Origin of the sequence: Streptomyces sp. 2A115 (assembly GCF_052245575.1) — a bacterium.
Taxonomy (GTDB): domain Bacteria; phylum Actinomycetota; class Actinomycetes; order Streptomycetales; family Streptomycetaceae; genus Streptomyces.
Window position 1 is genome coordinate 1 of sequence record NZ_JBQQCG010000084.1, and the last position, 52,841, is coordinate 52,841.

47 protein-coding genes are annotated in these 52,841 nt (G+C 70.7%); 20 read left to right on the plus strand and 27 right to left on the minus strand.

The window, feature by feature from the left end:
- From ACTWQR_RS44530 to ACTWQR_RS44545, 4 genes are all read right to left on the minus strand, one after another.
- The coding region (locus ACTWQR_RS44530; protein ID WP_443233015.1) for a glutamine synthetase beta-grasp domain-containing protein at positions 1 to 184 on the minus strand (184 nt) is incomplete at its 3' end.
- 340 nt (positions 185 to 524) lie between these two features.
- Positions 525 to 1,199 carry a hypothetical protein gene (locus ACTWQR_RS44535; RefSeq protein ID WP_443233016.1) on the minus strand — a complete coding sequence of 225 codons (675 nt, stop codon included), beginning with the start codon at positions 1,197 to 1,199 and terminating at the stop codon, positions 525 to 527.
- Between the two features lie 162 nt (positions 1,200 to 1,361).
- Positions 1,362 to 2,204 (minus strand): hypothetical protein, encoded by an 843-nt coding sequence (locus tag ACTWQR_RS44540; RefSeq protein WP_443233017.1) that lies wholly within the window; start codon positions 2,202 to 2,204, stop codon positions 1,362 to 1,364.
- Between the two features lie 103 nt (positions 2,205 to 2,307).
- Positions 2,308 to 2,667, minus strand: a complete 360-nt coding sequence (locus tag ACTWQR_RS44545; protein ID WP_443233058.1) for an arsenate reductase family protein — start codon at positions 2,665 to 2,667, stop codon at positions 2,308 to 2,310.
- A 488-nt stretch (positions 2,668 to 3,155) separates the two neighbouring features.
- Between ACTWQR_RS44545 and ACTWQR_RS44550 the strand changes: the two genes are divergently transcribed.
- The gene (locus ACTWQR_RS44550) at positions 3,156 to 3,464 is read left to right on the plus strand and encodes a hypothetical protein (protein WP_443233018.1); all 309 of its coding nucleotides are present in this window, start codon (positions 3,156 to 3,158) and stop codon (positions 3,462 to 3,464) included.
- Between the two features lie 587 nt (positions 3,465 to 4,051).
- The gene (locus ACTWQR_RS44555; protein ID WP_443233019.1) at positions 4,052 to 4,327 is read left to right on the plus strand and encodes a hypothetical protein; all 276 of its coding nucleotides are present in this window, start codon (positions 4,052 to 4,054) and stop codon (positions 4,325 to 4,327) included.
- 41 nt (positions 4,328 to 4,368) lie between these two features.
- Here the strand turns inward: ACTWQR_RS44555 and pspAB are convergent, their stop codons facing one another.
- The 3 genes from pspAB to glnA all read right to left on the minus strand — a co-directional run bounded on the left by pspAB (position 4,369) and on the right by glnA (position 7,452).
- On the minus strand, positions 4,369 to 4,956 hold the full coding sequence (gene pspAB, locus ACTWQR_RS44560) for a PspA-associated protein PspAB (protein WP_443233020.1): 588 nt from the start codon (positions 4,954 to 4,956) through the stop codon (positions 4,369 to 4,371).
- 2 nt (positions 4,957 to 4,958) lie between these two features.
- Positions 4,959 to 5,879 (minus strand): zinc metalloprotease HtpX, encoded by a 921-nt coding sequence (htpX, locus tag ACTWQR_RS44565; protein ID WP_443233021.1) that lies wholly within the window; start codon positions 5,877 to 5,879, stop codon positions 4,959 to 4,961.
- A gap of 163 nt (positions 5,880 to 6,042) precedes the next feature.
- Positions 6,043 to 7,452 carry a type I glutamate--ammonia ligase gene (glnA, locus tag ACTWQR_RS44570; RefSeq protein WP_443233022.1) on the minus strand — a complete coding sequence of 470 codons (1,410 nt, stop codon included), beginning with the start codon at positions 7,450 to 7,452 and terminating at the stop codon, positions 6,043 to 6,045.
- A gap of 199 nt (positions 7,453 to 7,651) precedes the next feature.
- Between glnA and ACTWQR_RS44575 the strand changes: the two genes are divergently transcribed.
- The gene (locus ACTWQR_RS44575; protein ID WP_443233023.1) at positions 7,652 to 8,119 is read left to right on the plus strand and encodes an RDD family protein; all 468 of its coding nucleotides are present in this window, start codon (positions 7,652 to 7,654) and stop codon (positions 8,117 to 8,119) included.
- A 215-nt stretch (positions 8,120 to 8,334) separates the two neighbouring features.
- On the opposite strand, the gene ACTWQR_RS44580 is transcribed toward ACTWQR_RS44575, so the two are convergent.
- The 4 genes from ACTWQR_RS44580 to lipB form a co-directional block, all read right to left on the minus strand.
- Complete coding sequence (locus ACTWQR_RS44580; protein WP_443233024.1) at positions 8,335 to 9,036, minus strand: DUF4191 domain-containing protein; 702 nt, start codon at positions 9,034 to 9,036, stop codon at positions 8,335 to 8,337.
- 86 nt (positions 9,037 to 9,122) lie between these two features.
- The gene (locus tag ACTWQR_RS44585) at positions 9,123 to 9,323 is read right to left on the minus strand and encodes an SCO2195 family GlnR-regulated protein (RefSeq protein WP_443233025.1); all 201 of its coding nucleotides are present in this window, start codon (positions 9,321 to 9,323) and stop codon (positions 9,123 to 9,125) included.
- 312 nt (positions 9,324 to 9,635) lie between these two features.
- On the minus strand, positions 9,636 to 10,601 hold the full coding sequence (gene lipA / locus ACTWQR_RS44590; RefSeq protein WP_443233026.1) for a lipoyl synthase: 966 nt from the start codon (positions 10,599 to 10,601) through the stop codon (positions 9,636 to 9,638).
- 361 nt (positions 10,602 to 10,962) lie between these two features.
- A complete protein-coding gene (gene lipB, locus ACTWQR_RS44595) occupies positions 10,963 to 11,760 on the minus strand; it encodes a lipoyl(octanoyl) transferase LipB (protein WP_443233027.1) in 798 nt (265 codons plus the stop codon).
- A gap of 268 nt (positions 11,761 to 12,028) precedes the next feature.
- Between lipB and ACTWQR_RS44600 the strand changes: the two genes are divergently transcribed.
- The gene (locus tag ACTWQR_RS44600; RefSeq protein WP_443233028.1) at positions 12,029 to 13,468 is read left to right on the plus strand and encodes a regulator; all 1,440 of its coding nucleotides are present in this window, start codon (positions 12,029 to 12,031) and stop codon (positions 13,466 to 13,468) included.
- A gap of 155 nt (positions 13,469 to 13,623) precedes the next feature.
- Here the strand turns inward: ACTWQR_RS44600 and ACTWQR_RS44605 are convergent, their stop codons facing one another.
- Together ACTWQR_RS44605 and ACTWQR_RS44610 are read right to left on the minus strand one after the other, a co-directional pair.
- Positions 13,624 to 14,994 (minus strand): NAD(P)/FAD-dependent oxidoreductase, encoded by a 1,371-nt coding sequence (locus ACTWQR_RS44605; protein ID WP_443233029.1) that lies wholly within the window; start codon positions 14,992 to 14,994, stop codon positions 13,624 to 13,626.
- Positions 14,995 to 15,218: 224 nt separating this feature from the next.
- Positions 15,219 to 16,118: a TIGR01777 family oxidoreductase gene (locus ACTWQR_RS44610; RefSeq protein ID WP_443233030.1), complete on the minus strand. Its 900-nt coding sequence runs from the start codon at positions 16,116 to 16,118 to the stop codon at positions 15,219 to 15,221.
- A 94-nt stretch (positions 16,119 to 16,212) separates the two neighbouring features.
- Here ACTWQR_RS44610 and ACTWQR_RS44615 point away from each other — a divergent pair, with 94 nt between their 5' ends.
- Positions 16,213 to 16,701 (plus strand): GNAT family N-acetyltransferase, encoded by a 489-nt coding sequence (locus ACTWQR_RS44615; RefSeq protein WP_443233031.1) that lies wholly within the window; start codon positions 16,213 to 16,215, stop codon positions 16,699 to 16,701.
- A 60-nt stretch (positions 16,702 to 16,761) separates the two neighbouring features.
- Here the strand turns inward: ACTWQR_RS44615 and ACTWQR_RS44620 are convergent, their stop codons facing one another.
- Positions 16,762 to 17,946, minus strand: coding sequence for a MarP family serine protease (locus ACTWQR_RS44620; protein ID WP_443233032.1), 1,185 nt, complete (start codon positions 17,944 to 17,946; stop codon positions 16,762 to 16,764).
- A 271-nt stretch (positions 17,947 to 18,217) separates the two neighbouring features.
- Between ACTWQR_RS44620 and ACTWQR_RS44625 the strand changes: the two genes are divergently transcribed.
- Entirely contained in the window at positions 18,218 to 18,970 is a 753-nt protein-coding gene (locus tag ACTWQR_RS44625; protein WP_443233059.1) for a peptidoglycan recognition protein family protein, read from the plus strand.
- Between the two features lie 120 nt (positions 18,971 to 19,090).
- Entirely contained in the window at positions 19,091 to 19,360 is a 270-nt protein-coding gene (locus tag ACTWQR_RS44630; protein WP_443233033.1) for a hypothetical protein, read from the plus strand.
- A gap of 66 nt (positions 19,361 to 19,426) precedes the next feature.
- On the opposite strand, the gene ACTWQR_RS44635 is transcribed toward ACTWQR_RS44630, so the two are convergent.
- On the minus strand, positions 19,427 to 19,945 hold the full coding sequence (locus ACTWQR_RS44635) for a DUF4240 domain-containing protein (RefSeq protein WP_443233060.1): 519 nt from the start codon (positions 19,943 to 19,945) through the stop codon (positions 19,427 to 19,429).
- A gap of 182 nt (positions 19,946 to 20,127) precedes the next feature.
- Here ACTWQR_RS44635 and ACTWQR_RS44640 point away from each other — a divergent pair, with 182 nt between their 5' ends.
- Positions 20,128 to 21,096, plus strand: coding sequence for an SDR family oxidoreductase (locus tag ACTWQR_RS44640; RefSeq protein WP_443233034.1), 969 nt, complete (start codon positions 20,128 to 20,130; stop codon positions 21,094 to 21,096).
- On the opposite strand, the gene ACTWQR_RS44645 is transcribed toward ACTWQR_RS44640, so the two are convergent.
- The 6 genes from ACTWQR_RS44645 to ACTWQR_RS44670 form a co-directional block, all read right to left on the minus strand.
- A complete protein-coding gene (locus ACTWQR_RS44645) occupies positions 21,080 to 22,069 on the minus strand; it encodes a helix-turn-helix transcriptional regulator (RefSeq protein WP_443233035.1) in 990 nt (329 codons plus the stop codon). The two genes, ACTWQR_RS44640 and ACTWQR_RS44645, sit on opposite strands and share 17 nt — an antisense overlap.
- Positions 22,070 to 22,485: 416 nt before the next feature.
- Complete coding sequence (aceE, locus tag ACTWQR_RS44650) at positions 22,486 to 25,188, minus strand: pyruvate dehydrogenase (acetyl-transferring), homodimeric type (protein ID WP_443233036.1); 2,703 nt, start codon at positions 25,186 to 25,188, stop codon at positions 22,486 to 22,488.
- A 322-nt stretch (positions 25,189 to 25,510) separates the two neighbouring features.
- Positions 25,511 to 26,149 (minus strand): GntR family transcriptional regulator, encoded by a 639-nt coding sequence (locus ACTWQR_RS44655; RefSeq protein WP_443233037.1) that lies wholly within the window; start codon positions 26,147 to 26,149, stop codon positions 25,511 to 25,513.
- A 407-nt stretch (positions 26,150 to 26,556) separates the two neighbouring features.
- Complete coding sequence (gene sucB / locus ACTWQR_RS44660; RefSeq protein ID WP_443233038.1) at positions 26,557 to 28,368, minus strand: 2-oxoglutarate dehydrogenase, E2 component, dihydrolipoamide succinyltransferase; 1,812 nt, start codon at positions 28,366 to 28,368, stop codon at positions 26,557 to 26,559.
- A 58-nt stretch (positions 28,369 to 28,426) separates the two neighbouring features.
- Complete coding sequence (gene lpdA / locus ACTWQR_RS44665) at positions 28,427 to 29,815, minus strand: dihydrolipoyl dehydrogenase (protein WP_443233039.1); 1,389 nt, start codon at positions 29,813 to 29,815, stop codon at positions 28,427 to 28,429.
- A gap of 330 nt (positions 29,816 to 30,145) precedes the next feature.
- Entirely contained in the window at positions 30,146 to 31,678 is a 1,533-nt protein-coding gene (locus tag ACTWQR_RS44670) for a leucyl aminopeptidase (protein ID WP_443233040.1), read from the minus strand.
- 284 nt (positions 31,679 to 31,962) lie between these two features.
- On the opposite strand from ACTWQR_RS44670, the gene ACTWQR_RS44675 reads away from it, so the two are divergent.
- The 4 genes from ACTWQR_RS44675 to ACTWQR_RS44690 all read left to right on the plus strand — a co-directional run bounded on the left by ACTWQR_RS44675 (position 31,963) and on the right by ACTWQR_RS44690 (position 37,863).
- Positions 31,963 to 34,005 (plus strand): hypothetical protein, encoded by a 2,043-nt coding sequence (locus ACTWQR_RS44675; protein ID WP_443233041.1) that lies wholly within the window; start codon positions 31,963 to 31,965, stop codon positions 34,003 to 34,005.
- 132 nt (positions 34,006 to 34,137) lie between these two features.
- The gene (gene pelF / locus ACTWQR_RS44680) at positions 34,138 to 35,658 is read left to right on the plus strand and encodes a GT4 family glycosyltransferase PelF (RefSeq protein ID WP_443233042.1); all 1,521 of its coding nucleotides are present in this window, start codon (positions 34,138 to 34,140) and stop codon (positions 35,656 to 35,658) included.
- On the plus strand, positions 35,655 to 37,193 hold the full coding sequence (locus ACTWQR_RS44685) for a hypothetical protein (protein ID WP_443233043.1): 1,539 nt from the start codon (positions 35,655 to 35,657) through the stop codon (positions 37,191 to 37,193). The genes pelF and ACTWQR_RS44685 overlap by 4 nt, the downstream gene beginning before the upstream one ends.
- A gap of 25 nt (positions 37,194 to 37,218) precedes the next feature.
- Positions 37,219 to 37,863, plus strand: coding sequence for a spherulation-specific family 4 protein (locus ACTWQR_RS44690; RefSeq protein ID WP_443233044.1), 645 nt, complete (start codon positions 37,219 to 37,221; stop codon positions 37,861 to 37,863).
- A gap of 129 nt (positions 37,864 to 37,992) precedes the next feature.
- Here ACTWQR_RS44690 and ACTWQR_RS44695 read toward each other — a convergent pair whose 3' ends face one another.
- Positions 37,993 to 38,832 carry an adenosylcobinamide-GDP ribazoletransferase gene (locus tag ACTWQR_RS44695; RefSeq protein WP_443233045.1) on the minus strand — a complete coding sequence of 280 codons (840 nt, stop codon included), beginning with the start codon at positions 38,830 to 38,832 and terminating at the stop codon, positions 37,993 to 37,995.
- A 78-nt stretch (positions 38,833 to 38,910) separates the two neighbouring features.
- On the opposite strand from ACTWQR_RS44695, the gene ACTWQR_RS44700 reads away from it, so the two are divergent.
- Positions 38,911 to 39,678: a hypothetical protein gene (locus tag ACTWQR_RS44700; RefSeq protein WP_443233046.1), complete on the plus strand. Its 768-nt coding sequence runs from the start codon at positions 38,911 to 38,913 to the stop codon at positions 39,676 to 39,678.
- Here ACTWQR_RS44700 and ACTWQR_RS44705 read toward each other — a convergent pair.
- On the minus strand, positions 39,615 to 39,872 hold the full coding sequence (locus ACTWQR_RS44705; RefSeq protein ID WP_443233047.1) for a hypothetical protein: 258 nt from the start codon (positions 39,870 to 39,872) through the stop codon (positions 39,615 to 39,617). The genes ACTWQR_RS44700 and ACTWQR_RS44705 overlap by 64 nt on opposite strands.
- Positions 39,873 to 40,043: 171 nt before the next feature.
- Positions 40,044 to 41,162, minus strand: coding sequence for a nicotinate-nucleotide--dimethylbenzimidazole phosphoribosyltransferase (cobT, locus tag ACTWQR_RS44710; RefSeq protein ID WP_443233048.1), 1,119 nt, complete (start codon positions 41,160 to 41,162; stop codon positions 40,044 to 40,046).
- 193 nt (positions 41,163 to 41,355) lie between these two features.
- On the opposite strand from cobT, the gene ACTWQR_RS44715 reads away from it, so the two are divergent.
- Positions 41,356 to 42,492 carry a class I SAM-dependent methyltransferase gene (locus tag ACTWQR_RS44715; RefSeq protein ID WP_443233049.1) on the plus strand — a complete coding sequence of 379 codons (1,137 nt, stop codon included), beginning with the start codon at positions 41,356 to 41,358 and terminating at the stop codon, positions 42,490 to 42,492.
- Between the two features lie 90 nt (positions 42,493 to 42,582).
- Here the strand turns inward: ACTWQR_RS44715 and ACTWQR_RS44720 are convergent, their stop codons facing one another.
- Complete coding sequence (locus ACTWQR_RS44720) at positions 42,583 to 43,782, minus strand: bifunctional adenosylcobinamide kinase/adenosylcobinamide-phosphate guanylyltransferase (RefSeq protein WP_443233050.1); 1,200 nt, start codon at positions 43,780 to 43,782, stop codon at positions 42,583 to 42,585.
- Between the two features lie 272 nt (positions 43,783 to 44,054).
- Here ACTWQR_RS44720 and ACTWQR_RS44725 point away from each other — a divergent pair, with 272 nt between their 5' ends.
- Positions 44,055 to 44,267, plus strand: a complete 213-nt coding sequence (locus ACTWQR_RS44725) for a hypothetical protein (protein ID WP_443233051.1) — start codon at positions 44,055 to 44,057, stop codon at positions 44,265 to 44,267.
- A gap of 132 nt (positions 44,268 to 44,399) precedes the next feature.
- On the opposite strand, the gene ACTWQR_RS44730 is transcribed toward ACTWQR_RS44725, so the two are convergent.
- A complete protein-coding gene (locus ACTWQR_RS44730) occupies positions 44,400 to 45,101 on the minus strand; it encodes a class I SAM-dependent methyltransferase (protein ID WP_443233052.1) in 702 nt (233 codons plus the stop codon).
- Between the two features lie 83 nt (positions 45,102 to 45,184).
- Complete coding sequence (locus ACTWQR_RS44735; protein ID WP_443233053.1) at positions 45,185 to 45,811, minus strand: DUF3043 domain-containing protein; 627 nt, start codon at positions 45,809 to 45,811, stop codon at positions 45,185 to 45,187.
- Between the two features lie 277 nt (positions 45,812 to 46,088).
- Between ACTWQR_RS44735 and ACTWQR_RS44740 the strand changes: the two genes are divergently transcribed.
- The 5 genes from ACTWQR_RS44740 (at position 46,089) to ACTWQR_RS44760 (ending at position 52,816) form a co-directional block, all read left to right on the plus strand.
- Positions 46,089 to 46,883, plus strand: coding sequence for a PspA/IM30 family protein (locus ACTWQR_RS44740; protein WP_443233054.1), 795 nt, complete (start codon positions 46,089 to 46,091; stop codon positions 46,881 to 46,883).
- Positions 46,884 to 46,932: 49 nt separating this feature from the next.
- Positions 46,933 to 47,211, plus strand: coding sequence for a PspA-associated protein PspAA (gene pspAA, locus ACTWQR_RS44745; RefSeq protein ID WP_443233055.1), 279 nt, complete (start codon positions 46,933 to 46,935; stop codon positions 47,209 to 47,211).
- A gap of 250 nt (positions 47,212 to 47,461) precedes the next feature.
- Positions 47,462 to 48,847 carry a sensor histidine kinase gene (locus ACTWQR_RS44750; RefSeq protein WP_443233061.1) on the plus strand — a complete coding sequence of 462 codons (1,386 nt, stop codon included), beginning with the start codon at positions 47,462 to 47,464 and terminating at the stop codon, positions 48,845 to 48,847.
- Positions 48,844 to 49,527 carry a response regulator gene (locus ACTWQR_RS44755; RefSeq protein ID WP_443233056.1) on the plus strand — a complete coding sequence of 228 codons (684 nt, stop codon included), beginning with the start codon at positions 48,844 to 48,846 and terminating at the stop codon, positions 49,525 to 49,527. The genes ACTWQR_RS44750 and ACTWQR_RS44755 overlap by 4 nt, the downstream gene beginning before the upstream one ends.
- Before the next feature lie 166 nt (positions 49,528 to 49,693).
- Positions 49,694 to 52,816 (plus strand): efflux RND transporter permease subunit, encoded by a 3,123-nt coding sequence (locus ACTWQR_RS44760; RefSeq protein WP_443233057.1) that lies wholly within the window; start codon positions 49,694 to 49,696, stop codon positions 52,814 to 52,816.
- Positions 52,817 to 52,841 lie beyond the last annotated feature (25 nt).

The following is a 52,841-nucleotide window of genomic DNA, read 5'->3' on the forward strand; positions in this document are numbered from 1 at the left end:
AGGCGACCGGCTTGAGCACGCGGTCGGAGGCGTGACCCTCGGCCTGGTTCGTGGAGGACCCGTCGAAGCCCCAGATCGGCAGCTCGGCACCCTTGGCGTCGTCGGCCATAATCTTCGTCTTCGAACGGAGCTTGGCCGTCGGCTCGGTGCCGTCGATCCAGATGTACTCAGCCTTGAAGGTCACGGGCCTCATCCTTCGGGTGGGTCTCTAAGCGCATTGCGGGTGCTGCGGCGCTGCGGCACTGAGGCGCCGCGGGGGATGCCCGGCAGCCTGTCAACAGGCGATTTCCCGATCATTGCTCGAATGTGAACCCCGTGTTACCTGGTGCCTCTGTGCTGCGACTCACTCGCTGAGAGCGTTCGCACCCGCGATCGCGCGTTGCCACGGAGGTCGCCGTATACAAGGGGTTTGCCGATTTCCGTGGGTTCAGGACGGCGTATCCCCCCCGCACGGCGGGGCGACGATGCCGCTGCGGCACTCGCCCCGCCACGTCCGTGTCCTTCCCGTCAGCCCACCTTCTCGATCAGCCCACCTTCTCGATACGGGCCTTGCGGATCAGGAACTTCCCGGGCTCGCGGACCTCCTCGAACGCCGCGTCGTTCAGAAGCGCGCAGCTGCCGGAGACGGACGTGACCTCCACGGTCGTGGACTTGTCGTTGTCCAGGTTCGTGACCTTCAGTTTCGTACCGGCCGGGAACTGATTGCTGGACGCGGCCGGGGCACCGGCCTCGCCGGAGAGGGTGACGGTGGAACCGGCACACACCTGCTCACCGACGACGGCAGCGTCACCAGCGGGCGCGGAGGCGGCTTGCGAAGGCTGCTCAGCGGGCTCAGCGGGCTCGGCCGGTTCGGACGGCTCAGCCGACGGCTCCTGAGCCGTCCCCGATCCCGATCCCGCCCCCGACTCCCCGACCGCGCACCCGGAGGCCTCCTGCTTCCGCTCGATCTCGGCGATCACCGCTTCCCGGTTGGCGATCCGCGCCTCCGACTGTGCGTCCGGGTTGGCGCGCTGCCCCGCGATGAACTCCTCGTTGTTCCCGAGCGCGGTGGCCAGCCCGTCGCAGACCACCGAGGACTGCTCGGCGGGCGCCGCGTTGGAGGTGGCGGCCAGGGCGAAGGCCCCGCTGCCGGCCACGGCGGCAGCGCTCACCAACAGCACGAGCTTCTTCTTCGGGCCGAGGGTTCTTCTGCGTGACATGTGCGGCTCCTGTCCCCGGCCGCCCCTGTCGGCAGCCGTACGCCGCTATGTACGAGATACCGAACGAGGTTACTCAGCAGTTCACACGAGTCACTTAAGTAACGCAGATCACAAGGGAGTTGAGAGGATGGCGAGGGAATTGACGGCCCCTCAGTCTTCGCCCTAGCTGTCCCCGCCCTGCCCGTCCCCGCCCACTTCCCCCTCCCCGTCCTCGTGCGCCACCACTTTCTCGTTGACGTACTCGAGCAGCCCGGCCGTCTGCTTGGTTATCGCCGCCTCGTCCTTCTCGGTGCCGTCGCCCCACTGTCCGTTGGCGAAGACGACGGACCGTACGGTCATGAGTCGCTGGAACACCCCGGCCGACCCCGGCGGCACGGTCGCCAGTCCCGCCTCCGGAGGCGGATCGAGTGAGACCACCTGATACGTCACCGGATCCATGGAGGCCATCGCGAACACCCGCGAGGCGTCCTCGACCCGCTGGAAACTCAGCACGGCGACCGTCACCTGCGATCGCCGCTCGGCGTCGGTGAACAGCGCGGCCGTGAACTGGGCGCACTCCTCGCCCTGTTCGATGAGTGCGGCGAGCTCCTGGGACATCACGAGGGGGCAGTCGGTGGTGGTGGTCACGTCCACCCGCTCGTACGAGGTCCCGTCCGCCAGCCGCACACTCTTCTCCGGGAAGGCCTGCTCCGGCGTCACGACGGGCCGCTCGAGCAGTGAGGGCAACGAGGAGGGCGCCCCGGACGGCGACTCGATGACCACGGAGGGAACGGGCTTGCCGGAGGTGGTGCCGGTGACGGGCTCCGCCGCCCCCGCGCCCTCTTCGCCGGTGCCGCCCACGTACAACACGACCCCGGCCGCGACAGCCGCCGCGAGGACGACTCCCACCGCGCTCCCGGCCGCGAGCCGGGTCCGCCGTCTCCTGCGCATCCGCTCCTGCTCGGCCACCCACTGGGCGTAGGGATCGGGTGGCCCGTACGACATTCCTTGATCACCGAAGCTCATGGCGGCGGAGGGTAACAGCGGGAGTGCCGTCGGATCCCGTCACCCGACAAAACGTCAACTACCCGTGTAATGACCTATATATCCACCCCTGGAACTATCCGGATCAACGCCCCATGGCATCCCGTACGGCCTCATCCGTACGCGCCACGACAGCGGTTCCGTCCTCCGCTGTGATGATGGGCCGCTGGATGAGGCGGGGATGCTCGGCCAGAGCCTTCACCCATCGCTCCCGCGAACCGGCGTCCCGGGCCCACTCATTCACCCCCAACTCCTTCGCCGCGGCCTCCTGGGTCCGGGTGATGTCCCAGGGCTCGAGCCCAAGCCGCTCCAGGACCTCGCGGATCTCGCCCTCGCTCGGCACGTCCTCGAGGTATCGGCGCACCGTGTACGAGGCCCCCTCCTCATCCAGCAACTTGATGGCGCTGCGGCACTTGGAACAGGCCGGATTGATCCAGATTTCCATGCTCTCCATGCCGCACAAGGTACGCGAAACGCAACGTTTGGGATTGCTCGGCCAAGAGGGGGAGGTCGGCGCCGGCGGTGACCTCGGCCATGCAGGATGCCCCGCTGGTCGTGGTGCCGCCGGCCCGCAAGGCGGCCTGTCTCGAGCGTTATGCCGAGTCCGACAGGGGGGAGGACCGCGCCGACGCTCTCCCACCGCAAAGTGCCCGTGTCGTGGAACGCCGACGTGGCGCGGACGAAGTCATCCACCGCGGACACTGGGGCCGACACATCCGAGTGGGCTCCCACACTGCTCTGTTCGATTTTTTGCCGTCTCACGCACACCTCGCAGACCTTGTGTGACACAGCGCCAATTCCCTTTCCCACCTGGGCCTTTGGTGGACTCTGTGGGCTCCCTGGATGTCAGTGGTGGCCGGTAGACTGGAAGCAGTGTTCGAGGGTGCCGCCGGAGACGCCGGACGGTTCCCTGACCGCGACAGGAGGATGCCTGTGCCCGCTGCCGCACTGAGCCCGCTGCCCACCCAGTCCACGTCGAAGAGGGCGGTTCCGCTCGACCGGCCGTACGAGCCCGTCGAGAAGCGCCCGCTGCCGCCGGGGCGTCCGCGCGACTGGTACATCACGCACAACCGCCGCCTCAAGGCGATGCGGCTCGCCATCGCGCTCCTCGACTCCGGTGTGTACGTGCCCAACCAGGCCCGCAACGAGACGATCCACCGCACGGCCGAACTCATCGGCGTCCATCCGCCGTCGGACACGACCTGCCACATGGTCCGAGCCCTGATGCGGTACGCACGCTGAGTCTCGTCGTCAGTCCCTGGTGCCGGCCGGCCTCTGCGGGCGGCCGGCACTGAGCCCTTCACCGGCGAGCCAGGAGCCCTGAGGCACCGCCGTCTCCTTCGGCGCTCGCGCCGCGGCGATGGCCTCACGCGCCGCTTCCTCCTCCGCCTGGTTTCAGCGAGGTCTGCATCAACTGCCTTCCAAGCTGGGCGAGGTGAGTCATCTCCCTGTCCTCGGCCGCGTGCTTGACCAGCGCGAAAGAGCGCGGCCGCTCTCGGCCGCACCGGCCTCCGCGTCCGCCGCCGCACCGAGCAGGCGCCAGGAAGAGTCACGCGCCTGGTTGGCGGTGGCGAGGTCACTAATAGGCGACGACGAACAGATCACTCATCGGTAGGCGCCCTTTTTGTCAATCGTCGTGCCGATTTTGATCGACTTTAGGGGCTTCCGTGAGCACCCGCACTCGGGTCCGGCCGTTATTCGTTTCCGCCGGACAGGCATCACCCGGCATCCTGAGGGCTACTCTCAACGCACCGACGGGCGGGCGCCCGCCCCTCAGCGCCGCGTCGGACATCTCAAGGTCCCACCACACACGCACAAGGAGACCCGCCATGGGTACCTTGATCATTTTAGCGATCCTCGCTCTGGCCGTCCTCGGCTTCAGCAACCCCGTCTGGTGGCTCGCCGCGGCCGCCCTGCTCTACCTGCACCTCCGGTACGGCCGCACCGGCTCCTCGTCGGCCGGCGGACCCGCGGGTTCCGCTGGCTCCTCCGGGCGCGTGGACAGCAGCTACCGCGCGTACCGCGACCGCCGTGACCGGCAGGCCAGGTGGGAGCGCCGTTACCGTCGCGAGCGGCCCTGGATGAGCCGTCAGAAGGGCAGTTAGCCGCCCCCGGACGGCCCGTCAGCAGCCCGTCAGCAGGGCGGTCAGCCGAGGCCCGGTGCTCCCCAGATGGGGAACCACCGGCCCAGGTCCTGCTCGATGCGCAGGTCGTCCCCGAGTGCCGCCCTGACCTGCAACTCCAGTGCGTTGTCGCGCCGCTCGCCGCTCCCGGGCAGCGGCGCGAACGGGTAGAAGGTGCCGCGCTTGTAGAGATAGACGAGCCCGAGCCGCCGCCCGTCGCCATCGCGGAAACCGACCACCGAGCACAGCAGTTGCGGCCCGAAGCCGCTGCCCTCCAGCGCGCTGTTCACGGCATGCAGATCACTGACGAGCGCGGGCAGATCGTCCGGCTCCCGCCGCGACACCAGCCAGGTGTACCCGTAGTCGTCGCGGCTCACCCCCACAGGTGGGCCCCTCCGCTCGGCGTCCGCGTCCAGCAGCGCCCGCACTTCCTGTCGTACGTCGTCGAAGGCCGCCCCCTCGACGGTCGCGAAGCACACCGAGCCGTGACCGGTCGGCATGAACCCGGCCGCCGCCTCCAGGGTCACGGCGGCCGAGGGCAGCGCGAAGAGCCGGTCGAGGTCGGCCGCCACGGGCTTCGTACGGCCGAGCAGAATGTCCATGAACCCCATGCTCAGTCCGCCTTCCCGGGCGCCGCCGCCTCACCCAACTCGACCGAGATGCGCCCGAGTTGCTCAAGCCGCTGCTCCAGGCTCGGGTGGGTGGAGAAGAACCGCGAGACTCCCGGCTCGGCACCGAGCGCGGGCGTGAAGTAGAAGGCGTTGAACGCCTGCGCCGTCCGCAGGTCCTTCGTCGGAATCCGGGCTATGTCACCCGTGACCTTCGTCAGCGCGGACGCCAGCGCCGACGGCCGCCCGGTGAGCAGGGCCGCGGCCCGGTCGGCGGCCAGCTCCCGGTACCGGGACAACGCCCGGATGAGTACGAAGCTGAGCGCGTAGACGGCTGCGGAGACGGTCATCACGGCCATGAACACGACGGCCGTGTTCTGATCCCTGCGGCCCCCGCCGAAGAGCTGCGAGTAGAAGGCGAACCGCACGATCAGCCCGGCGAGCACCCCGAGGAACGAGGCGACGGTGATCACCGCGACGTCCTTGTGCGCCACATGCGACAACTCGTGCGCCAGTACGCCTTCGAGCTCGTCCGGCTCCAGCCGCCTCAGCAGTCCGGTGGTCACGCACAGCACGGCGTGATCGGGGTTCCGCCCGGTGGCGAACGCGTTGGGCATGTCCAGATCGGATACGGCGACCGCGGGCTTGGGCATGTCAGCGATGGCACACAGGCGGTCGACGACCCCGTGCAGCTGCGGATACTCCTCGCGCTCCACGATCCGACCGTGCATCGCGTACAGCGCGATCCGGTCCGAGAACCAGTACTGCGCGCCGAGCAGCGCCGCCGCGATCACCACGACCAGCACCCAGGACTTCAGCAGCACGATCAACGCCGCCACGAACGCCACGTACAGCAGTCCGAGCAGGAACAGCGTGACCCCCATCCGCACGGTCAGCCGCCGATCGGCCTGGAAACGGCTCTGCATCACGATCACCCCACTGTCGGGCACTCATCCCGATTCCAGTGTGCACCCGGACATTTCCATGAACAGATCCCGATCTGGCCCGCAACCGGCAAAAACGCGGGAACCCCGCCACCGCCCGTGAGGGCGGTGGCGGGGCTCCGTAGAACTACCTGGCTGTCGACGACTACACGTCGTAGTAGAGCTCGAACTCGTGCGGGTGCGGACGCAGCTGCAGCGGGGCGATCTCGTTCGTGCGCTTGAAGTCGATCCACGTCTCGATCAGGTCGGACGTGAAGACGTCACCCGCGAGCAGGAACTCGTGGTCCCGCTCCAGGGAGTCGAGGACACCCGGGAGGGAGGTCGGGACCTGCGGGACGCCCGCGTGCTCCTCGGGGGCCAGCTCGTAGAGGTCCTTGTCGATCGGCTCGGCCGGCTCGATCTTGTTCTTGATGCCGTCGAGGCCCGCCAGCAGCAGCGCCGAGAAGGCGAGGTACGGGTTGCCGGAGGAGTCGGGCGCGCGGAACTCCACGCGCTTGGCCTTCGGGTTGGAGCCCGTGATCGGGATACGCATGGCCGCGGAGCGGTTGCGCTGCGAGTAGACCAGGTTGACCGGGGCCTCGAAGCCCGGGACCAGGCGGTGGTACGAGTTCACCGTCGGGTTGGTGAAGGCCAGCAGCGACGGGGCGTGCTTGAGGATGCCGCCGATGTAGAAGCGGGCGGTGTCCGACAGGCCCGCGTAACCGGCCTCGTCGTAGAACAGCGGGTCGCCGTTCGCCCACAGCGACGAGTGGATGTGCATGCCCGAGCCGTTGTCACCGAAGATCGGCTTCGGCATGAAGGTCGCGGTCTTGCCGTTGCGCCAGGCGACGTTCTTCACGATGTACTTGAAGAGCTGGAGGTCGTCGGCCGCGGCGAGCAGCGTGTTGAACTTGTAGTTGATCTCGGCCTGGCCGGCGGTGCCCACCTCGTGGTGCTGGCGCTCGACCTGGAGGCCGGACTTGCCCAGCTCCAGGGAGATCTCGGCACGCAGGTCGGCGAAGTGGTCGACCGGCGGGGTCGGGAAGTAACCACCCTTGTAGCGGACCTTGTAACCACGGTTGTCCTCGATGGCGCCGGTGTTCCAGGCGCCCGCCTCGGAGTCGATGTGGTAGAAGGACTCGTTCGACTTGGTCTCGAAGCGCACGCTGTCGAAGACGTAGAACTCGGCCTCGGGGCCGAAGTACGCGGTGTCGGCGATGCCGGTCGACGCGAGGTACGCCTCAGCCTTCTTCGCCACGTTGCGCGGGTCACGGGAGTACTGCTCGCCCGTGATCGGGTCGTGGATGAAGAAGTTGATGTTGACCGTCTTGTCGCGGCGGAAGGGATCGACGCGCGCGGTGGACAGGTCGGCGCGGAGCGCCATGTCGGACTCGTGGATGGCCTGGAAGCCGCGGATCGAGGAGCCGTCGAAGGCCAGTTCCTCGGTCGGGTCGAAGGCCTCTGCCGGCACCGTGAAGTGCTGCATCACGCCAGGCAGGTCGCAGAAGCGGACGTCGACGAACTTGACGTCCTCATCCGCGATGAATTTCTTGGCCTCGTCGGCGTTCTGGAACATCCAGCTCCTCCTACTCCCGACCATGTCCGACCGGGGTGGTAGTTCGTTCGTGCGGCCAGTGCGGTGGCACACGCCGAACCCGACTTTAGGGACGGGTGATTTCTCAGGCGTGACCCATTTGTTTCGCCCAAGTTAACCGACCTGGGCCCGGCGGGCCCCTCCTGTCCGTATGCCAAAACGGTCGCAGTACCGTGGACGGGTGGACAACAGGCAAGCAATCGGATCGTGGCTCTCCGGACCCCGCGCGGCCGCGGAGGAAGCCGGTGCCGACTTCGGATACCGCGGCGAGCAGTTGGGGCTGCCCGAGTCGGGCCCCGGGTCGATCGCCCGCCCCGGAAGGCGTCTCGGCGCCCTGGCTGTCGACTGGGGTCTGTGCCTCTTGATCGCATACGGCCTGATCACTGACGGCTACGGCCAGGCGACCGGGAACTGGGCGCTGCTCATCTTCTTCGCGGTGAGCGTGCTGACCGTCGGCACGGTCGGTTTCACCCCGGGCAAGCGCCTGTTCGGCCTGCGGGTACTGGCTCTGGAAACCGGCACCGTCAACCCACTGCGCGCCCTCGTGCGCACGGTCCTGCTGTGCCTCGCCCTCCCGGCCCTGATCTGGGACCGCGACGGCCGGGGCCTGCACGACCGCCTGGCCCGCACGGTAGAGGTACGGATCTGAGCTCGCGCTGAGTGGCCCGCCCCTGCGGGGGAGGTCCACTGCGGGGGAGGTCCACTCAGGGGCGCCCCGAAAGGGGCGCGGGGAACCACGCGAGCAACCACGAGGGACCCGCAGTCGGCAAACTGCAGCACCCCACCCCCAACAAACGCCGAAGGGCGCCCGGAACCCACAGGTTCCGGGCGCCCTTCGGCATCCGGCCAAGCTCAGCGGCAGCGTCACCGCATCTTCGGGCCGCCTCGCGGCATCCGCATCCCCTTGGGCATCGGCCCCTTCGGAAGGGGCATGTTGCTCATCAAGTCGCCGAGGGCGCGCAGCCGGTCATTCGTCGCGGTGACCTGAGGGCCGCTCAGGACACGCGGCAGCTTCAGCATCGTCGTGCGGAGCTTCTTGAGCTCCACCTGGCCCTCGCCCGTGCCGACGAGGATGTCGTGCACCGGTACGTCCGCGACGATGCGGGCCATCTTCTTCTTCTCGGCGGCCAGCAGGCTCTTCACCCGGTTCGGGTTGCCCTCGGCGATCAGAACGATGCCCGGCTTGCCGACGGCCCGGTGCACCACGTCCTGGTTCCGGTTCATCGCCACCGCCGGCGTCGTCGTCCAGCCGCGCTTCATGTTGTCGAGCACCGCCGCCGCCGCGCCCGGCTGACCCTCCATCTGGCCGAAGGCCGCCCGCTCGGCCCGGCGTCCGAAGACGATCGCCGTCGCGAGGAAGGCGAACAGAAGGCCGAGAATTCCGAGATAGACCGGGTGACCGATCCAGAAGCCGATCGCGAGGAAGACACCGAGGGTGACAATTCCGACAGCCGCGAGTACAAGACCGATCATTGAGTCGGCCTTGCGGGTCATCTTGTAAGTCAGGGCGATCTGCTTGAGTCGCCCGGGGTTCGCAGCGTCCGCTGCGGTTTCCTTCCTCGCCATGCTGTGAAGTCTACGTGGCGCGGGAAGCGCCGACGACGGCGGTGCCGGGTCGGCCTTCGCCGCCGGCCTCCGTTGCCGGCCTTCGCTCAGGGGCGAGTGGCGAGCGACTGCTCCAGAACGCGCTGCGCCTCGACCCGGTCCTTGGCACGGCGGCGGTCCTCCAGGACGGAGGTCCAGGCGTTGCGGCGGGCGGTGCGCTGGCCGTTGCTCATGAGCAGAGACTCGACGGCACGGAGTGCATCGGTGAAGGACGGAATCGCTGTGGCGCGTACGGGCGTGGCCTGCATTGTGGAGGTCCCCCCTCGGGATGGCGGCTCTGGCTAGGGATGTACCTGGCGTAAGAGCAGGGTCACTGAATGGTGTTACCAGGGCGTGACCGACCGGTCAAACGCCAATGAAGCCTTGATATGCAGGCCCGAAACACTGACGCGGCCCTGATGTGCCCCCCAGCTGCGGGGACGGTCAGGACCGCGTCGTATTGGCCATTACTGGCCAGTAGGTTCTTGTGCTCAGATTCACACGATTGGTGGCACTCCGTGCCACCGACCATGTCGCGCACTCACTCGCGCGACATGGCGCACATCACGCCGTACGTCGTGTCAGACGGCCTGCGAGGCGACGTACGTGCCTCGCTTCTCGATGGCCATCTGGTAGAGGCGGCCGGCGCGGTACGAGGAGCGGACCAGCGGGCCCGACATGACGCCGGAGAAGCCGATCTGCTCGGCCTCGTCCTTCAGCTCCACGAACTCGTGCGGCTTGACCCAGCGCTCCACGGGGTGGTGGCGCACGGACGGGCGCAGGTACTGCGTGATGGTGACCAGCTCGCAGCCCGCGTCGTGCAGCTGGCGCAGCGCCTCGCTGACCTCCTCGCGGGTCTCGCCCATGCCGAGGATCAGGTTCGACTTCGTGACCAGGCCGTAGTCGCGGGCCTCGGTGATGACCTTCAGCGAGCGCTCGTAACGGAAGCCCGGGCGGATGCGCTTGAAGATCCGCGGGACCGTCTCGACGTTGTGCGCGAAGACCTCGGGGCGCGAGGAGAAGACCTCGGCCAGCTGGTCCGGCTCGGCGTTGAAGTCGGGGGCGAGGAGTTCGACCTTGGTGCGGCCGGCCTCGCGGTTCGCGGTCTGCGCGTGGATCTGGCGGACCGTCTCCGCGTACAGCCAGGCGCCGCCGTCTTCGAGGTCGTCGCGCGCGACACCCGTGATCGTCGCGTAGTTCAGGTCCATCGTGACGACGGACTCACCTACGCGGCGCGGCTCGTCGCGGTCGAGGGCCTCGGGCTTGCCGGTGTCGATCTGGCAGAAGTCGCAGCGCCTCGTGCACTGGTCGCCGCCGATGAGGAACGTGGCCTCGCGGTCTTCCCAGCACTCGTAGATGTTGGGACAGCCCGCCTCCTGGCAGACCGTGTGCAGACCCTCGCTCTTCACGAGGTTCTGCATCTTGGTGTACTCGGGACCCATTTTCGCCCGGGTCTTGATCCACTCGGGCTTGCGCTCGATGGGGGTCTGGGCGTTCCGGACCTCCAGGCGCAGCATCTTGCGTCCGTCGGGTGCGACTGCGGACACATCGGCTCCCTGTAACTTCGATTCTTCGGCGTACACCAGGGTACGCCCGTGCCGTTCTCGGTCCCCGTGGTGGGCAACCTTCGGGAACGGGGGTGCATTCCCGGGGTTTTTCGCCCCCGCCGCCCCTACCCGTCCCATCCTTCTGGGGCTCCGCCCCAGACCCCGTCGTGGGCCGGCCCCCGAACCCCCGCTCCTCAAACGCCGGAGGGGCTGAATTTCGCTGAACCAACCAGCCCAGTCCAGGCATCTTCAGCCCGTCCGGCGTTTGAGGACGAGGCCGTTCAGGCCGAAGGGGGGCTGGGGGCGCAGCCCCCAGGGATGGGATGGGCCGGGTAGGGGCGGCGTGGGCGAAAACAACTCCCTACGCCGACACCCGCTCAACCTCCCGCGGCTGCAACTCCGCATTCTCCAGCACATCCCGCAGATGCCGCTCCACCACGGGCAGGACCTCCGCGATGGTGACGTCGCGGCCCAGTTCGTACGCGAGCGACGTGACGCCCGCGTCCCGGATCCCGCAGGGGATGATCTTGTCGAAGGACGAGGTGTCCGGATTCACGTTGAGGGCGAAGCCGTGCATGGTGACGCCCTTGGCGACGCGGATACCCACCGCGCAGATCTTGCGGTCCTCGCGACGCTGCCCCGCGTTGGAGGGCGCGTACTCGGGCCCGTTGAGCCGTGGGTCGAACTCCTCGTCGACGAGCCGCGGGTCGATGTCGAGGGAGAGGCCGCCGAGGGAGGGGCGCTGCTCCACCGGATCGCCGAGGACCCAGACGCCCGCCCGCCCCTCCACCCGGCTGGTCTCGATGCCGAACTCCGCGCAGACGCGGATCATCGCCTCTTCGAGCCGGCGGAGATGGGCGACCACGTCCACCGGACGGGGCAGCTTCTGGATCGGGTAGCCGACGAGCTGACCCGGACCGTGCCAGGTGATCTTGCCGCCGCGGTCCACGTCGACGACGGGCGTGCCGTCGAGGGGGCGCTCGTTGTCCGCCGTGCGCCGGCCCGCCGTGTAGACGGGCAGGTGCTCAAGCAGCAGGCAGGTGTCGGGGATCTCGTCCTGGAAGCGGGCCGCGTGCACACGCCGCTGCTCGTCCCAGGCCTCCTGGTACTCGACGGCGTCCGCACCGAAACCCATCCGGACGAACCGCAACTCACTCACGGCAAACGCCTCCCTGGAAGCACTGGATACATTCATGAGGCACGTAACGCGCCCACGCCACTGTACGTCCGGCCGATGCCCGTCAGCCCTGGGGGCAATCCTCACACGATCGGATGAATGCGTGTCGAAGTGTGCGATCGCACGCTTACAGACCGCTACATTCGCGCCGTTCACGAGGCCATTCATGGCTGCTCAAGCAAGGCGGCCGACCTCGTCCGGGCCTGTTCACGCAGGCCCCTAGCCCGGAAGGCAGGAGTTCGCACCGCAGATGACGGAACGACCCGCGCAGCGCACCCCCAACCGTCAGCTCGCCGCACTTATCGCAGAAGCGGGGTTCTCCAACGCGGGGCTCGCCCGTCGAGTGGACCAGCTCGGCCTCGAACACGGGCTCGATCTCAGATACGACAAGACATCGGTGACCCGCTGGCTGCGCGGCCAGCAGCCCAGAGGCACCACGCCCGCGCTCATCGCCGAGGTCTTCACACGCCGCCTCGGTCGTCGGCTCAGCGCGCAGGACCTCGGGCTCGACGCCTGCGCCCCCGTCTACGCCGGGCTCGAGTTCGCCGCCACGCCCGAGGAGGCCGTCGACATCGTCGGCGGGCTGTGGCGCAAGGACTCCGGAAGCCACGCGGAGCTGCGCAAGATCGCGTTCACCCCGGCCGGACTCGTCGTGCCCAGCCGGGACTGGCTGATCGGGCGGGCCGACGACCGAGTGGGCCGCGGCGACACCGGCGCCGCGCGGGTGCCCGGACAGGGCCGGCCCGCCGTGCCCCGGCAGCGCACCCAGACCGAGCGCGGGCCCGGGCAGCGGGTGACCGGGGGAGACATCGCGGCTCTGCGCTCGGTCGGGGAGCTGTTCCGGGCCCTCGACCACGCGTACGGCGGCGGGCACGCCAGGCAGGCCCTGGTGCGCTACCTGGAGCACGAGGCGGAGCCGATGCTGCGCGGGACCTACGGCGAGCAGACCGGGCGTCGCCTGTTCGCGGCCGCGGCCGATCTCACCCGCCTCGCCGGCTGGACCTCGTACGACATCGCCGCGCACGGCCTGGCCCAGCGGTATTTCGTGCAGGCGCTCCGGCTCTCGCAGGCGGCGGGGGACCGGGCGTACGGCTCGTACGTGCTCGTGACGATGAGTCGACAGGCCGTCTATCTGGGCCACGGCCGGGAGGCGGTCCAGCTGGCCCGGGTCGCCCAGCAGGGCGTGGGCTCGTCCGCGCCGCCCGTCGTGCAGGCGCTGCTGCACTCGGTCGAGGCACGCGGGCACGGCGTCCTGGGCGAGGTGCGGGCGGGCACGGCCTCACTGGTGCGCGCCGAGCGGGCACTTGAGTCGTCCAGGCCCGGTGACGAAGTCCCGTACTGGGCGCGCTTCTTCGACGAGGCGCAGCTCGCGGACGAGTTCGCGCACTGCCACCGCGACCTCCAGCAGTACCGCGCCGCCGCCCAGCACGCCGAACGCTCCCTCCAGCTCCGGGCCCCCGGCTACGCCCGCAGCCGCCTCTTCTGCCGCGTCGTCCTCGCCACCGCCCGCCTCGGCCTCGGCGAACTCGACCAGGCCTGCCAGCTGGGCGCGGAGGCGGCGGCCCAGTCCGCTGAGATGCGGTCGGTGCGCGCGATCGAGTACGTACGCGACTTCGAACGGCGCCTGGAGCCGTACCGGGACGCGGCGCCGGTGCGGGGGTATCGCGACAAGGTCGCGGCTCTTGGCTGACGGCTCGCTCCGCGGGGAGAGCGGTATTTGGGCCGCGGGCCGTCTGTGGCTGATCGCGCCCACGCGGCGGAGCCGGATATCGATGCAGCCCCGCGCCCCTGCCGGGGCGCGGGGAACTGCCCGAGAGGGGACCCTCACGCCGGGCTCCCGCCCGCCTACGCGGCCGTCCGGGTCGATAACGGGGCGGCCGTGAACGCCGAGTTGGCACCGAGGTCCGTCAGGACGGCCGCCGCCGCTCGGTGGCCCGAGTGGAGGGCGCCCTGGACCGTGCTCGTGTCGCGGTGGTCGCCGCAGACGTACAGGCCGGCGAGGAGGCGGACCGGGCGGCGGAGGTCGTGCGGCGCCGGCATCGCGGGGACGGCCTCCGGGGTGTGGTGGACCGCGAGCAGCTCCCAGCGGTGCGTGGCGGTGCCGTAGAGGGTGGCCAGATGGGCGCGGACGGTCCGGTCCGCGTCCGCGGGCGGTGCGCCGAGGATCGTGGACGAGATCAGGGCGCGGCCCGCGGGGGCGCGGGACGGGTCGACCTGGCTGATGACGGCGGTGTGGGCCACCGGGCCGCGACGGTCCGCGTCCAGGAGCAGCGCCGCCTCCGCGGTCGGCGCCTCGTCGGCCGTGTGGTGCACCACCGTGACCGGGTGGAACGTCGGCACCCGCAGGCCGGGCAGCAGCTCGGCGGCGGCGCGGGCGCCGGTCGCCACCAGGAGGGAACGGCAACGGAGTTCACCGTGGTCCGCCGTCGTCACCGAGGTCGTGGACACGGAGGTGACGCGCACACCGGTACGTACCGTTCCGGGCGGCAGGGCCGCCGCGAGCAGCTCCGGCAGGGTGTCGGCGCCGCCCTCCGGGACGCACAGGCGGCCGGACGCGAAGGCTCGCAGGGCGAGGTCCGCGCACCGGCTGGACGTCGTCAGATCCGGGTCGCAGAGCAGTGCGGCGAGGAGCGGGCGCAGAAAGCCCTCGACCGTACGGGCGGGCATGCCGCGAGCCGCGAGAGCGCGCCCCGCGGGGCGCTCGGGCCGGGCCAGCAGCCGCTCCACGGGGACGGTCGCGATCCGCCCGAGGGCCGCGGCGAGCCGGGCCTGGTCGAGGGCGCCGCCGAGCGGTGGGAAGGCCCGCGACACGGGCGCAGCTGCGGCCTGGGCCGCCTGCCGGGGCCGTCGGGAAGGGCCCACGAAGGCGCGTGCCACGTCCAGTGCGCTCCGTGCGCCCCCTGCGCTCGCGGGCTCGCCCGCGCGGTGGGTGCGCCCGTCGGCGTGGACGAGAACGCCCGGGGCGAACGTGCGCAGGGTGAGGACGTCGAGACCCGGCGTCCGACGCAGCTCGGGATAGGACGTGGAGAGCAGCTGGCCGATGCGGTCGAGGCGGAAACCGTCGACCTTCTCGGTCGTCATACGGCCGCCCACGTAAGGGGCGGCCTCCAGGACTACGGTCGTTACACCTGCGCTGTTCAGCCGATGGGCGGCCGAGAGTCCCGCGACCCCGGCCCCCACGATGACGACGTCCGCCTGATACGCGGGCTCAAGCACGTGCCCCTCCCCGAGGTCGCGCGGCTGCTGGGGACGTCATGCCCCCGACAGGCTTCCTAAATACCCGAGTTCGGGACGAGGGTAGGGCCGCGACCGGTCAGACGAAGTCGCGCATGAACAGGGCACGGTCGCACACCGGTCGCATGGGGGTGCGGCGGCGGGCTTGCGACTATGCCGGAGCCACCTGCCGACCGTCGGCCGCCGACCGCCGACTCGCGAAGCGGCTACGCCCGCGCCGCCCGGATCGCTTCCTCGATCCCCGGGAACGCGAACGTGAAGCCCGACTCCAACAGCCGTGCGGGAAGCACCCGTTGGCTGCCCAGCACGTCCCCGGCCATCTCGCCGAGCACGAGCTTGAGCACGGGCGCGGGCACCGCGAACAGCGTGGGGCGGTGCAGCACGCGGCCCATGGCGGCCGTGATCTCCCGGTTGGTGAGCGGCTCCGGAGCCGTCAGGTTGAAGGGACCCGACAGTGACTCCGTGTCGAGCAGATGCCGCAGCGCGGCCACCTCGTCGTGCAGCGCGATGAAGCTCCAGTACTGTCGCCCGTCGCCGATCCGCCCGCCGAGCCCCGCCTTGAAGAGCGGGAAGAGCCGCCCCCAGGCGCCGCCCTTCGCCGCCACCACGAGCCCGGTCCGCGCGAACACGGTCCGAACCCCGGCCTCTTCGGCGGGCGCCGCCGCCTCCTCCCACTCCACGCACAGCGAGGGCAGGAACCCGCCGGCGGGAGGCGCGCTCTCGTCCACGGCCCGCTCGCCGGTGTCTCCGTAGATGCCCATCGCGCTGCCGTTCAGGAAGACCTGCGGCGGCCGGTCGAGGGAGGCGACGGCCTCCGCGAGCGCGGCCGTGCCGAGCACCCGGCTGTCGCGGATCCTCCGCTTGTACGCGTCCGTCCAGCGGTGGTCGCCGATCCCGGCACCCGAGAGGTTCACGACGGCGTCGCAGCCGGTGAGCCCCGCCGCGTCGACGTACTGTCGCTCGGGGTCCCACTCGACCTCGTCCTCAGCCCGGGCCGTACGGCGCACCAGCCGCACCACCTCGTGCCCGTCCGCGGTCAGCGAGCGCACCAGCGCCGTACCGATGAGGCCGGACGCGCCGGCCACGGCGATTCGGGAAGGTTCCATGGCCCCATCCTCCGTCAGGCACGCCGCGAGCACCGCGCACGGGGTGCCCGGAATACCGGACGGCCCGGCGCACCCCGGTCGTAAAGTGACCTCCATGCCCGAGCCGCTCATACGCACCGCCCTGCCCGACGACGAAGAGGCGCTCGGCCGTCTCGACCGCGCGACCTGGTCCTATCTGCACGCGGTCGGGCCTCGGGAGCAGCCGCCGTACGAGCCGTTCTTCAACGAGCGCTTCGGGCCCCGCGATCACCTGGTCGCCGAGGTGGGCGGGCGCGTCATCGGCTACGTACGGCTCGGCTTCCCCACCCCGCTCGCCTCCAACGCGCACGTACGGCAGATCCAGGGCCTCGCCGTCGCCGACGAGGCACGCGGCAACGGCGTGGGCCGCGCGCTGATCCGCGCGGTGATCGAGCGGGCCCGCCGCCAGGGCGCGCTCCGGATCACGCTGCGCGTCCTCGGTCACAACACCCCGGCCCGCAAGCTGTACGAGTCGGAGGGCTTCGTGGTGGAGGGGATCCAGCCGGGGGAGTTCTTTCTCGACGGGGAGTACGTGGACGACATCCTCATGGGGCGCACCCTCTGACTCATGGGGCGCACCCGTTGACTCACGGGGCGCACCCGCTGAGTCCGACCGGCCCGAGGTTCAGGACGTGACGAGGTCTCCCGTGTCCACCGGGGACTTGGCCCGCGCCGCGCTCTGGGCGTCGTCCGCGACCTCGTCGGCGGTCAGGACGTAACCCGTCTCGCTGTCGCTCGTGGAGCGGGCGAAGACGACCCCGTACACCTTGCCGTCGGTGGTCAGCAGGGGGCCGCCGGAGTTGCCGGGGCGGACGGTGGAGCGGATGGAGTAGATCTCGCGGGTGACCGTGTCCGAGCCGTAGATGTTCTGCCCCCTGGCGTTGATCTTGTTCGCGACGGTGGCGGCCTGGAGGTCCAGGCCGCCGTCCTCCGGGTAGCCCGCGACCACGGACGCGTCGCCGCGGGCCGCGCTGTCGTCGAAGGGCAGTACGGGAGCGTCGAGGCCCGGTACGTCGAGTACGGCCACGTCCTTCTCGGGGTCGAAGAGGACGACCCTCGCCTCGTACGCCCGGCCCGTGCCGCCCACGCGTACGGTCGGATCGTCGATGCCCGCCACCACGTGGGCGTTGGTCATCACGTGCTCGGACGCGAACACGAAGCCGCTGCCCTCGCGGCCCTGGTTGCCGGAGACGCCCTCGACCTTCACGGTGGAGCGCATCGCGGCCTGCTGGGCGGCCGTGGTGACGCTGTCCCCGGACGGCTTGGCGACGCTGGCGGTCGGTTCGTTCTCGAAGGGGTTGAAGACCTGCGGGAAGCCCGCCTCCGTGAGGGCCGAGGTGGCGTGGGAGAACCAGGCCGGCGTGGTCTCCGGCATGGTGTCCTGCACCGCGCCCAGCAGCGCGGAGTTGCGGATCGACGAGGTGACCACCGGGGAGGCGGACGCGCCGAGGACGCTCGCCGCGACCCACGCCACGATCAGCACGGCGACGGTGTTGGCCGCGGCCCCGCCCACACCGTCGGCCACGCGCAGGGGGCCCTGGTCCAGCTCACGGCGCAGCCGAAGGGCCAGCCGTCCCGCCAGCTCGTGGCCCACCGCGGCGGGCACCAGCACGGTGAGCACCGCCGTGACCGTCGCCGTCGTGGTCCCCGCCGTCACCAGGTCCATCGCCCAGGGCAGCACCCATACCCCTATGACGGCACCGCCCACGAAACCGGCCAGGGAGACACACCCCGCCACCAGTCCGCGCCGGTAGCCGGACGCCGCATAGCCGAGGATCACCAGCAACAGCACGATGTCGAGCAGGTCCACGGAGCTCCCTTTCTCTTGGGCCTGGCCCTTTAGTACGCGCCGGGCAGGCCCAGTGATCAGGTACGCGCGCGTGGAACCGGAAAACCGGCACGCGCGCGTGGACCTGTAGAAACGTCCCGGACCGGGGCGTTGGTTCCACCGGGTGGCACAGCACACATCGCGGACGGTCCGGGTGTCCCGGAGAGTGGATCTCATGTGTGTCCTCCGGTCCCCGAACCCGCGACGCGCCTGGGGCGTGCCGCGGGGGGTGGGGGGCGGCGCCGGGCGGCGGATGCCGTATGCGGCGCGCGTCGCGCTCGCCTGTTTTCCCGGGCTCGCGGCCGTCGTCGCGCTCGGCCTCTGCGCCGTGGGCGTCGACCGGACACCGGGCGACGCCGGACGGCCCGCCGCGGCACGGGCCGCCGCGGGGCATCAGGCCGCGCGGCCCGCCATCGTGCCGAGGGAGCGCTGGCTGGGCGACGCCGCCTACACACGGCCGCCCACCCGGTACGCCGACCGCGTGACCGCCGTGTTCGTGCACCACACCGACTCGCCGAACGGGTACGACTGCGCGGACGTGCCCCGGATCATCCGCTATCTGTACGCGGGGCAGGCCGGCGCACGGCACTGGGACGACATCGGCTACAACTTCCTCGTCGACCGCTGCGGCACGATCTACGAGGGCCGGGCGGGCGGCACCGACCGCCCCGTCGTCGGCGCGCACACCCAGGGGTTCAACGTCGGCACGACAGGCATCGCGGCGATAGGGACCTTCACCGCCGGAGTGCCGGTCCCGAAGGCCATGACGGACGCCATAGGCGCCGTCGCCGCCTGGAAGCTGGGCCTCGCCGACATCGACCCGCGCGGGTCGGTACGGCTCGTCTCCACCAACAGCCTGAGCAGGTACGCGGCCGGCACTCCCGGGACCTTCACGGCCGTCTCGGGCCACACCGACGGCTACTGGACCGCCTGCCCGGGCGCGGCCCTGACGGCCAGGCTGCCCGAGATCAGACAACACGCGGCGCGCCTTCAGGGCCGGCGGTAGTGCCCACGCCGCGACACCGGGGTCGGCGCCCCGTCTCACAGATACGCCACAGCTGCCTCACCGATCACTCCGAGCCACGCGCCCTAGCGTCGAAGCACGCACTGACTGGAGGTGGGGATCATGAACAGTCACACGAAGCAGCAGTATCGGAAGCAGCAGTCCCGCAAGCAGCAGTTCCGGCGTATGTCCCTGTGGGCGCGGACCTTGCGGAGTCAATGGACCGTGGCCTGTGTGGTGGCCGCCGTCGTGGTGGGGCCGTCCGCCGCCACCGCGTCCGCGCTCGACCGGGCCAACGAGGCGCCCCCGCACAGCGCGCCGAAGACGGCCTCGGCCCTGGTCCCGGGTTCGGCCGAGGGCCGGGTCACGGGTTCGCGCGGGCGCTCCTGGTGAGAGCGCCGGGAGGCCGTTCCGGCGGTTCCGTCAGTCCTCGCGTCAGCCCGCACGTCAGCCCGCGTGTCAGTCCGCGAACCGGTCCCACAAGCGCGGGAAACGTTCCGCCAGCAGGGTCTGGTTCTCGAGGTCGAGCGGGGCGCCCAGCGGCTCCGGCGGCGCGGGCGGGATGCCCAGGTCCGGTGCGACGACGCCGGTGAGCTGCTCGTACGCCTCGTCCGCCGCGTAGCCCAGCTCCTCGCCGTCCCCGTCGACCTCGTCGTCGAAGTCCGTGAGGAGGTCGGCGAGCTTGTCGGGATCGTGCACGGCCCCCTCGTACACCTCCCGGCCCTGGCCGATCAGCCAGCAGCGGAAGAAGTCGAAGGCGTCGTCGCTGGCCCCGTCGAGCAGGATCCAGGCGGCGCCCCACAGGTCCCAGGTGTACGCGCGGTTGTAGCGGGCCTCGAAGTGACGGGCGAAGTCCAGGATCTCCTCCGGGTCCAGCTGGAGGAGCCGCTCGACGAGCAGGTCGGCCTGCTCCTCGGGGTCACCCTCGGCGGCCTCGCGGGTCGCGTCCACCAGCTCCCAGAACTCCGTCTCGTCCATCACGGGACAAGCATCGGGCCTCTGCCCGGCCCGCGCACCCGGGGGCGGGCGGATCGTTATGTGCGCACATGCCGCAGGAATGGCCGAAGGGAATGCCCGGTGGAGACACGGGCGGAGAAGCCGGTGGGAGGTCGGCGGAAAGTACGACAAGAGATGTCGGCTTTCGGCGGGATGCTCGACGTATGGAGACAACACAGGGGACACCGCAGAGAACCGCACAGCCGCTCGAGGGAAGGGTCGCCCTCGTCGCGGGCGCCACGCGCGGAGCCGGGCGGGCCATGGCCGTGGAGCTGGGGCGTGCCGGCGCCACGGTGTACGTGACGGGACGGACGACTCGCGAGCACGTCAGTGAGGTTGGCCGACCCGCCGAGACCATCGAGGAGACGGCCGAACTGGTCGACGCGGCCGCCGGGGCCTCCGGCCGGGGGATCGCCGTACCGACGGACCACCTGGAGCCGGAGCAGGTGCGGGCCCTCGTCTCGCGCGTCGACCGGGAGCAGGGACGGCTCGACATCCTCGTCAACGACCTCTGGGGCGGCGACGTCCACCTCGACTTCTCGACGCCGAAGCAGCCGAACATGTGGGAGATGGATCTCGACAGGGGACTGCGGGTGATGCGCCTCGGCATCGAGTCGCACATCGTGACCAGCCACTGCGCGCTGCCGCTCCTGATCCGTAACCCAGGCGGCCTGCTCGTCGAAGTCACGGACGGCACCGAGGAGTTCAACCGCGGCTACCGCAAACCGTTCTTCTACGACCTGGCCAAGACGACCCCGATCCGCATGACGCACGACCTCGCGGAGGAGCTGAAGGAGTACGGCTGCACGGCCGTCTGCCTCACGCCGGGCTGGTTGCGCTCCGAGGCGATGCTCGACACCGCCTTCCACGTGACCGAGGAGAACTGGCGGGACGCCTGTGCGCAGGCGCCGCACTTCGCGATCTCCGAGTCGCCCACCTACATCGGACGGGCGCTGGCCGCGCTCGCCACCGACCCGGACGTGGCGCGCTGGAACGGGCAGTCGCTCTCCAGCGGCGGCCTCGCCAAGGAGTACGGCTTCACGGACGTCGACGGCTCGGCCCCCGACGCCTGGCGCTACATGACGGAGGTCGATCAGGGGAGCAGCACCGCGGACGTCACGGGCTATCGGTGATCCGCGCGTAGTACGCCGCCGTCCGGGCCGCCGCCTGAGCGAAGCGTTCCCGGAGAACGGGCGGCTCCAGGACCTCCACCTCCGGGCCGAGGGCGAGGAGTTGGGTGTACGCGACGTCGTGCGACTCCACCGGCAGCGTGATCGTCACCCGGCCCTCGTCGTCGGGCTTGCCGGTCTCGGCCAGGGCCTCCCGTGCCGAGAGGGGGTCGACGACGTGCCTCAGTTGGCGCGCGCCCGTCTCGGTGAGCCGGACCACGACCGTCGCCCGCAGGATCGAGCGCGCGAACTGTACGGCCCGCTCCGCCCAGAAGCCCGGCAGGTCGAACGCCTCGTCGCGGGCGAAGCGTTCGGCGTCGGCCTCCACCGCCGTGAACCGGTCGATGCGGTAGACCCTGAAGGAGCCGGGGTCCGGGACGCGGGCGCACACGTACCAGACGCCTGCCTTCAGCACGAGCCCGTACGGCTCCAACTCCCGCTTCACGTCGGCCTCTTGACGTCTGTAGCGGGCAGTGATCCGGCGGTCGTCCCACACCGCCTCCGCGATCGCGGGCAGCAGTTCGGGCGTCTTCGGCTCGGCGAACCACGCGGGTGCGTCCAGATGGAAGCGTTGAGTCGCGGTGTGCGGGGCGTCCCGGAGGGAGGGGAGCAGGGCGGCGGACACCTTCAGCCGGGCGGCCGAAGCGGCGTCTTCCAGCCCCATCTCCCGCAACGCTCCCGGCACGCCGGACAGGAACAGCGCCTCGGCCTCACTCCGTGCCAGGCCCGTCAGCCGGGTCCGGTATCCGCCGATCAGCCGGTATCCGCCGGCCCGGCCGCGGTCCGCGTACACCGGCACGCCCGCCTCCGACAGCGCCTGCGCGTCCCGCGTGATCGTCCGCTCGGACACCTCCAGCTCCCGTGCCAGCTCGGCGGCGGTCATCGAGGGCCGGGACTGGAGGAGCAGCACCATCTTGATGAGCCGGGCAGCACGCATACGTTCATGATGCCGGGTGCCTCCGGCGGTTGGGCGGTTGTTTGCCTGCGGGTGAGTCGGGGCTTGTCGCGCAGTTCCTCGCGCCCCTGGGTTGGTTGTGGGGCGGGGCCGCGCCGGGACATCCGAGCGCCACTCTGAGGTAGTCGGGTCGGCCGGGAAGCGCGGCGCTCGGACATCCCGGCACGTCCCCTCACGCCGAGGGCCGGGTGCCGGCCGGTGGCGGCTGAGGTTTTTCAGGGGCGCGGGGAACTGCGCGCTCAGCCCACGAGGTCCGGCAGTGTGAGAACCGACCTGAGGCCCCGATCTTTTAAGGGGCGCGGGGAACTGCGCGACCAGCCCCCACCCACCCGCACCCGAACGACAGCAGAGGGACACGTCGGCCGGAGCCGACGTGTCCCTCTGCCCGAGCGAGAAAACTAGAGCCCGTACCGCTCCCGGGCCTCCTTCACCGCCGAAGCCTTGACCTCACCGCGCCGGGCCAGCTGCGCCAACGCGGCGACGACGATCGACTGGGCGTCGACGCCGAAGTGGCGCCGAGCCGCCGCACGGGTGTCGGAGAGCCCGAAACCGTCGGCACCGAGGGAGGAGTAGTCCTGCTCGACCCACTGGGCGATCTGGTCGGGTACCTGGCGCATGTAGTCGGAGACGGCGAGGACAGGTCCCTCGGCGCCGTGCAGGGCCTGGCGCACGTACGGGACCCGGTCCTCGCCGCGCAGCAGAGCCGCGTCGGCGTCGAGCGCGTCACGCCGGAGCTCCGTCCAGGACGTGGCGGACCACACGTCCGCCGACACCCCCCACTCCTCCGCCAGCAGCTTCTGCGCCTCAAGGACCCAGTGAATCGCCGTACCGGAGCCGAGCAGCTGGATGCGCGCGGCGTTGGCGGCGGGCGAAAGACCCGCGGACTCGGCCGTGTTGAAGCGGTAGAGCCCCTTGACGATGCCCTCGTCGACGCCGGGGCCGGCCGGCTTCGCGGGCTGCGGCAGCGGCTCGTTGTAGACGGTGAGGTAATAGAAGACGTTCTGGTCCTCGCCGGGCGCCGCCTCGCCGTACATCCGGCGCAGACCGTCCTTCACGATCGTCGCGACCTCGTACGCGAACGCCGGGTCGTATGTGAGGGCGGCAGGGTTCGTCGCCGCGATGACGGGTGAGTGGCCGTCCGCGTGCTGGAGGCCCTCGCCCGTCAGCGTCGTACGGCCCGCCGTGGCGCCGATCAGGAAGCCGCGGCCCAGCTGGTCGCCGAGCTGCCACATCTGGTCGGCCGTGCGCTGCCAGCCGAACATCGAGTAGAAGATGTAGAAGGGGATCATCGCTTCGCCGTGCGTGCTGTACGCGGTGGACGCGGCGATGAAGTCCGCCATCGAACCGGCCTCGGTGATCCCCTCGTTGAGGATCTGGCCGTCCTTGGCCTCCTTGTAGTACATCAGCTGGTCGCGGTCGACCGGCTCGTACGTCTGGCCCTTGGGTGAATAGATGCCGAGGGAGGGGAAGAGCGATTCCATGCCGAAGGTGCGTGCCTCGTCAGGGACGATCGGCACCCAGCGCCTACCGGACGTCTTGTCGCGGACCAGGTCCTTGACCAGGCGTACGAAGGCCATGGTCGTCGCCAGGTTCTGCGAACCCGAGCCCTTGTCGAACGACGTGAACGTCTTGTCGGCGGGGGCTGGAAGGGGCGCGAGTGCGTGCGTACGGCGAGCGGGGGCCGGGCCGCCCAGGGCCGCGCGGCGCTCCTGGAGGTAGCGGACCTCGGAGGCGTCGGCGCCCGGGTGGCCGTAGGGGACCACGCCGTCCACGAACTGGCTGTCGGAGATGGGCAGTTCGAGCAGATCACGCATCTGCTTGAACTCGTCCGTCGACAGCTTCTTCATCTGGTGGTTGGCGTTCTTGGACGCGAAGCCCTGGCCGAGCGTGAAGCCCTTGACCGTCTGCGCCAGGATGACGGTGGGTGCGCCCTTGTGTTCGACCGCCGCCTTGTAGGCCGCGTACACCTTGCGCGCTTCGTGACCACCGCGGGAAAGGTGGAAACACTCCAGGATCTTGTCGTCGCTCAGCAGCTTCGCCATCTCGGCGAGCGCCGGGTCGGAGCCGAAGAAGTCCTGGCGGATGTAGGCGGCGTCGCGGGTCTGGTACGTCTGCACCTGAGCGTCGGGTACTTCGCGGAGGCGGCGGACCAGGGCGCCGGTGGTGTCGAGCTGGAACAGCTCGTCCCAGGCGTTGCCCCACAGGGACTTGATGACGTTCCAGCCGGCGCCGCGGAACTGGGCCTCCAGCTCCTGCACGATCTTGAAGTTCGCGCGGACCGGGCCGTCGAGGCGCTGCAGGTTGCAGTTGATGACGAAGGTGAGGTTGTCGAGCTCTTCGCGGGAGGCGAGAGCGAGTGCCGCCGTCGACTCCGGCTCGTCCATCTCGCCGTCGCCGAGGAACGCCCACACGTGGGACTGGGAGACGTCCTTGACGCCGCGGCTGGTGAGGTAGCGGTTGAAACGTGCCTGGTAGATGGCCGACAGAGGGCCCAGGCCCATCGATACCGTCGGGAACTCCCACAGCCAGGGGAGGCGGCGGGGGTGCGGGTACGACGGCAGGCCGTTGCCTCCCGCCTCCTGGCGGAAGTTGTCCAGGTGCGCCTCGGTGAGGCGGCCGTCCAGGAAGGCTCGGGCGTAGATGCCCGGGGAGGCGTGGCCCTGGATGTAGAGCTGGTCGCCGGAACCGTCGGCTTCCTTGCCCTTGAAGAAGTGGTTGAAGCCCGTCTCGTAGAGCCAGGCGGCGGAGGCGAAGGTGGCGATGTGGCCGCCGACGCCGTGTTTGCTGCCCCGGCTCACCATCGCGGCCGCGTTCCAGCGGTTCCACGCGGTGATCCTGCGCTCCATCTCCTCGTCGCCGTCCACGGTGGGCTCGGCGGCGGTCGGGATGGTGTTGACGTAGTCGGTCTCAAGCAGCTTGGGCAGCGCGAGGCCGTTGCCCTCGGCGCGTTCCAGTGTGCGGCGCATCAGGTACGCGGCACGGTGCGGCCCGGCCGCCTTGGTGACGGCGTCCAGGGAGGCCTGCCATTCGGCGGTCTCCTCCGGGTCGCGGTCCGGGAGCTGGTCGAGCTCGCTCGGCTGGATTGCGGTGGGGTCGGTCATTGCGCCGCCTTCCGGATGCGGAGGGGGGTTCCCTCATCGGCAAGGGGTTCTCGGGGGGTGCCCTTGGTCTTGGCAGGACAGGGCGGCGGGCTCTGGTGGAAGCCCGTCAGAGACCTTAACTCTCTGATCGATGATCGATCAAAGGGTTGAGGGGCAAAACATCTTGATCACGAGAAAGTAGGCACCCCGTGCCTTGGCATCAGGCACCGCGTGCCTCGTTTACGCAGGTGAGGGCGCGGATGGCGTACGTCTGAGCGGGGCTCCGCTCCGGTGTGGAGCGTCTCCGGGGGCCACGAACTCTCCGGGGGCTGCCCTCCGGGGACTACGAGGGCTCGCTGCCCGTACGCGGCGCGCATCCCAGGACATGCGCCTTCACCAGCTCCGCGATCAGTGGATCCCGGCGCCGGAACGCCTCCACGAGTGCCTCGTGCTCCTCCGCGTACGACTGCTGCACCGTCCCCAGCCACCGGATCGACAGCGCCGTGAAGACCTCGATGCCCAGGCCCTCCCAGGTGTGCAGCAGTACGGAGTTGCCGGCGGCGCGCACCAGCTCGCGGTGGAAGGCGACCGTGTGGCGGACCTGGCCCGTGCCGTCGGCCAGGCGGTCGGCCTCGTACAGGGCGGCGACGTGCGGTTCCAGTGCCGAGCAGTCGGCGGCGAGGCGGTCGGCGGCCAGCTCGGCCGCTATGGCCTCCAGGCCGGCTCGTACCGGGTAGCTCTCCTCCAGGTCGGCCGCCGTCAGGTTCCGTACGCGTACGCCCTTGTTGGGGGCCGACTCGATCAGGCGCAGGGACTCCAGCTCACGCAGGGCCTCCCGGACGGGCGTCTGGCTGACCTCGAGCTCCGTGGCGATCCGCCGCTCCACGATCCGCTCGCCCGGCTTCCAGCGGCCGCTCACGATCCCCTCCACGATGTGCTCGCGGATCTGCTCGCGTAGCGAGTGGACGACGGGCGCGGTCATGAGGGCTCCTTAGCAGGGGGCACTCGACGAGCCCCTAGGGCATTGACGTCTCGACAATAAGGCCGGGTTCGGCACGGGGAGACTCGGACGGGGGCGCTTTCGCGCAGGTGAGACGAGACTTACACGCTGTCAGAGCGCCGTTTTGTGTCAAGCCCCGTACCGGAGCGGCCCGTGGCTGCCACAGGGCTGTCACCCCGGGAACGGGGGAGCGCGCCCGCGCTGTGCGGGTCGTTTCGGCTGTCGGCCGGTCGTGGCCGGTCGCGCCCGCGCGGTCGGAGCCGCATATCGAGACAGCCCCGCGCCCCTCTCGGCGCGCGGCCCCGCCTCCCGTCGGAGGCACCGCCGTGGACGAACGACGGTGCCCCGCCCGGAAGAGTCCGGGCGGGGCACCGTACGAACGACGTGGCTTACAGGCCGAGCTCGACCTCGAACTCGCCCGCCTCCAGGATCGCCTTGACCGCCGTCAGGTAGCGGGCGGCGTCGGCGCCGTCCACCAGACGGTGGTCGTAGGAGAGCGTCAGGTACGTCATGTCGCGGACGCCGATGACGGTGCCCTCGGCGGTCTCGATGACGGCCGGACGCTTGACCGTGGCGCCGATGCCCAGGATCGCGACCTGGTTCGGCGGCACGATGATCGTGTCGAAGAGCGCGCCGCGCGAGCCGGTGTTGCTGATGGTGAAGGTCGCGCCGGACAGCTCGTCCGGAGTGATCTTGTTCGCCCGGACCTTGCCCGCGAGCTCGGCGGTGGCCTTGGCGATGCCGGCGATGTTCAGGTCGCCCGCGTTCTTGATGACCGGGGTCATCAGGCCCTTCTCCGAGTCCACCGCGATACCGATGTTCTCGGTGTCGAAGTAGGTGATCGTGCCCTCGTCCACGTTGATCCGGGCGTTGACGGCCGGGTGGGCCTTCAGCGCCTGGGCCGCAGCCTTGACGAAGAACGGCATCGGGGAGAGCTTGACGCCCTCGCGGGCCGCGAAGGAGTCCTTGGCCTGGCCGCGCAGCTTCATCAGCCTGGTGATGTCGACCTCGACGACCGAGGACAGCTGGGCCTGCTCGTGCAGGGCCTTCACCATGTTGTCGCCGATGACCTTGCGGATGCGGGGCATCTTGACGGTCTGGCCGCGCAGCGGGGAGGCCTCCAGGACCGGTGCCTTCTTGGCGCCGGCAGCCGGTGCGGCAGCGGCCGGAGCCGGTGCGGCCGCTGCGGCCTTCGCTGCCTCGGCGGCGGCGATGACGTCCTGCTTGCGGATACGACCGCCGACGCCGGTGCCCTTGACGGCGGCCAGGTCGACGCCGTTCTCGGCGGCGAGCTTGCGCACCAGCGGGGTCACGTACGCACCCTCGTCGGTGGGCTGCGCGGCGGCGGGAGCCGGCGCCGGGGTCACCGGAGCGGCAGGCGCGGGTGCGGCGGGCGCGGCCTGAGCGGCCGGGGCCGCAGGCTGAGCCGGAGCGGCCGGAGCGGCCGGAGCGGCCGGAGCGGCCGGAGCGGCCGGAGCGGCCGGAGCAGCGGGGGCCGGAGAGGCGGGGGTGGCCGGAGCCGGGGCAGCGGCGGCGGGCGCCGGAGCTGGGGTGGCCGGAGCCGGAGCGGCGGCCGGAGCCGCGCCCGGGGCGCCGATGACGGCGAGCTTGGCGCCGACCTCGGCCGTCTCGTCCTCGCCGACCACGATCTCGAGCAGCACACCGGCGGTGGGCGACGGGATCTCGGTGTCGACCTTGTCGGTGGAGACCTCGAGCAGCGGCTCGTCCTCCGCGACCTCCTCGCCGACCTCCTTGAGCCAGCGCGTGACGGTGCCCTCGGTGACCGACTCGCCCAGCGCGGGCAGTACGACATCGGTACCGGAGGCGCCACCGGCCGGAGCGGCGGGGGCGGGAGCGGGCTCGGCGGCGGGAGCCGGAGCCGCAGGGGCCTCGGCGGCCGGGGCCGGAGTGGGCTCGGGGGCAGGCTCGGCGGCCGGAGCCGGGGCGGCAGCGGGCGCGCCCGTGCCGTCGTCGATGACGGCCAGCTCGGCGCCGACCTCAACGGTCTCGTCCTCGGCGACCTTGATGGACGCCAGGACACCGGCGGCAGGAGAGGGGATCTCGGTGTCGACCTTGTCGGTCGACACCTCGAGCAGCGGCTCGTCGGCCTCGACGCGCTCGCCCTCGGCCTTCAGCCAGCGGGTGACAGTGCCCTCGGTGACGCTCTCGCCGAGCGCCGGAAGGGTTACGGAAACCGCCATGGTTTCGGTTGCTCCTTACGAATTTGCGGAAGTCTGTGGTCGTCGCGCCCGAGGGCTGTCAGTCGTGCGAGTGCAGCGGCTTGCCGGCCAGAGCGAGGTGGGCCTCGCCCAGTGCCTCACTCTGGGTCGGGTGAGCGTGGATGAGCTGCGCGACCTCGGCGGGCAGCGCCTCCCAGTTGTAGATCAGCTGGGCTTCGCCGACCTGCTCGCCCATGCGGTCGCCGACCATGTGGACGCCGACGACGGCACCGTCCTTCACCTGGACGAGCTTGATCTCGCCCGAGGTGTTGAGGATCTTGCTCTTGCCGTTGCCCGCCAGGTTGTACTTGAGAGCGACGACCTTGTCCGCGCCGTAGATCTCCTTGGCCTTGGCCTCGGTGATACCCACGGAGGCGACCTCGGGGTGGCAGTACGTCACCCGCGGAACGCCGTCGTAGTCGATCGGAACGGTCTTCAGGCCGGCCAGACGCTCCGCCACCAGGATGCCCTCGGCGAAGCCGACGTGCGCGAGCTGGAGGGTCGGGACCAGGTCACCGACGGCGGAGATGGTCGGGACGTTCGTGCGCATGTACTCGTCGACCAGGACGTAGCCGCGGTCCATCGCGACGCCCTGCTCCTCGTAGCCCAGGCCCTGCGAGACCGGGCCGCGGCCGACGGCGACGAGCAGGAGCTCGGCCTCGAACTCCTTGCCGTCGGCCAGAGTCACCTTCACGCCGTTCGCGGTGTACTCGGCCTTCGAGAAGAACGTGCCCAGGTTGAACTTGATGCCGCGCTTGCGGAACGCGCGCTCAAGAAGCTTGGAGGAGTTCTCGTCCTCGAGCGGGGCGAGGTGCTTCAGACCCTCGATGATCGTGATGTCCGTACCGAAGGACTTCCACGCGGATGCGAACTCGACGCCGATGACGCCGCCGCCGAGCACGATCGCGGACTGCGGGACGCGGTCCAGGACCAGCGCGTGGTCCGAGGAGATGATGCGGTTGCCGTCGATCTCCAGGCCCGGCAGCGACTTCGGCACGGAGCCGGTCGCCAGCAGGACGTGGCGGCCCTGGACACGCTGGCCGTTCACGTCGACGGACGTCGGGGAGGACAGGCGGCCCTCACCCTCGATGTAGGTGACCTTGCGGGAGGCGATCAGCCCCTGCAGACCCTTGTACAGGCCGGCGACGACGCCGTCCTTGTACTTGTGGACGGCCGGTACGTCGATGCCCTCGAAGGTGGTCTTGACACCGAACTGCTCGCTCTCGCGGGCCTGATCGGCGATCTCGCCCGCGTGCAGCAGGGCCTTGGTGGGGATGCACCCCCGGTGCAGGCAGGTACCGCCGACCTTGTCCTTCTCGATCAGGGCGACGTCCAGACCCAGCTGCGCTCCGCGCAGGGCCGCGGCATAGCCGCCGCTACCGCCGCCGAGGATCACTAGGTCGAAAACGGTGCTGGCGTCGTTCGCCACGTCACGTCCTCCATGCATGTGCGCCGTACGCCGGTCTGCGTCGACCGGGCGGCGGCTGGTGTCCGGCCGCTCTTTCTTCGGCCCTGTGGTGGGGCCCTGTCCTGCCGAGAACCCATCTTCGCACCTGTCGGTGCCGATCGAGACGCCGGGCCGGTGTGTGAGATACCTCTTTCCAAGGCTCGGTTCGTCTCCGGGGCGCAAAAGGCTGTGTCGAGAGGCCGATCGTGCTCGGCCCTCCTTCGTCGGGCACTCCGCGCGATCGGCCTCTCGACACAGGCGCCCCCCTTCGGCTCACTCGCCGACAGGGCGCCCTCTGCTCAGCGAACCGACTCAGCCCAGGTCGCCCGACGCCGTCAGCTCGGCCAGCCGAACCAGAGTCCGTACAGCCGACCCCGTACCGCCCTTGGGCGTGTAACCGAACGGGCCCTGCTCGTTGAACGCCGGTCCCGCGATGTCGATGTGGGCCCAGGTGATCCCCTCGCCCACGAACTCCTTCAGGAACAGACCGGCGACCAGACCGCCGCCCATCCGCTCGCCCATGTTGGCGATGTCGGCGGTGGGGGAGTCCATGCCCTTCTTCAGGTGGTCCGGCAGAGGCATCGGCCAGGACGCCTCGCCGACCTCGTCGGCGGCCTCGACGACCGCGGTACGGAACGCGTCGTCGTTGGCCATCACGCCGAAGGTGCGGTTGCCGAGGGCCAGCACCATGGCACCCGTCAGCGTCGCCACGTCGACGATCGCGTCCGGCTTGTCCTCGGAGGCCTTCCACAGCGCGTCGGCGAGGACGAGACGGCCCTCGGCGTCGGTGTTGAGGACCTCGACGGTCTTGCCGCTGTACATGCGGAGCACGTCGCCGGGGCGGGTGGCGGAGCCGGAGGGCATGTTCTCGGCCAGCGCCAGCCAGCCGGTCACGTTGACCTCCAGGCCGAGACGCGCGGCGGCGACGACCGCTGCGAAGACCGCCGCCGCGCCGCTCATGTCGCACTTCATCGTCTCGTTGTGCCCGGCGGGCTTGAGCGAGATGCCGCCCGAGTCGTAAGTGATGCCCTTGCCGACGAAGGCCAGGTGCTTCTTCGCCTTGGAGGAGGTGTACGACAGCTTCACCAGGCGGGGCGCGGACGCGGAACCGGCGCCGACGCCGAGGATGCCGCCGTACCCGCCCTTCTCCAGCGCCTTCTCGTCGAGCACCTGCACCTTGATGCCGTGCTCCTTGGCCGCGGCCTGCGCGACGGCCGCGAAGGACTCGGGGTTCAGGTCGTTCGGCGGCATGTTGATGAGGTCGCGGGCGCGGTTGAGCTCCTCGGACACGGCGGCGGCGCGCTCGACGGCCGCCTTGTACGCCTTGTCGCGGGGCTTGCCGCCGAGCAGCGCGACCTCGGCGAGCGGGGCCTTGGCGTCCTTGCCGCTCTTGCCGTTCTCCTTGTAGGTGTCGAAGGAGTACGCGCCCAGCAGCGCGCCCTCGGCGACGGCACCCGCGTCGGCGGCGTCCGCGATCGGCAGGGCGAACGCGGCCTTCTTGCTGCCGGCGAGGGCGCGGGCGGCGGCACCGGCCGCGCGGCGCAGCGTCTCGCCCGAGAACGACCCGTCCTTCTCGGGCTGCGCACCGAGACCGACCGCCAGCACGAGCGGCGCCTTGAAGCCGGACGGCGCCGGCAGCTTCGTCACCTCACCCTCGCCGCCGGAGGCGCCGAGGGTCTCCAGAACGCCGGCGAGCCTGCCGTCGTACGCCTTGTCCACGGCCTCGGCGCCCGGTGCGATGACCAGGTCGCCGGACTTGGAGGCAGTGCCCTTGGCAACACCGACGACGATCGCGTCGGCCCGCAGGCCGGACGCCGCGGCGGTGCTGAGAGTGAGAGCAGTCACGGTGGTGAAATCTCGCTTCCATTGAGTTGCTGTGGCCGAGAGGGGTGAGGTCGGCCGGGGGCGGAGGAGTGCCGGGCACGAGCCTACGCGCGGTGCCGGGTTTCGCTCATTCCAGCGGCCGTTCATCCCTCCGTGGTGCCCTGATCACTTATCACCCCTCACCCCTTATGACCTGAGTCACACTCCTCTTGTTTCCGGTGAGTGTCCCGCTCGCCGCTTTGCATGATTTCCATGGGTCCTCCTCGAATTGACCACAGGGGGATCCATCAGGGGGAGGAGCCGGTATGGCGCAGAGTGCGCACAGATGGAGAGACGCGGCCGCTGTTCTGGCGGCCGCCGGTCTGCTGGGGCTGGGGCTGGGGACACCCGGCGCGTCCGCGGCGGAAGAGCCGCGCATCGACCTGAAGGTTCTCGTCGTCGACAACGGTGACAGCCCCGTGGAGGCCATCACGGAGGAGCTGAGGACCACCGGCATCCCGTACACAACCGTTGATCTCAACGACGCGGACCGACCGGCCATCACCGAGGCGTTCCTGAGCGAACCCGCTGACGGCGCCGGCGGCGTCCCGCGCGCCAGGTACCAGGGCGTCGTGCTGCCCAACGAGGCGCCGTTCGGCCCGGGTTCGGCCGAGCAGACCGCCCTGGAGACGTACGAGCGGACCTTCGGCATCCCGCAGGTCGACGCCTACACCTGGGCGCACCCCGGAGTCGGCCTCGACTACACCGACCAGGGCGGCTGGTCCGGCACGCTCGACGGCCGCGAGGCGGCGGTCACCACGGCCGGGCAGGCGGGCTTCTTCGGCTACCTCGACGGGCCGCTGACGTTCGAGGACAACTCGCCGTCCACCCAGGAGAGTTACGGGTACGTGGCGCGGCCCCGCGAGGGCTTCACCAGTTACGTCGACCTCGCCGTGCCCGGTGGGACCGGCCGCGGCAGCCTGGTCGGCGAGTACGCGCACGACGGGCGGCGCGAACTCGTGGTGACGTTCGCGTACAACCATCACCAGCAGCAGTTCCGGGTACTCGCCCGTGGCATCGTCGAATGGCTGACCCAGGGCATACACCTCGGGCAGAGCAGGAACTACTTCTCGGTTCATGTCGACGACGTCTTCGCGCCCGACGGTCGCTGGGACACCGAACGCAACTGCACGCCCGGCGACTTCGACTGCGCGGGCGGTGACGGCGAGGGGACCACGCCGATCCGTATGACGGCGGCCGACGCGGTGTACGCCGCCCAGTGGCAGCGGACCAGTGGCTTCACGCTCGACATGGTCTACAACGCGGGAGCGGGGGAGGAGTGGAAGAGCGAGAACGGCGGCACCGACGCGCTGACCGACCAACTCCTCGCGGACAAGGCCGAGTACCGCTGGGTCAACCACACCTACACGCACCCCTTCCTCGGTTGCGTCCAGGACACCAGCACCGTGCCGTGGAGCTGCGCGAAGAACGCGGACGGTACGACCCAGTACATGAGCCGTGCCGAGATCTCGGCCCAGATCCGCGACAACCAGCGGTGGGCGGACAGCCACGGACTCCAGGTAGACAGCACCGAGTTGGTGACCGGCGAGCACTCCGGCCTCAAGACCCTGCCGCAGCAGCCGGACGACAACCCGAACCTCGCGGGCGCCCTCGCCGACAACGGCATCAAGTGGACCGGCTCCGACAACTCCCGTGAGCCGCAGCAGCGTTCGGTGGGCGACACGCTGACCGTGCCCCGCTACCCGATGAACGTGTACTACAACGTCGGTACGGCCGAGGAGATGACCGACGAGTACAACTGGATCTACACCTCCGCGGCCGACGGCGGCAGCGGCGTCTGCGAGAACAACCCCACCTCGACCTGCCTCGACGACCCGCTGGACACGGCGACCGGCTTCGAGTCGTACATCGCCCCGCAGGAGGCGCGCATCGCTCTCGGGCACGCCGTGAGCAACGACCCGCGCCCGCACTACGTGCACCAGTCCAACATGGCTGAGGACCGGCTGCTCTATCCGGTCCTGGACAAGGTGCTCGCCGACTACCGCGCCCTCTACGCCGACAACACTCCGCTGGAGAACCCGCGGCAGAGCGCCATCGGCACCGAGCTCCAGCGCCGCGCGGCCTGGCAGCAGGCCGTCGCCGACGGTGACGTCACCGCGTACCGCGTCGGCACGACCGTCACCGTCACCGCCCCGTCCGGGACGCGGATCCCGGTCACCGCACCGGAAGGAACACGCAAGCAACTCCTGCTCGGCACCGCCGTGTTCGGCACGCCCTACGCGGGAGAGCGCACGGCCTGGACCACGCCGGAAACTCCGCAGACCGCGGTCACGCTGAATCTGCCGTAGAAGGAGCGCCCCGTAGAGGAGCGCCCCGTAGGGGCGCGGGGAACTGCGCGCCCAGCCACGACGAGCCCGCAGTCGGGGTCAGGCCCGCAGTTCCCCCTACAACATCCGCATACTGGGAGGAACCGCGTAGCGATGCGCACCGGCCGTCATGTCACCATGCTCACGGAGGGCACGTATCCACTGGTCCACGGCGGGGTCAGCACCTGGTGCGACCAGCTCGTGAAGGGGATGCCCGAAGTCGAGTTCAACGTCGTCTCACTCTCCGGCAGCGGCCGCGAACCCGTCACCTGGGAGCTGCCGCCCAACGTCTACCAGCACACGACCGTGCCGCTGTGGGGCACCAGGCCGGGATCCCGGCGGGCGCCACGCGGCCGGGCCCGCCGCGGCTTCATCGACACCTACGAGCGGTTCCTGCTGTCGTTCCTCGACCCCGAGGCGCACTGCGACTTCGGTGAGGCGCTCTACGAACTGGCCCGGCTCGCCCGCGACGGACAGCTGACGGCGGCCCTGCGCACCGAGGCCGCGCTGCGCTCGCTGATGTGGATCTGGACCATGCCGCACCTGCCGACCGCGCAGGCCCGGCCCACCGTGCACGACGCGCTGACGGCGACCGACCTGCTGGAACACGCGCTGCGCCCGCTGGGCGTGCGCCTGCCCGAGGAGTCCGTCTCGCACGCCACCGGCAGCGGCCTGGCCACGCTTCCGGCTCTGGCGGCACGGGAGTTGGACGGCACGCCGTTCCTGCTCACCGAGCACGGCATCTATCTGCGCGAGCGCTACCTCGGCTACCGCAGCGAGGCCCAGCGCTGGCCGGTGAAGGCCCTGATGCTCGGCTTCTACCGCGAACTCAACACCCTCGGCTACCAGGCCGCGGACCTGATCACCCCGTGCAACCAGTACAACCGCCGCTGGGAGGAACGAGGCGGCGCCGACCCCGACAAGATCCGTACCGTCTACAACGGCGTCGACCCGCACGCCTTCCCGCACGCGGGCCCCGAGCCCGACGTGCCCACGCTCACCTGGTGCGGCCGCGTCGACCCCATCAAGGACCTGGAGACCCTGCTGCACGCGTACGCGATGGTGCGCGCCGAACTCCCTGACACCAGGCTGCGGCTGTTCGGCCCGGTGCCGCCCGGGGGAGAGGCGTACAAGACCCGGCTGGAGAAGCTCGCCGCCGAACTGGGCGTCACGGACGGACTCACCTTCGAGGGCCGCATCAGCGAGGTGTGGCGCGCGTACGCGGCCGGGCATGTAGTGATGCTCTCCTCCATCTCCGAGGGCTTCCCCTTCTCGATCATCGAGGCCATGTCGTGCGGGCGGACCACCGTCTCCACCGACGTGGGCGGAGTCGGCGAGGCGGTCGGCGACACCGGCCTCGTAGTGCCGCCGCGCGAGCCGGAGAAGATGGCCGCCGCCGCGCTCGTCCTGCTGGGGGACGACCAACGACGCCTGGAACTCGGTCAGTTGTCCCGCCAGCGCGTCATCGACCGCTTCACGCTCCGCCGCTCCGTGGACGCCTTCCGGACGATCTATCAGGAGCTGGCGGGCCTGCCCGAGGTGTACGAACCCACCCTCGAGACCGTCGCCGACTGGACCCTCGAACTGCGCGACCCCTGGTACGAGGCCGTCGCCACGGACGGAACCGGCTGGTGAGCGGATCGATCCGGATGCCGCCCGGCACGCGGCCCGACACCCTGCCCCATGTGCCGCGCCAGCGCCGCCCCAGCTGGGCGGCGCCCGACCCGATGGACGAACTCGCCACGCGGCTCGAGGAGTTCATAGCCGCCGCCGTCCACCCCGACGAGATAGCCGCCCTCCTGGAGTCCGACGGCCTGTCGGACGACCAGATACGCGAGAAGTACGGCTGCAAGGACTCCTTCTCGCTCGCCGAGGAACTGTACGAACGCGTCGAGCGCCGCCATCCCGAACCGGCGGGCCCGGCCCACGACCCCTGGCGCACAGGCCTGCTGGGCTGCCTCCTCAGAGGCGTCGTCTTCGCACTGCCCGGCCTCGGCTACGTCCTCGGGGCGCCCCTGCTGGCAGGCCCGGAGGACGGCTTCGGCCTTCCCGCCGGTACGGTGCCGCTGCTGGCCGGCGCCCTGTGCGGCTGGACCTGGAACCAGGGGCTCGCCCACCGGGCGTACTCCTGGCTGGGCCTCGGCGACAAAGCGGCCGCCCGCCGCTCCCTCCTCCTGGGGGCTCCGGCCGGCGCCCTGCTCGGCTCCCTCGTCGCCCTGGCCTTCGCCCCCGGCCACCTCGGCGCGGTCGCCTTCGCCGCCGGCCAGTCCGGCTACCTCGCGGCGGCCACCGTACTGCTGGTCATGGGCCGCGAACGGGCCCTGCTCGTCGCCCTGTTGCCCATGGCGGCCGGTGCTCTCCTGGAGTTGGTACACCCGGTCCCGGACGCCGTGAGACTGGCCCTGCTGATCGTCTCCCTGGCCGCCGTCGCGACCCTCGCCGTCCTCGAAGTCGGCCCGGCCGTACGGCAGTCGGGGGAGGACGGGACGCGGATCAGCTGGTCGGCGGGGTTCGCGGCGCTGCTGCCGTTCGGCGGCGCCCGGCCCGGCGCCCCTTCCGGCAGTCGGCCGCGCACCGCCGGGCCCCGGCTCGCCGGATCACTGCCGTACGCCTTCTTCGGCCTCGGCAGCGGCGCGCTCGTCGTGTACGTGGCGCTCGGCGACGTCCTGGCCGACGCGGACGCCAACGCCGCGGTCGCCGCACCGGCCGCCGTGGCGCTCACCCTGAGCATGGGGCCCGCCGAGTGGCTGCTCTACCGGTTCCGCAGCGGAAGCCTCGCCGGACTGCGCTCCAGCAGTACGTCCCGCGAGTTCTGGCGGACCACGGCGGTCACCCTCGTCCGGTGCCTCAGCGGCTACCTCGCCGCACTGTTCCTGCTCAGCGTCGCCACCGCCGCGCTGTGGCCGAAGGCACCCGGCCTCGACGGCGTCCGGCTCACCGCGCTCCTGCTCCTCGGCACGGTGCTCTGGACCGGCCTGCTGCTCCAGTCGTTCGGCGCGGTCCTGAGCGCCGCCGCCGTCTGCTGCGCCGCGGCGCTGGCCCAGACCGCGGCACTGCTTGCCGACGTGACGGACCCGCACATGGTCGGCCTCGTCGTGTACGGCGCGGCGGCCGCGGCGCTGGCGTCCCTGGTCTGCGGGCAACTGGGGAGGGCGACGGCCCACCGATGACCGGACCAGAGACCAGTGAGCACCTATGAGCGCGCTTCTCGTCCCGTACTACGAGCACCCGTCCGTCCGCCCCGCCGAATGGGACGCGATCGTCGCGGCCGCGCCCCGCCTCTACGGAGTCGTGCTGAACCCGGCCAGCGGCCCCGGCGAGCGCCCAGACCCGGCGTTCGCCGAGGTCGCCGAGCGGCTGCGCGCGGCGGACGTACGGGTGCTCGGGTACGCCGACACCGGCTACGGCCGCAGACCCCGCCCCGACGTCGTCCGCGACCTGACCCGGCACCGCGACTGGTACGGCGTGGACGGCGCCTTCCTCGACCAAGTCTCCTCACGACTCGGCGACTTCGGCTACTACCAGCGCCTCGCCACCGCCGCCTGGGGCGCGGGTTGCACGACCCTCACCCTCAACCACGGGGCGCCCCCGCACCCCGCGTACGCCCGCCTCGCCGACGTCCTCGTGACCTTCGAGGGCACCTGGGACACGTACCGCGGCCTGCGCCCCGAGCCGTTCACCGGCGGCCGCACCCGCCTGTGCCACCTGGTCCACGGCGTGCCACCCGGCGCCCGGGTCGGCGAACTGGCCCACGCGCGGGGCGCCACGGTCCACTGCGCGGTCCCAGGGAGCGGCGACCACCCCTGGGGCACGCTGCCGCATGCCTTGCAGGCGGGCTGAGCGGACTTGGGCAGTTCTTCGAGTGCGGGCGGGTGGGGGCTCGGGGCGCAGCCCCTACTTTTCAGGGGCGCGGGGAACTGCGCGAACAACCCCCACCGGCCCGCACTGTGCACACAAACCCTCGGACCCTCACCAAAGAGCCAGCACCACCAGCGCCGCGGTAGCGGCAGTCTCAGCCAGCCCCCCGAACACGTCACCCGTGACCCCGCCGAACCGGCGCGTGCAATGCCGCAGCAGAAGCTCGGCGGAGCCGCACGCGGCAAGCACGGCCAGCACACCCAGGACGAGGCCATACGTCCCGACCACCGCACCCATGCCCGCCGCGAGGGCGGTGACAAAGGCGGCCACCAGCAGAGCCCCCCGCAGGGGAACCGTGCCCGCGACCGCCGCCCCCAGCCCGTCGGGCCGAGCAGCCGGCACGCCCACGCGGGCCGCCAGCGTGAGCGCAAGCCGGGCCACGGTGGCCGAAACCAGGGCCGCCAGCGCACCCCGCGCCCACGAGGACCCGTACGCCTCGGCAAGCGCCGCCACCTGCGCGAACAGCACGAACACGAGAGCGATGACACCGAACGGCCCGATATCCGACTGCTTCATGATCCGCAGCGCGTCCTCCGCGGGCTTGCCGCTGCCGAGCCCGTCGGCGATGTCGGCGAGGCCGTCGAGATGGAGGCCGCGCGTCAGCGTGGCCGGTACGGCGGCGGTGGCCACGGCCGCGAGCAGCGGGCCCGCGCCGAGGAGCAGCAGGAACAGGCCCAGCGCGGCGGCGAGGAGACCCACCGCCAGCCCGGCGACGGGCGCGCACAGCATCCCGGCGCGCGCCGCCTCGCTGTCCCAGCGGGTCACCTTGACGGGGAACACGGTGAGCGTGCCGAAGGCGAAGCGGAGGCCGTCGGTCCAGGGGGCGCCGGGAGTTCCGGGCGCGGGCTGGAAGGGGGGCTGACGCGGGGGCTGGGGCGGGGTCGTGGACATCGGCGCAGGTTACCCGGCGGCCCGAACGGCCCATTGCGGCAGCCATGGATAAGCGGCATTCATGGATAAAGTTCACACATGGGTCATTGGTGGACACGGAACGTCATCGAGCCGGGAAAGCTGCCGCTGCTGCTGGCGCTCGCCTCCTTCGTGCTCACCTTTGTGATCACCCGGGTCGTCGTCCGGATGATCCGCGCGGGCAAGGGCCCCTTCGGCAACGTCAAGGCCGGCGATCTGCACATCCACCACGTCGTCCCCGGTGTCCTCCTGACCGTGATCGGCGGCTTCGGCGCGGTGGCCAGTGGCGGACACGGCTTCGGCGCGGGCATCTCCGCCGTGCTGTTCGGGATGGGCGCGGGTCTGGTGCTCGACGAGTTCGCGCTGATCCTGCACCTCGACGACGTCTACTGGAGCGAGGAGGGTCGTAAGAGCGTCGAGGTCGTGGTGGTCACGGCGGCCCTGGTGGGGCTGATGCTCAGCGGTTTCCTGCCGTTCGGTGTCAACGACCTCTCCGAGGAGGAGCGGCAGAGCCGTGGGGGCGTCATCGTGAGCGTCGGGGTGAACTTCCTCCTCGCCCTGCTGGCCCTGAGCAAGGGCAAGGCGCGCATGGCGATCTTCGGCGTGATCGTCCCGCTCGTAGCCCTGGTCGGTGTGATCCGCCTGGCCCGCCCCGACTCGCCGTGGGCCAAGCGCTTCTATCGCAGGCGCCCGCGCGCCCGGGCCAAATCCAGGTTGCGCGCCTACCACCACGACCGCCGCTGGTCGGGGCCCCGGCGCAGAATTCAGGAGTTGATCGGCGGCAAACCGGACCCGGAACCCGCCCGTTCCCTGTCCGGCCGCCGCTGACACAGCGCGGAGATCCCGCACACCACGAGCACCGCCGCGATCGCGGCCAGATGCTCCTTGCCCGCGAGGTTCTCCTTGACGAGCACCTCGGCGACCATCGCCGCGACGACCACGCCCGCGGTGACGTACGCCCCGTACCGCCGGCCGACGAAGACGGCGAGCCCGACCACGGCCGCCGACGGCCCGGTGTCCACGACCCGCGCGTCCGACGCGGGCAGCCCCAGGAGGGCTTGTCCCGTTGAGAGGCGGCTGCGGGTTGTGGGGGCTGGTCGCGCAGTTCCCCCGCGCCCCTTACGGGGCGCCGGCCGCCCCCGCCCCCGCGGCGAGACGGTGCTGTTCGGCCGTGCCGAACTCACCGCACGCGACTACTCCCGCTCCGCCACTTCCTCCGACCCCTTCTCCGGCTCCCCGGGGCCCTCGTCCTTCTCCGGCTCGGGGGCCTCCGCCTCCGGCAGCTCCGCGGCCAGTGCCGCCGCCGCCTGGACCAACGGCAGCGCGAGCAGCGCTCCGGCGCCCTCCCCGACCGTCACCCCGTGATCGAGCAGCGGCTCGAGTGCCATCCGGTCGAACGCCTTCGCCTGTGCGGGCTCTCCGCTGTTCTGCCCGGCGATCCACCAGTCCGGCGCCCGGAAGGCGACCCGCTGCCCGACGAGCGCGCACGCGGCCGAAACGACCCCGTCGAGAATCACCGGAGTCTTCCGAGCCGCGCTCTGCAGCAGAAACCCGGTGATCGCGGCAAGATCGGCCCCGCCCACGGTCGCCAGCAGCTGCAGCTGATCCCCGAGGACCGGCCGGGCCCGCCGCAGCGCGTCCCGTACGGTCGCGCACTTGCGCATCCAGGCAAGGTCGTCGATGGCGCGTCCGCCACGCCCGGTGACGACCGACGCGTCGGTCCCGCACAGCGCCGCGACCAGCACGGCCGCGGCGGTCGTCCCCCCGACGCTCACATCCCCGAGTACGACGAGATCGGTCCCGGAGTCGGCCTCCTCGTCCGCGACGGCGACCCCCGCGCGGAACGCGGCCTCCGCCTCCTCGATGGACAGCGCGTCCTCCAGGTCGATCCGCCCGGACCCACGCCGCACCCGGTGCCGCACGACCTCGTCGGGCAGGCTCTCCGGCTCGCAGTCGAGCGCCATGTCCACCACCCGCACGGGTACACCGAGCCGCCGGGCCAGGACCGACACGGGGCTCGCGCCGTCGAGCACGGCCCTTACCAACTCGTCCGCGCTTCCCGAGGGCCGCGCGGAGACCCCCAGTTCGGCGACCCCGTGGTCACCCGCGAACAACACCACACGCGGGCGCTCGATCGCCCGCACCGGCACGGCGGACTGCGCGGCCGCCAGCCACTCACCGAGTTCGTCGAGGCGCCCGAGTGCCCCGGGCGGCACGACCTGCCGCTCCCGGCGTGCCTCGGCGTCACGGCGCACGCCACCGTCGGGGCGCTCGATCAGATCGGTGAAGTCGTCGAGATTAAGCGAGCTCATTCGCCGAACAGTACCGGCAGCGATCGGGCCCGGTGCCTGACGGGCGGGCAGTACGAGGCAGGGCTCTTCGGCCCCACTCGCCTCATGCGTTCCGGTTTGCTGTGGCTTGTCGTACCGGTTTGTATCGGTCTGTAACGGCCCATATCTGCATTTACAGGTAGTACCGCGTCGGACCCGCAGGAGCAGACAGACCATGCCGCCCACACCGCCCACACCCCCCACATCCCAGGCCGTCGCCCGGCGCCGTGCCGCGTACCTCAGTGAACTCGCCCAGGGCACCGACCACTTCCACGAACCGCGCAGACCCGACTGCCCCTGGTGCGGTTCCCGTCGGCTGCGCACCCGGCTGCGCACCCCGGACCTGCTCCAGCACAAGCCCGGCACGTTCGTCGTCGACGAGTGCGAGGACTGCGCCCACGCCTTCCAGAACCCCCGCCTCACAGCCGAGGGCCTGGCCTTCTACGGCCGGGACCTCCACGACGGCCATGAGGGTCACGAGGGGCAAGCGGGCCAGGCGGGCCAGGCGGGCCAGGCGGGTTTCGCCGCGCGGATCCTGCGCGTCCGCGCGGGCCGCAGACGCCACGAGGCCGCGGCCCGCGCCATGCTCCCGTACCCCGAGCCCGAGAGCTGGCTGGACGTCGGCACCGGCCACGGCCACTTCCCGGCGACGGCCAAGAAGATGTACATGTACACGGCTTTCGACGGGCTCGACCCCACCCCGCGCGTCGAGCACGCGCGGGCGGCGGGCCGGATCGAGGAGGCACACCGCGGCCGGCTGCCCGACCTGGTCGACCGGCTGCGCGCCCGCTACGACGTCGTCAGCATGTTCCACCACCTGGAGCACTGCCCCAACCCGCGCGAGGAACTGCGCGCCGCGCTGGCCGTGCTGCGCCCCGGCGGGCATCTGCTCATCGAAGTCCCGGACCCCGACTGCGCGTTCGGCACTCTGCTCGGCAAGTGGTGGGTGTCGTACGGCCAGCCGCGGCACCTGCACTTCATGCCGCTGCGCAACCTCCTCGACGAACTCGACGAACTCGGCTGCACGGTCGTCTCCACCGACCGCCGCGAGCCGCACATCCCGTACGACCTGACCGGTGCCCTCGCCCTGGCGATCGGTAACCGGCTGCCGGGCGGCGACGAGCCCTGGCGCCCCGGCCCGCCGACCGACCTCCAGCGCACACTCCGTACGGCCCTGACGCGGGCCACCACCCCCCTGCTGGTCGCCGCCTTCTCCGTGGACCACGCCCTGGCCCCACTCCTGCGCCGCACCCGCTTCTCGAACGCGTACCGGATCATCGCCCGCAGAAACACCGACGTGCCGACTCCCTGATCATCCGGCCGTTGACCAGCCCTTCCCCCAACCCTTCCCCAACCCGTCCTCCAGCCCTCCAGCCCTTCAGCTCTTCAGCTCTTCAGCTCTTCAGCTCTTCAGGGTGAGCGCCTGCCCCGCCACCACCAGCAGCACGTGCTCGCACTCCGTCGCGAACGCCGCGTTGAGGCGGCCCAGTTCATCGCGGTAGCGGCGGCCGGACGGGGTGGCGGGGACGATGCCGGAGCCGACCTCGTTGGAGACGGCGACCAGGGTGCGGCGGGTCTCGCGGACGGCGGCCGTCAGCTCCTCGACGCGGGCCCGCAGGGCGCGCTCGCCCCCGCCGCCCCACTCGTCGTCGTCCCACGCGTTCACGGAGTCCATCGCGTCCGTCAGCCACAGGGACAGACAGTCGATGAGCAGCGGCGGCCCGTCCTCCTTGAGGAGGGGTACGAGGTCACAAGTCTCGGCGGTACGCCAGGACCCGGGACGCCGCTCGCGATGGGCGTGCACCCGGGCCGCCCACTCCCCGTCCCCGTTCCGTGCCCCGCCCGTCGCCACGTACAGCACATCGGGGAAGGCCTCCAGACGCCGCTCGGCCTCCACCGACTTGCCGGAGCGCGCCCCGCCGAGGACCAGCGTCCGGCGCGGTACGTCCGGCACGTCCTCGTACACCCCCACGATCAGCGTCGAGCCGTCCGGCACCGCCCGCGCCCCGGCGGCCGCGAGCCGCCGCCGTAGCTCCGTGCCCGGTGGCACGTCGTGGTCGAGGTGCACCGCGATCACATCCGTGGCGGGTCCGACGGCTCCCGCCACCCGCAGCCGGGCCAGCGCGTCCGGCCGCCCGACGACATCGGCGACCACCATGTCGTACGTCCCGGTCGACTCGTCAAGCCCCGCGGGCGCCGCGCCCGGCGGCAGATACAGCAGCCGCTGCCCGTCGGGGCCCGTGACCGCGTACCCCGTCCCCGGCGCGTCCATCGGCACCGCCCGCACCCGATGGCCCGTCAGCAGTGCCAGCTCCCGCCCGTCCGGTACGCGCCCCGGCTGCGGCAGCCCCGCCGGCACCTCGACGGCGGGACCGTCATGCGGATGCGACAACAACACCTGCCGCACACCACCCAACGACCGCCCGGCCCGAGCCGCCGCGAACGCGGCCCCGGGCGTCAGATCCAGCAGCAGTGTGCCGTCCACGAGCAGCGCGGCAGCCGCCCGAGCGTCAACCCCCAGCGCCACGGCACAGGCCGCACACGCGCAATCGGGCCGGGGTACCCCCGCAGGAGCACCGGTACCAAGCAAAGTCACTTCCACAAGAGCGATTTTCCCGCGTCCCCGACCGTCGTGCCCGCCCGAGCCCTCACAAGGGCCGCGAGAAACGGCGCGACAACCCCAACACCACCCGCACATGCCCCAGGACAACGGCGCCCCACAAGGGGCGCGGGGAACTGCGCGACCAGCCCAACACAACCCGCACTCAACACAACACAGTTCTCGACCTGCACCTTTGAACACCGCACAACCAGCGGAGCGCCTAGGCTTCACGCAAGAGCCCGATCTTGCTCGGTACTTTTTGGGAGGCTGACATGGCGGCATGGACGTGGCGGTTCGAGAAGGCCGACGGGGCGGAAGTCCAACCCACGGTCCAGCCCGAGGAGTTCACCACCCAGGGCGACGCGGAGTCCTGGCTCGGCGAACACTGGAAGGCACTGGCCGACGGGGGAGCGGACCAGGTCCGGCTGTTCGAGGACGCCACGGAGATCTACGGCCCGATGAGCCTGCACGCAGAGGCCTCGTAAACGTCGTAGCCCTCGTAACCCGTACGTGTGGGGGTCACGGCCGTACGGACGACCGCGGCCCCCCTCGGCTCCAACCGGCTACCGATCGCGCCAACCGGCTACCGATCACTTCGACCGGGCACCGCTGGCGTCTCAGCCACGTACTCCGCAAAGATGCAGCAACGCCGCCACCCCGCGATAAGGATCAGTCCGCCCGGCCCGCTCCTCCGCGGCCAGCAGCACATCCACGTCATCCGGAACCGCCGCGTCGTCGGCGGCCGTATCCGTGAAGACCCGCACCCCGTACCAGGCGTGCAGCGGCGCCCCGATCCCGGCAAGCGTGCCGGTGAGCGCGTCGAGCCGGTCCGCGCGTACGTCGACCCCGAGCCGATTGGTGTACGCGGTGCCGTCGAACGAGGCCAGTGCCTCCGCCCAGTCACCCGCGAGCCCCGGCCGCATGGCCAGTGCGTCGGCATTGCGCACGAGCAGCGACAGCAACCCCCCGGGCGCCAGCATCCGCGCGAGCCCGGCCAGCAGCGCGTCGGGATCCTCGACGTACATCAGCACGCCATGGCACAGCACCACGTCGAAACTGCCCGGCAGAAAGTGGACCCCGGTGTCCCGCCCGTCGCTCTCGACGAGCCGCACCCGGCCCCGGATCCCCTCCGGCTCGGTGGCGAGGGCCTCACGGGCCGCGGCGATCATCCTGGAATCCTGTTCGACCCCGGTCACCTGATGCCCGGCCCGGGCCAGCCGCAGAGCCTGCGTGCCCTGGCCCATGCCCACGTCGAGCACCCGAAGCCGCTGCCCCACGGGGAACCGCCCGGCTATCTGCTCGTCGAGCTGCCGGGCCACCAGTTCCTGCCGTACGACATCACGCAGTCCGCCCAGCTTGCTCAGCCAGGAATCCGCCGCGCCTCCCGCGAAAGATGCCGCGCTCAGGGCCGCTCTCCGCGCTTGACCTGCGGCTTCGGCAGCCGGAGGCGACGCATCTGGAGGCTGCGCATCAGCGCGTAGGCGACCGCGCCGCGCTTGGGCTCGTCCGGGAAGCGCGCGTTGATCTGCTTCTTCAGGCGGATCGCGATGCCGATCGAGTCGGCGATGATCAGCACGATCACGAAGAGCCACAGCAGGAGCGCGACGTTCTGCAGCTGCGCGATCCGGACCATGCTCAGTACGAGGATGACCACGGCCATCGGCAGGAAGAACTCGGCGATGCAGAACCGCGAGTCGATGAAGTCACGCGCGAGCTTCCGCACCGGACCCTTGTCACGGGCGGGCAGATAGCGCTCGTCCCCGCTGGCCAGCGCCTGGCGCTGCTTCTCCATCTGGGCACGGCGGTCGCTGCGCTGTCGCTTGGCGGCCTCCTTGCGGTTCGTCGGCGTATTGGCCACGCTGCGGCGCTGGCCCTGGGCCTCGCTTCGCTTGGGCGTGGGCCGACCCTTGGGGGCCTGCGGGTCACGGGTCTGAGTGGAGTCGGTCATCGACGCCTTGTCGGCGTGGGCCTTCTCATCCTTGGCACGGCTACGGAACACAAAACCCAAGGGTACGGGGTGCGGAGGCATGGACCCCAGCCGAGTGGGGAACGATCCGGCAACACCGGTCGTCTGTACTGGGACAGAGGAGCCTGAAAAGGGTGGCGGCCCGCGATTTTCCCGGCAGACCCCGGGACGATCCCGGGGGTACACCTACTCCTTACGCCGGAGCGGGGTCGTACGCAGTCGTCCTTGGGGATGAGCGCATCCGTCCCCGAACAGTGCGGTAATGGATGCAGGGCCCGTACTGTGGGTTCTGTTGCAGTCGCTGGAGCTGGAGTCCGTCAGAAGGGGGCGCGCGAAGCCCATGAGCGGTGTCATGAAGCGTATGGGGATGATCTTCCGCGCGAAGGCGAACAAGGCCCTTGACCGGGCCGAGGACCCGCGCGAAACCCTCGACTACTCGTACCAGAAACAGCTGGAGCTGTTGCAGAAGGTGCGCCGGGGTGTCGCCGATGTGGCGACCTCTCGCAAGCGCCTGGAACTGCAGCTGAACCAGCTCCAGAACCAGTCCACCAAGCTGGAGGACCAGGGCCGCAAGGCGCTCGCGCTCGGTCGTGAGGACCTGGCCCGGGAGGCGCTGTCGCGCCGTGCCGCGCTCCAGCAGCAGGTCACCGACCTGGAGACGCAGCACCAGACCCTCCAGGGCGAGGAGGAGAAGCTGACCCTCGCGGCCCAGCGACTCCAGGCCAAGGTCGACGCCTTCCGTACGAAGAAGGAGACCATCAAGGCCACGTACACCGCCGCCCAGGCGCAGACCCGGATCGGCGAGGCCTTCTCCGGCATCTCCGAGGAGATGGGCGACGTCGGCATGGCCATACAGCGGGCCGAGGACAAGACGGCGCAGCTCCAGGCTCGTGCCGGGGCCATCGACGAGCTGCTCGCCTCCGGCGCCCTCGACGACTCCTCCGGGCTGGCCAAGGACGACATCCAGAGTGAGCTCGACCGGCTCTCCGGGGGTACGGACGTCGAGCTGGAGCTCCAGCGGATGAAGGCCGAACTGGCCGGCGGCTCCTCGTCCCAGCAGGCGATCGAGGGCGGCCAGGGCGAGACTCAGTCCCAGCAGCAGCCGCAGGACACTCCGCGCTTCGACAAGCAGTAGCCGTAGACGAGTAGCTGTAGACGACGGGTCCCACGCCTAGGAGGGCGTCATGATCGTACGGATCATGGGGGAGGGACAGGTGGAGCTGGCCGACAGCCACTTCATCGAACTGAACAAGCTGGACGACGAGCTCCTCGCGGAGGTGCAGTCCGGCGACGAGGAGGGCTTCCGGCGCACGCTGGGGGCGCTCCTCGACGCGGTACGCCGGCTCGGCGCACCACTTCCCGACGACGCCCTGGAACCCTCCGAACTGATCCTCCCGTCGCCGGACGCGACGCTGGAGGAGGTTCGAGAGATGCTGAGCGACGACGGTTTGATCCCGGGCTGAGAAGCGTTCCCGTCGCATCTCCAGCCCAGCCCAGGCCTGCCCAGCCCAGGCCTACTCAGCCTGTCCGGCGTTTGAGGACGAGGCCGTTCAGGCCGAACAGCGGGGGTCTGGGGGCGCAGCCCCCAAAGAGCGGCACACCAACGCCGACCAGCCCTCCCGGCCAAGAGGTACAGCCAGCCCCCGTTCCGCCCCCTGCAAGGGCCCCGTACCGTAAACAGGCGTGAGCACACTGGAGCGCGCCCGGTGCCGGATGCGGGCACACCCACTGGTGGTGGACGGAGCCCTGGCGGCCGGCGTCCTGGCGTGCATGGTGGTGGCCTCGTTCGCCGAACCGAACGGCCCGCACGGCCCGACGTGGGGCACTCGAACCCCGGACGCACTCGGCCTCGCCCTGATGCTGCTGGCCGCGATCGCTCTGGCCTTCCGTCGCCGCCAGCCCATGAGGGTCCTCGCCGTGACGGGCGTCGTATCCGTCACCGAGTTCCTGACCGCTGATCCCAGAGCCCCCGTCGCGATGGCCGCCGTCGTGGCCCTCTACACCGTGGCGTCGACGACCGACCGCCCCACGACCTGGCGGGTGGGCCTGCTCACCATGACGGTCCTGACGGGAACCGCGATGCTCGCCGGCCCTCTCCCCTGGTACGCGCAGGAGAATCTCGGCATCTTCGCCTGGACCGGCATGGCCGCCGCCGGAGGCGACGCGGTCCGCAGCCGCCGCGCCTTCGTGCACGCCATAAGCGAGCGCGCCGACCGAGCGGAACGCACCCGCGAGGAGGAAGCCCGTCGCCGCGTCGCCGAGGAGCGCCTGCGCATCGCACGAGACCTGCACGACGTCGTCGCGCACCACATCGCCCTCGTCAACGTCCAGGCCGGAGTCGCCGCGCACGTCATGGACAAGCGCCCCGACCAGGCCAAGGAGGCACTCGCCCACGTCCGCGAGGCCAGCCGCTCCGCGCTCAACGAACTCCGCGCCACCGTCGGCCTGCTGAGGCAGTCCGGTGACCCGGAGGCCCCCACGGAACCGGCCCCCGGCCTGCACCGCCTCGACGAACTCGTCGGCACCTTCCGCAACGCGGGCCTCCCCGTCGAGGTGGCCCGCACCGACCAGGGCACGACCCTTCCCGCCGCCGTCGACCTGGCCGCGTACCGCGTCATCCAGGAAGCCCTCACCAACGTGCAAAAGCACGCGGGCCCGGAGGCGACGGCCGAGGTCAGCGTCGTACGCGTAGGACCGAACGTGGAGATCACCGTCCTGGACAACGGGCCGGGCGACGACGCGGCGGCCCGGCTGGAGGAGAACGGCGGGCACGGGCTCCTCGGCATGCGCGAGCGGGTCACCGCGCTCAGCGGCAGCTGCACCGCCGGACCCCGATACGGAGGCGGCTTCCGGGTCCATGCGATCCTGCCGGTCAAGACCAGTACCGGAAGCACTGCATCCACGAGCACGACACCCACGAGCACGGGGTCGACGAGCAAAACATCCACGAACAAGACATCCACGAGCACGGCAGCCAGTACTGCGGCGTCCACGACCAAGGCGTCCACAACCACCACATCCACGACCACCACGTCCACGACCACCGAGTCCCTGACCACCGAGTCCACGACCAAGGCATCCACGGGGGACCCCGCATGACCATCCGCGTCCTGCTCGCCGACGACCAGGCCCTGCTGCGGAGCGCGTTCCGCGTCCTGGTCGACTCCGAGCCCGACATGGAGGTCGTCGGCGAGGCCTCGGACGGCGCGGAGGCGGTGCGGCTCGCACGCGACGAACGGGCCGACGTCGTGCTGATGGACATCCGCATGCCGGGGACCGACGGTCTCGCCGCGACCCGGCTGATCAGCGCCGACCCCGGCCTAACGCACGTACGCGTCGTGATGCTGACGACCTTCGAGGTCGACGAGTACGTGGTCCAGTCGCTGCGGGCCGGAGCCTCCGGCTTCCTCGGCAAGGGCTCCGAGCCCGAGGAACTGCTCAACGCCATCCGGGTCGCCGCGGCCGGCGAGGCGCTGCTGTCGCCGGTGGCCACCAAGGGGCTGATCGCCAAGTTTCTCGCACAGGGCGACGGCGATGACCACGACCGGGACCCCGCCCGCGCCGAGCGCCTCGAAGCGCTGACCGTCCGGGAGCGCGAGGTCCTCGTCCAGGTCGCCGGCGGGCACTCCAACGACGAGATCGCCGAGCGCCTGGAGGTCAGCCCACTCACGGTGAAGACTCACGTGAACCGGGCCATGGCCAAGCTGGGAGCGCGTGACCGGGCCCAACTCGTGGTCATCGCGTACGAGTCCGGCCTGGTACGCCCAAGGGTGGAGTGAACTCCACCGGAACGTACTGCGCTCGCGGTACGCGCCGTATAAGGAAACGGGACCTGGGGGCGAGGGTTCGGGCCGGGCCGGTGGCTCAGGGTGTAGGGGTGGGCGCTCACATGTGCCCCGTATGCCCTTCCTGCCGCTCCAGCCACAGAAGAGAGAACCGCAACCCATGTCCTGGCTGTCCAGGTTCAGCCTCGCACAACGGGCCCTCATCGGGCTGATGTCGATCATCGCGCTCGCCTTCGGGGCGATAGCCATCCCGCAGCTCAAGCAACAGCTGCTGCCCACCATCGAACTGCCCATGGTGTCGGTCCTGGCGCCGTACCAGGGCGCGTCCCCCGACGTGGTCGAGAAGCAGGTCGTCGAGCCCATCGAGGACAACCTCGAAGCGGTCGACGGGATCTCGGGCGTCACGTCGACGGCCAGCGAGGGCAACGCCCTGATCTCGGCGTCCTTCGACTACGGCAACAACTCCGACCGGATCGTCGCCGACGTCCAGCAGGCCGTGAACCGGGCCCGCGCGCAGCTCCCCGAGGACGTGGACCCGCAGGTCGTCGCCGGTTCCACGGACGACATCCCCACCGTGGTGCTCGCCGTCACCTCCGACAGGGACCAGCAGGCCCTCTCGGACCAGCTCGACCGCACCGTCGTCCCCGACCTGAAGGCCATCGACGGGGTCGCCCAGGTCACGGTCGACGGCGTCCAGGACCTCGAGGTCGCGGTCACGCCCGACGACGCGAAGCTGGCGAAGGCGGGGCTGACCTCCGTCGCGCTCGGCCAGGCCCTCCAGGCGGGCGGCGCGACCGTCCCGGCCGGCTCCTTCGACGAGGACGGCAGAAACCGCACCGTCCAGGTCGGCGGCGGCTTCACCTCGTTGAAGCAGATCCAGGACCTGATGGTCACCGGTGAGGGCGCGGGCGCCAAGAAGCCCGTACGCCTCGGTGACGTCGCCGCGGTCGAGGAGGAGCCCGCCAAGGCGGAGTCCATCACCCGCACGAACGGCAGGCCGAGCCTCGCCGTGTCGGTCACCATGGACCAGGACGGCAGTGCGGTCGCGGTCTCCAACGAGGTCGACGACAAGCTCGCGGACATGCGGAAGGACCTGGGCTCCGGCGCCACTCTGACCGTCGTCAGCGACCAGGGCCCGGCCGTCTCCAAGTCCATCAAGGGCCTGACCACCGAGGGCGCGCTCGGTCTGCTCTTCGCGGTCCTGGTCATCCTGGTCTTCCTGGCGTCGGTCCGTTCGACGCTGGTCACCGCGGTCTCCATCCCGCTGTCGGTCGTCCTCGCGCTGATCGTGCTCTGGACCCGCGGCGAGTCGCTCAACATCCTGACGCTGGGCGCCCTGACCATCGCCATCGGCCGCGTCGTCGACGACTCGATCGTGGTCCTGGAGAACATCAAGCGGCACCTCGGCTACGGCGAGGAACGCCAGGAGGCGATCCTCAAGGCGGTCAAGGAGGTGTCCGGCGCGGTCACGTCCTCGACGCTCACCACGGTCGCGGTCTTCCTCCCCATCGGTCTGACCGGCGGCATGGTCGGCGCGCTGTTCGGCTCGTTCTCACTGACGGTGACGGCGGCCCTGCTCGCCTCACTGGTCGTCTCACTGACGGTCGTACCGGTGCTCTCGTACTGGTTCCTGCGCGCCCCCAAGGACGTGCGCGGCGTCGACCCGGAGGAGGCACGCCGCAAGGCCGAGGAGAAGGAGGCGCGCAGCCGCCTCCAGCGTTTCTACGTTCCCGTCCTGCGCTTCGCCACCCGGCGCAGGCTCACCAGCGTGGCGATCGCGGTGGTGGTCCTCATCGGTACGTTCGGCATGGCACCCCTGCTGAAGACGAACTTCTTCGACCAGGGCGAGCAGGAAGTCATCACCGTCAAGCAGGAGTTGAAGCCCGGCACCAGCCTGGCCGCGACCGATGCCTCGGCCGAGAAGGTCGAGAAGATGCTCGGCGGAGTCAAGGGCGTCGAGGACTACCAGGTGACGGTCGGCTCCTCCGGCTTCATGGCCGCGTTCGGCGGGGGCACGGACACCAACCAGGCCTCGTACACGGTCAGGGTCGCGGACTCGGCCTCGTTCGACGACGTCCAGGACGGCATCGAGGAGGGGCTCGGCAAGCTCTCCGGAGTCGGTACGACGACGGTGGCGGCCGGTGACGGCTTCGGCAGCCAGGACCTGAGCGTCGTGGTCAAGGCCGCCGACGGCGAGGTGCTGCGCGAGGCCGCGGAGGAGGTACGGGACGCGGTCGCCGGGCTCGACGACGTCACGGACGTCACGAGCGACCTCGCCCAGTCCGTACCGCGCATCTCGGTCAAGGCCAACTCCGAAGCGGCGGCGGCCGGTTTCAACGACACGACCCTCGGCGCGGCCGTCACCCAGGCGGTGCGCGGCACCACCAGCGGCAAGGCGATCCTGGACGACACCGAGCGCGATGTGGTCGTCAAGTCGGCGAAGCCGGCGCAGACGCTGGACGAGCTGAAGGACCTGAACCTCGGGGCCGTGGAGCTCGGTGACATCGCGACGGTGGAGATGGTCGACGGCCCGGTGTCGATGACCCGTATCGACGGCCAGCGCGCGGCCACCATCACGGCGAAGCCGACCGGCGACAACACGGGTGCGGTCAGCGCCGACCTGACGTCGAAGCTCAACTCGCTGAACCTGCCGGACGGGGCCACGGCCGACATCGGTGGTGTCTCCGAGGACCAGGACGACGCGTTCGCGAACCTGGGCCTGGCGATGCTGGCGGCGATCGCGATCGTCTTCATGCTGCTGGTGGCGACCTTCCGGTCCCTCATCCAGCCGCTGATCCTGCTCGTCTCGATCCCGTTCGCGGCGACGGGCGCGATCGGACTGCTGGTCGTCACCGGTACGCCGATGGGCGTCCCGTCGATGATCGGCATGCTGATGCTCATCGGCATCGTCGTCACGAACGCGATCGTGCTGATCGACCTGATCAACCAGTACCGCGGGCAGGGTTACGGCGTCGTCGAGGCTGTGGTGGAAGGCGGCAGGCACCGTCTCCGCCCGATCCTCATGACGGCCCTGGCGACCGTCTTCGCCCTGCTTCCCATGGCGCTGGGCATCACCGGCGAGGGCGGCTTCATCGCCCAGCCGCTGGCGGTGGTGGTGATCGGCGGTCTGATCACGTCGACGCTCCTGACCCTGCTCCTGGTGCCGACGCTCTACGCGATGGTCGAACTCCGCAAGGAGCGGCGGGCGAAGAAGCGGGAGGCCAAGCGGGCGAAGAAGGCGGAGGCGTCCGCGCAGTCGGAGCCGGAGCCCGCGGGCGTGTGACGGTCTGACCCGCACAGCCTGATCC

Coding starts and splice junctions, on each gene's coding strand:
- ACTWQR_RS44535 (WP_443233016.1), bottom strand. CDS start 1,199: ATGTCACGCAGAAGAACCCTCGGCCCGAAGAAGAAGCTCGTGCTGTTG.
- ACTWQR_RS44540 (WP_443233017.1), bottom strand. CDS start 2,204: ATGAGCTTCGGTGATCAAGGAATGTCGTACGGGCCACCCGATCCCTAC.
- ACTWQR_RS44545 (WP_443233058.1), bottom strand. CDS start 2,667: ATGGAAATCTGGATCAATCCGGCCTGTTCCAAGTGCCGCAGCGCCATC.
- ACTWQR_RS44555 (WP_443233019.1), top strand. CDS start 4,052: ATGGGTACCTTGATCATTTTAGCGATCCTCGCTCTGGCCGTCCTCGGC.
- pspAB (WP_443233020.1), bottom strand. CDS start 4,956: ATGGGGTTCATGGACATTCTGCTCGGCCGTACGAAGCCCGTGGCGGCC.
- htpX (WP_443233021.1), bottom strand. CDS start 5,879: ATGCAGAGCCGTTTCCAGGCCGATCGGCGGCTGACCGTGCGGATGGGG.
- glnA (WP_443233022.1), bottom strand. CDS start 7,452: ATGTTCCAGAACGCCGACGAGGCCAAGAAATTCATCGCGGATGAGGAC.
- ACTWQR_RS44580 (WP_443233024.1), bottom strand. CDS start 9,036: ATGGCGAGGAAGGAAACCGCAGCGGACGCTGCGAACCCCGGGCGACTC.
- ACTWQR_RS44585 (WP_443233025.1), bottom strand. CDS start 9,323: ATGCAGGCCACGCCCGTACGCGCCACAGCGATTCCGTCCTTCACCGAT.
- ACTWQR_RS44600 (WP_443233028.1), top strand. CDS start 12,029: ATGACGGAACGACCCGCGCAGCGCACCCCCAACCGTCAGCTCGCCGCA.
- ACTWQR_RS44610 (WP_443233030.1), bottom strand. CDS start 16,118: ATGGAACCTTCCCGAATCGCCGTGGCCGGCGCGTCCGGCCTCATCGGT.
- ACTWQR_RS44615 (WP_443233031.1), top strand. CDS start 16,213: ATGCCCGAGCCGCTCATACGCACCGCCCTGCCCGACGACGAAGAGGCG.
- ACTWQR_RS44625 (WP_443233059.1), top strand. CDS start 18,218: ATGCCGTATGCGGCGCGCGTCGCGCTCGCCTGTTTTCCCGGGCTCGCG.
- ACTWQR_RS44630 (WP_443233033.1), top strand. CDS start 19,091: ATGAACAGTCACACGAAGCAGCAGTATCGGAAGCAGCAGTCCCGCAAG.
- ACTWQR_RS44635 (WP_443233060.1), bottom strand. CDS start 19,945: ATGGACGAGACGGAGTTCTGGGAGCTGGTGGACGCGACCCGCGAGGCC.
- ACTWQR_RS44640 (WP_443233034.1), top strand. CDS start 20,128: ATGGAGACAACACAGGGGACACCGCAGAGAACCGCACAGCCGCTCGAG.
- ACTWQR_RS44645 (WP_443233035.1), bottom strand. CDS start 22,069: ATGCGTGCTGCCCGGCTCATCAAGATGGTGCTGCTCCTCCAGTCCCGG.
- aceE (WP_443233036.1), bottom strand. CDS start 25,188: ATGACCGACCCCACCGCAATCCAGCCGAGCGAGCTCGACCAGCTCCCG.
- ACTWQR_RS44655 (WP_443233037.1), bottom strand. CDS start 26,149: ATGACCGCGCCCGTCGTCCACTCGCTACGCGAGCAGATCCGCGAGCAC.
- sucB (WP_443233038.1), bottom strand. CDS start 28,368: ATGGCGGTTTCCGTAACCCTTCCGGCGCTCGGCGAGAGCGTCACCGAG.
- ACTWQR_RS44675 (WP_443233041.1), top strand. CDS start 31,963: ATGGCGCAGAGTGCGCACAGATGGAGAGACGCGGCCGCTGTTCTGGCG.
- pelF (WP_443233042.1), top strand. CDS start 34,138: ATGCGCACCGGCCGTCATGTCACCATGCTCACGGAGGGCACGTATCCA.
- ACTWQR_RS44690 (WP_443233044.1), top strand. CDS start 37,219: ATGAGCGCGCTTCTCGTCCCGTACTACGAGCACCCGTCCGTCCGCCCC.
- ACTWQR_RS44695 (WP_443233045.1), bottom strand. CDS start 38,832: ATGTCCACGACCCCGCCCCAGCCCCCGCGTCAGCCCCCCTTCCAGCCC.
- ACTWQR_RS44700 (WP_443233046.1), top strand. CDS start 38,911: ATGGGTCATTGGTGGACACGGAACGTCATCGAGCCGGGAAAGCTGCCG.
- cobT (WP_443233048.1), bottom strand. CDS start 41,162: ATGAGCTCGCTTAATCTCGACGACTTCACCGATCTGATCGAGCGCCCC.
- ACTWQR_RS44715 (WP_443233049.1), top strand. CDS start 41,356: ATGCCGCCCACACCGCCCACACCCCCCACATCCCAGGCCGTCGCCCGG.
- ACTWQR_RS44725 (WP_443233051.1), top strand. CDS start 44,055: ATGGCGGCATGGACGTGGCGGTTCGAGAAGGCCGACGGGGCGGAAGTC.
- ACTWQR_RS44735 (WP_443233053.1), bottom strand. CDS start 45,811: ATGCCTCCGCACCCCGTACCCTTGGGTTTTGTGTTCCGTAGCCGTGCC.
- ACTWQR_RS44740 (WP_443233054.1), top strand. CDS start 46,089: ATGAGCGGTGTCATGAAGCGTATGGGGATGATCTTCCGCGCGAAGGCG.
- pspAA (WP_443233055.1), top strand. CDS start 46,933: ATGATCGTACGGATCATGGGGGAGGGACAGGTGGAGCTGGCCGACAGC.
- ACTWQR_RS44750 (WP_443233061.1), top strand. CDS start 47,462: ATGCGGGCACACCCACTGGTGGTGGACGGAGCCCTGGCGGCCGGCGTC.
- ACTWQR_RS44755 (WP_443233056.1), top strand. CDS start 48,844: ATGACCATCCGCGTCCTGCTCGCCGACGACCAGGCCCTGCTGCGGAGC.
- ACTWQR_RS44760 (WP_443233057.1), top strand. CDS start 49,694: ATGTCCTGGCTGTCCAGGTTCAGCCTCGCACAACGGGCCCTCATCGGG.